The sequence below is a fragment of the Hahella sp. HN01 genome (assembly GCF_018986435.1).
Lineage (GTDB): Bacteria > Pseudomonadota > Gammaproteobacteria > Pseudomonadales > Oleiphilaceae > Hahella.
Genome location: NZ_JAHMIN010000013.1, coordinates 113,778 through 164,607, shown reverse-complemented (window position 1 = coordinate 164,607; position 50,830 = coordinate 113,778). Strand labels below are relative to the sequence as shown.

Genomic DNA, 50,830 nt, shown 5'->3' with positions numbered 1-50,830 from the left:
ACATATGGCGTTGAATTTATTGAAGAATGAGAAGACGGACAAAGGAGGTATAAAAACTAAGAGGCTACGAGCGGGCTGGGACCATGGTTACTTAAAAAAAGTGCTATCGGGTCTGGCTACTATGTAGCCACATAGTGCGATTTGCCTGCATGCCCCATGACGAACACCTTTCACTTTCCTTTTGAGGTTACCCACAGCGACCTGTGTTTGGAAATAATCGCGTCAATCTTACCTTCTTGCGCCAGTTGCTTTAAGCCATGATTGAAGTCCTGTGAGGTTTTCAAAAAATTCTTCGCTTTCTTAGAAAACATCAGGTATTGATTTTCCACCTTGATCGGAGGGTCTAGCCAGATGAACTTCTTGACGGAGTCGGGAAATTCCGTGTTGATAATATACTGCCCCATAAACTTATCAATCAGCACAAGATCAATCCAGCCACGGGAAAGGCTAAGAATATTCTGGCGGTCTTCGGTGACTTCAATGGTATTCAATCTGGCCTGTTCAAACTCAGGCGGATTCACATAGCCCCGCACCACGCCTATTTTGTATGGCTGTAAATCATTCAGTACGACATAAGAAATATTACGCTCCCTGAGAGCATAAAACCCCAACTCATTGGCTGGAAGAGGATCTGAAAACTCAAACCACTGCTCCCGGTTTTTGCGATACCACCCAGTGTAGACCCCATCAAAATCGCCAGCCTGCGCCATGCCATAAGCTCTTTTCCAGGGTAAAAATTTTACCTCCACGTCATACCCGACTCGTTGAAAGGCCGTAGAGATGATCTCCGAGATAAATCCCTTACTCTCTAAATGCTCGCCGTAATAAGGAGGATACTCAGTCGCGGCCAGTACTACCTGGCGCTGCGCCGCTTCTACGTTCTGTAGCAAACCGCAGTAGAAAGAAAACGGAAGGAGCATTTTAAGTAGCTTTGCCGCCAACCTTCTAATTATCATGAAGCCCCTCTTGGCAGGATAGCGTCAAATGCGCTTGGGATGCGGAGGCATTGCATGACAGACTGGTTTATCGGCCCTTAAGCGCCTGACTACTAGACAAGAATGATCGAACCGGTCGATATGCCTTCCTGGATACTAAATATAGCAGGGGCGCTGACACTTGGCACCAGACCAGTTCAGAGGGGAAAGCGTCTTAGGGAGATTAGCTTCAAATTCAATACTGAATCGCCCACCTCAAGCTCTAGACATGTAGTGCAAAATCAAAGCCTTTAAAGTTTCAAAATATTCAACATCACCAAGAGTCGAGATTCCCCCTACCCATTGACCATATAGAGCATTAATGTCATCGCTAGGGGATTCCAACTCCCCCCACTCATCATTCAAAAAGTAAATTACTAAGGCTTTTGACACTTGATCTATTTCCAATACCCCATCTATATAGCTTTCAATGATTGCGGTAAAAGTTACATCGCGCGCCGCTTCACTGTCCAAATCAATAATATTTTCATAAAAATACTTCTCAACAAAATAATCATCTTGAGCTTCGTGATGAGCCAGCATTATATATCGGTACTCAGGGCTATCATTTTCCTGTATATAATCATCAATCGCCCTAAAAAAAGCAGCCCTGCTGATTGCACCAGTTTTCCATGAAATCCACCTTTTGACAGTAAGAAGCGTTTCTTTACTCAAGACTCTACTCTCCTTTAAACAATGCCCTCGCCAGAACCAGAGGCGTCAAGGATATTCTTTCAAGCACTAACCTGATAGCTCCAATAATATATAGATGCATCCGCCTTCCAATCTGCTCCCTGAAAACCCAATACTTTGTAAGTTCTGCAAGCCTTTTACCCAAGATTACCAGCCAAACGGAAAAAACGTACAAATTTACGCCAAAATGCGCATAAAAAGCGCTAATTTCGGTAAAAATAACTTGGCACGCTTCTAGCTATCTCTTAAGTGACAACGAGGCATAGAGACCTGTTACCCGGTCTCGACAGAGATCCGGGACTTTAAAAGATAGAAAAGGAGATCGTTATGAAAACGCCAAAAACTTTTATCAAGAAACCTGCTTATGCTGCCCTGATCGCTGCAACTCTGGCTGGCGCTATGACCGTGGCCCCTGCTTACGCGGCAGGCGACAAAGTTAAGAAGGAAGAAACTGTCGGCCAGCAGGCGGAAGAAATGAGCCAGGATGCGAAGAAGTATTTCAAGGACGGTTGGACTGAAGGCAAGATTGAAACCGCCATTCTGTTCAACGAAAACCTGAGCACGTTCGAGATTGACGCTTCCGTTAATGGCTCCAACGCGACGTTGGTGGGAACAGTCAGTTCCGAAGTGGAAAAAGAGCTGGCGGAACAGATAGCTCTAAGCGTAGAAGGCGTTAAGGATGTGGATAACCAGTTGCAGGTAGCCTCCACACCCGCCAAGAAGGAAAACGCGGAGAACGACAGCTTTAAAAGCTCCGTGGCTGACGCCACTATTACCGCTAAGGTAAAAATGAAGCTGCTGGCCAACGAGTCCGTCGCCGGTCTTGATATTGATGTGGATACAGAAGGCCGTGTGGTAACGCTGAATGGCGCGGTGGATTCAGAAGCAGAGAAGGATCTGGCGGAAAAACTGGCCAGCAATGTTGACGACGTGGATTCCGTTGAAAACAAGTTGATGATCAACTAATTCATCGCACTCCATGCGCATGGACATCAGCAGGGCCCGAAGCCTCACGGCTTCGGGCTTTTTTTCGCCAGTAGAAGGCCAGTAGAAGGATAGCAAGCAGGTCTACTTCAGGCAGACCAATGCTGAACAACAACACTGGGCCCGGCTTACCACCGGACCATGGCTCCCCGCACATCTATATGAATAAATGGACCGTGATAACTATTAGCGGAATATACGCCCAACCCGCCGATGAAGGATTTGTACTCCGGCGTTTCAGCAAATTTCTCAATTAGCTGCGCCAGATACTCCGCGTCATCTTTGTCGACTTTGCCGTCTTTGTTAAGGTCGTCCATTTTGCCGTCTTTGGGGTCCTCGTCGATAAAGACATCCGCCGCCCCGCCCCATTGATGACGACTGTACATCGCGTTGCGAATGGAGGTGTTGTAGTACGGGGTGCGAAAACCGCTCATAATAACGAAAGAAGAAACCGGCACACCTGCGACATTCACCTGCTCCGTCAGATACTCCAGCTTAAGCAGCAGCTTTTCCCGCAGCACCAGAAACTTGGGGAACTCCGAGGGTTGCCGACATAGAAACTGCTCCAAACGGTAATTGGGCGTCAGCTCGATATCCAGCATATCTTTGGTGACTTCGAGGTAGCCGGGAGGCGGAAGATAGATCGCCTGGTTGAGATAAGCTTCACTGGGATAGTGGCCTATCTGATAGCCACTCAGCATCCCCTCTTCGACTTGGTTCGCCGGCACCAACACAAACAGGTTCAGGGTTATCTGCGCCCCGGTGGAAGGCCTGCGAATAGTCAAACGACTCACACCAGGATGCGCAGGAGCGGTCCAGCGATAACGATCGCCGGGCTCCTTGGCGACATCGCCCTGGCCGCTTATTTCAATCTGCTCGCTCTCCGGCAGATTAATTTTGAAGACAAATTCTTCTGACGCCTGCAAAAATGCGGACATAACCCGATAATCACTGGTTTCGCCTTTGAAACTGATACTGAAGTCGACTTTACCGGGTTCAAATCCAAAAGCACGGGTCATCAGCAGACAGAGCGCAATGACCGTTAGTGCTCTAACCATTCATTATCCTCCGGCGCCAGCGTTTTGCCTTCAAACGCCATTTGCAGTCGGGCGTCTCTTCCGTATACATCCTTACGGAATTGCGCCACGCCGGAGTCATCCATCCAGGCGGTCCAGTATTGCAGATGCACTGGAACCGGGCTCGGTAAACGCAGTGTGGTCGGCTCTCCCGACGCAAGTATTTTGTCCAGCTCGATGCCGGTTTTTCTCTTACTGCCGATCAAGGCCGCAGCCAGTTCCAGGGGCCGCTCCAGGCGAATACAGCCTGAGCTGAAGGCCCGTTGTGATTTATAGAACAAGCTTCTGCTCGGCGTATCGTGTAGATACACATTAAATTCATTGGGAAACATAAACTTGATACGCCCTAACGCATTCATCGGGCCCGCCGCCTGTTGCAGGCGATAGGGAAACTTGCCGCCTTTGACTTCTTCCCAGTTGATTGTTTCAGGGTCCAGAGCGGCCTCTTCCCGTCCCCAGCCTTTGTACACCCTGAAGCCCATTTTGCTGATGAATTCCGGGTCTTCTATAAAACGCTCCAGCATATCTTCTTCGGCGATCTGGGTTGGCACCTCCCACTGAGGGTTCACCACCAGATAAGTCATCAACCCGCTGAAAGCGGGGGTGCGGCGGTATGGCTTACCCACCACTACACGCATGCTCAATTCGGTGCGGCCGTGATCCACCAGATCCAGGCGGTAATCGGCAATATTCACCACCACATAGCGGTCGCCCAGATTTGTTGGGGTCCAGCGACGACGCTCCAGATTACTGCGCACCTGCTCGATACGCTCGGAAATTGGCGTATTCAGCATCGCCAGGGTCTCTTTTCCTACGATAGCGTCCGGTTTCAGGCCATGACGCTCCTGAAAAAAGCGGACGGCTTTTACCAAGGCTTCATCAAAAAGGGTCTCATCATCCCCCGCGGAGGTATCGATCACAGGCCGTTCCATGTCGCCGCTGGCGATCAAGCGACGGCGCAACTCAATGACTCGCGAATCGGACTGCCCGGGTCGCAGCGTCGGACCGTAAGACACCATAGGCCAACCGCCCTGGGCTTCCGTTTCGCGCAGATCCGTCAGCAGTTGCGACAAGCCTTGGTATACTTCCGGCGTCGGCACCATGGCGCCCATGTCCTCCAACAGACGATCCTCGGCAATCGCCTGATACAGACGAGGAGCCAGTTCGCCGCTAGTGCGCTCTTCACGCCAGACGGAGTCGATCGACCTGGGGTCAAAGCGGCCGGTCAGGCGATCACTGGACAGCGCCACCATGGCGTCCGTCAGCAGCAGCTCCAACTCAAACGCGCGTCCAAATGTTTCAGGTCCCGCCTGGTATTGACCCAACAGCTCTGATAAAACCGCAGTGTGGTATCTTTGCGACGGCAAGCCTTCCTGATCGGTATGCTCAAGCGTCCTCACCAATGCATAGGCGCGCTCCGTCAAGGTTTCATCCGCAAACCAAACGGGCTTGTATAAACTCATGTCGTAAATCTGCCGGACTTCGGCGGGATGCAGCATTTTTTGCTGAGAGGGAAAAGATAATGGCTGGCCGGCGGCGGCCCACTCCAACAATTGCGACGGCAAGCCTGCGATTGGGCTCGCCTGGGTCATCGTCACCCACAGGGACAAGATGCAACACCAAGTCCAGCGTGGTAATACAGACGTCACTTGGTTCTACTCCTTAAGATTCAGCGGTCTTACCAGATAGATATTAAAAACCGGGGCCGGCTTTATAACGGGCGCCATTATAAGCGGTTGTATGAATACTATCTATATTAGCTGATTCAACAGGAGGTCGCCTGCATCTGACGGGAAGGTTCGTTAGCCCAGGGGGAAAACTTCAAAGCGACGCGAAAACGCCCTGTTGCAGCATCATAATCCCAGCGCTCAAGGAGCGTTAAACGACGGTCTCGCTTAACAACTATACGATTGAAAGAATTAGGTTTTCCGCTACGCACCCGGGTCGACGTCGCCGTACCCGCCTGCATGACGAAAACACCTGACGGAGCCTCTGGAAAGCTTTCCCGGAGGGGCAAAATGAAGGGATAGTGAATGTGGCCGCCAAGCACCAGATCCACCCCTGCTTCTGTCCAGGCTTTCAACGCATATTCGCGACCAATGAGCAGGTTTTTCTGGTCGGACGGCAACACCACCTGACAAGGGTGATGTGCGACGACAACCCGCAGCTTGCCTGGCGCGGAGACCAGCCGACGCGCCACGGCGTCAGCTCTTTGCGGACTGATTTCCCCGTCCACATGGCGATATTTATGGGTGGTGTTCACACCTACGACCAGCGCCAGATTGTTCTCAAATTCCGGCTCCAGATTCGCCCCAAAAATTTCACAATATTTTTTATATGGAGCCGTCAAACGGGTCCAGAGATTAAACAGTGGAATATCATGATTTCCCGGCACGGCTAAAACATGATCAGCCTGAATTCTCTCTAAAAAGTTCCTTGCGGCGGCGAACTGAAGGCGTGTGGCGCGCTGGGTAATATCGCCGGAGAACAGAAGCAACTCCGGGCGCATGTCATTGAGAGCCTGCACCAATGCTTCCTGGACGCTCCAGTCCTCCGTACCAAAATGGAGATCAGACAGCTGAATAATCTGCATAACGAATCAATTGGCGTTTTTAGCTGGGTCTGGCGGCGCCACGAATAGAGCGGCGCTTGGCAGCGCCCGCATCCTCACGGGCGTCGAAACATTACGAATCTCACCGTCCACTACGACCCGCAGCGACTTGCGATGTGAGTCAATTTGCAGCTCTCGACAGACCATATGTTCATAGTACTCCGGGCTCTCCGGCATGCCCAACGCCATGCGCCCCAGCAGCTTCATCAACTGCAGACGCTCCTTGGCTTTAAGCACAATGGCGACAAAACCCTGATCATCCGCCGCTTTTTCATCCTGCAGGTTTAACAGCTCCAACTGCATACGACTGATAGTGCTAAACAGCAGCGGCGTATTAATGGCGCGGGAGAATCCTTCTGAGGTTAATTTCATTCGCTGTGGTCTGGCCTGAGTCAGGCAGGTCCATATGCCGGACAGAAACGCCACCCAGCGAAAACGCCCAAACCGTTTCTGATGCGACTCACGCGCCTGAATGATGCGGGGATACAGTCCCAAACTGGCGTTTACCGCAAACAGTATGTCGTTGACCTGATATATAGGAATCGCCTTAACCACGCCATTGAGCGCGATGTCCAAGGCCTCCGCAAAGTCCTCCGGCAACTTGTGCTCTTTTGCAAACAGGTTAAAGGTGCCGCCGGGTACGACAGCGAAGGTCACTCGATGCTCCAGGATGTGGGGCAAGGCGGCGTTAATCGTACCGTCTCCGCCAACCACGACCAGTACGGCTTGGTTCTGTTTCGCTTCCTCAGCCGCCCTGCGGATGGTTTCCTGCAGGCCTATGCCCTGACGAATGCTGTGCGTGGACAATATCCGATCTCTCACACTGGCTGGCGCCGACTCCAGTTGCGCCATTGAATCTCCAGAACGTCCCTTGCCGGAGCCGAGGTTAACCAGCATCACTAGCTTACGCTCTACCGTAGGAACGTTATGTTTTTTGAATTCAGCTACTTGCATAGTGGTTACCATTGATAGCGCCAAGGTTGCGCCTCCTGAAAATTCCGTTATTCCATATCCGTTTTACAACCATAAAAAAGGGCCGCCGATCAGCTCGCTTACGAGTTCATCGGCGGCCCCACTCCGCCAGGACTCTTTACTACGTCAAGGGCTCTTAACAATCCTGGTCTCTTGCATTGACGCCCTCTTTAACACTTTCACAGGCGTCTTCCAGTCTGTTGCCGGCGTCATTCAGAGCTCTATCCACCTCTTCGCCGATTTGCTCCGCTTCGCCATCACCCGCATCACAAGCGGTCAGTGAAAAAGCCAACGGGGCGGCTATAACCATTGCTTTCAACAGGTTGGTGAATGTAGTCATTGTCATCTCCTCGTTTCCTAACAGTTGTTTTGTTTCATTGGCGGCGTCCTACCGCTGCCTTTCCTCTGGTTCTCAATTACAGCTCTACAATCGGTTTCTGCGGAATCCTCCGGCGATGATGCTGATTACGAAAAGCACCAGGAAGATAACGAACAGAATCTGTGCAATATCGGCAGTCGCTGCTGCAATGCCGGTGAATCCAAGTACGCCTGCTACCAGCGCTACGACAAAAAATACAATTGACCAATACAACATATCCTTTCTCCTTACTTGTTTCCGAACTCAACAGGTAATATTCATAACTTGGACCAACTTTATTTTTTATCTTATTTATCAACGAATTAAATTAAAAATGAGGCGTTAATGGAAGAGGCAAGTCGAGGCGATCACATGTAAAGCTTACAAACCCACTGCAATTATGGGTGAAGCGAGAGAATCCCATGAGCCTGGGTGTGGACGTGGACGTGGACGTGAGAGAGCATATCGAAACGCCAGCAATCGCATTCGTAGGCGGACTGAACGGCTCTAAGCAGGGAAGATAGACATGTAGGAAGGAAAATATACTGTGCAGAAAAAGGCGGGGCCGTCTGCGGTCACTAACAGACGGCCCCTATAGCAGAACCGGACTAACGTACGGAGCGGCTAATAAGGCGCAGCCCGAAGGCTGCGTAAATCGCTTTTCTAAGGGGATGGATCAGCTTTCGACGAACGCCCGCTCGATAACATAGTGTCCAAGATCGCCTTGGCGAGCTTCAGTGAAGCCGCGGGAATCGAGGATGGTGCAGGTGTCTTTCAACATGCTGGGGCTGCCGCACACCATGAAACGATCATATTCAGGGTCCATCTCCGGCAGACCGATGTCGGAAAACAGCTTGCCGCTTTCCATCAAGTCTGTGATACGGCCCTGCGTGGGATAATCTTCACGGGTAACGGTGGGGTAATAAATCAGTTTTTCCTGCACGAGTTCACCGAAGAATTCGTTCTGCGGCAGTTCGTCGCGAATCAGCTCCTGATAAGCCAGTTCGGAAACATAACGCACACCGTGGGTCAGAATGACTTTATCAAAGCGCTCATAGGTTTCCGGGTCTTTGATAATACTCATGAATGGAGCCAGGCCGGTGCCGGTGCTGATCAGGTATAAATTGCGCCCCGGCAACAGATGGTCCACGACCAAAGTGCCAGTGGGCTTGCGGCTCATGATGATCTCATCGCCGACGCTGATTTTCTGCAAACGGGAAGTCAAAGGACCGTCTGGCACTTTGATGCTGAAGAATTCCAGTTCTTCTTCGTAGTTGGCGCTGGCGATGCTGTATGCGCGCATCAGCGGACGGCCGCTGTCTTGCTCCAGGCCAATCATAATAAAATGTCCGTTTTTAAAACGGAAAGACGGATCGCGACTGGTGGTAAAGCTAAACAGAGTGTCGTTCCAATGACGCACGCTGGTGACCGTTTCTTTACGCATTCCTGACATAATCTGCATTGACTCCTGATAAAGGCGCTAAAGTTTTCATTGATCGATATTTAACCCGAGTATAATCTATCTGTAAAACAGGATTATTCAATAACTCTTATCGGATTTATCGATAATGCACTACACCCTGCGACAATTGGAAATATTTCTGGCCGCCGCTCACTTCGAGAACATCACCCAGGCCGCCAAAAGCCTGTCCATGTCTCAATCCGCCGCCAGTGACGCGCTGCGCAATCTGGAGTCCCAATTCAATATTCAATTGTTCGACCGTATCGGCAAAAGCCTCCAGCTCAACGAACTGGGGCGCATGCTGCGTCCCCGGGTGGAAGCGCTGATAGAGCGCGCTCGCGACCTGGAGTTGGACTTTCAACAGCATACGGATATCGGATCACTGAAAGTGGGCGCCACGCTGTCCATCGGTAATTATCTGGCGGTCAGAATCATGGCGGATTTCATGCAGCAACATCCCGGCGCCAAGGTATCCCTGGAGGTGGCCAACACCACCACTATCGCAGGCAAGGTGCTTAATTTTGAATTAGATGTGGGCTTGGTGGAAGGGGAAATCAATCACAATGAGCTGGAAGTGATCCCCTGGCGCGATGATGAACTGAAAATCTTCTGCGCGCCCGACCACCCGCTGGCGCAAAAGAAAGTCCTGAGCGACTCAGATCTGGTGCGCGCCAGTTGGATATTAAGAGAGCGGGGTTCGGGAACCCGACAAGCGTTCGAATGGGCAATGCACGGCATTCTTCCCGACCTGAAAGTGTCCATTGAGTTGCAGCACACCGAGGCGATAAAGCGGGCTGTAGAGGCCAACCTGGGTATTGGCTGCCTGTCGCGGGTGACCCTGGTGGACGCCTTCAAGCGCGGCAGTCTGGCGCCGCTGGAAGCGCCGCATCGAAATTTCCAGCGCCGCTTCTACTTTATTCTGCATAAAGAAAAGTACCGCAGCGCCGGTATCGAGAACTGGCTGGAGTTATGTCGCCAGCTTACCTGAGACGGACTGGAGCACTGGACGCTTCAGGTAAAGTTAACCCCATACAAAAACAAATCAACATCGTCATTGGGAAGTCGGGTGGTCTTCTCCATCGCCATACCGATCTTCTCTAAAAGCCGAATTGAGCTGGCGTTGCTCTGGTTCACAATGCCGACAATGCGGCTCATACCCAGTTTAGTCGCGCCAAAATCCAGCACCGCCTTGGCCGCCTCGTAGGCGTATCCCTGCGAACGAAATTGCGGCATGAACGCGAACCCGATATCCACATCGTCCAGCCCTTCGCGCTTGATCAATCCGCACATGCCCACTGGAGCGCCATCCTGCTTAAGTTCAACCAGATAGAGCCCGAACCCTTCCCTGTCATACATCGCCAACGGACCCTTTTGGATATACTGACGCGCGCCCTCCAGCGTTCTTATCCCACGGTCGCCGATAAAACGTATCCATGATGGGTCGTTCAACAGCGCCAGAATGAAATGGTCATCCTCCAGCCGCAGCCAGCGGAGCGTTAAACGCTCTGTCTCCAATACCTTCATAGTTATAATCGCCTGTTTATTATTTATTCTATCCAGATTCTTTCAACGCACGCTTCAATGACACTATTGGACACTGACCAGTACCTTTTCCACCCACTCCGGATCGTCAGGAGCCACGATCACGGAGCGTCGGCGCACCGGCACGCAAGGCTTCACGGAACCATAAGCCTGCCGGCGGTCCTAGTCGATGCTCTCCAACCGCAAAGGGCCCAGTGGTGGGAATCAAGGTGTCATCCAGATCAAATGCTATACGCACGTCATTGCCCCGCTGCAATAAAACTTTTGCGAAACCCTTGCGGGGTCACGCCTTTATGCTTCTTGAACAGTCGATTGAAGTTGGAAAGATTATTAAACCCGGTCTGTTCCGCGATGAGCGCTATCGGCGCTTCGCTGTTGATCAGTTTTGAACAGGCCTGCCCCAGGCGAATCTGGGTCAAATACTGATTAAAGCTTTGATTCATATGCTTGCTGAAAAAGCGACTGAACTTACTGACGCTCATGTTGTGCCGTCGCGCCATGTCCTCGACCGTCAGCTTATCGGCGAAGGCCTGATGAGCAGCGTCCAAAATGCCATCCAGAATATCCTGTTCACGCCGATTAGTGGCGCCGGAATAAAAATTCGCCGACGCCAGCGGACGATAAGGCGTCTGCGCCAGATCTCCCAATAATGAGAGTAACGTAAGTAGACGGCGCCGTGGGTCTTGCTCTGGAAGCCCTGTAAACAGTCGATCTACCGCCGTGTAGTCAGTTGGCCGAAAACGCAAGCCACGTCGACTTTGTCTCAGTATCTCGCCCAGATCGCTATACTCGGGAAAGCTCTCCAACAAGCGATCCACCCACTGCTGATTGAACCACAACACATACACCGTATGCGGCGCTTTTTCGTCAGGACGCTGTGAGGAGCGCCAGCTATGGGGCAGATTGGGACCTATCAACACCAGATCGCCGGATTCGTAGCGATCCACATGATCGCCCACATAACGCTGGCCGGCGCTGTTCAGGGTGTAGGTAAGCTCATACTCAGGGTGGTAATGCCACTGAAAAGGCAGTTCGTCCAGTTGACGCAGAAAAAAGCGCCAGGACGCGTCTTCCGGATATCTGACTTTTTCATAGAATGCTTTCATAGCCTTTCGCCGCACCGCCGAACTGTTTAGCCATCATCGCAAAACCCTCATCAGAGTCATACTATTCTGGCCACAGAATCGATAAGAATGACCGAAAAGTATCATTCTCCGCCCTATTTCCACAACCTGCCCCCGGTTACGCCAAGCAGAATAATCCTGTACCCAATCAGCATCAGCGCAGGCAAGAACAGGAGATAACAATATGAACCAGCGTTATGAGTATAAAGCTCCCGGTAATCGCAGCGTTTCCGATCCCGGCGGCGTGCAGTTGAAAGATATCCGCAAACAGCTTCCTTTACGCGTGCTCAGTGAATCTGATTTTGCGTTCTGGCGCACCTGGGGGTACATCATCATCCCCAATGCAGTGGATGCAAAACAGGTGCAAGCGGTGCAGTCATTGCTTTGGGAGTTTACGGAAATGGACCCGAAGGACGCCGCCACCTGGAGTAAACCGCAATTGCGTCAGCATGAAATGAAGGAACTCAACAACAGCGGAATGGTGGAGTGCTACCACCATCAGACGCTATGGGACAGCCGTCAGACGCAGCGTGTTTATGACGCATTCGTAGATATATGGGACCGCGAAGATTTATGGGTCACCATTGACCGCGCCAACCTGAACACGCCAAACCGCGACGGACGTCAATTCAGCGGGTTCATTCATTGGGATGCAGACTCGACAATGAACCCGCCTCCTATTGGCGTGCAAGGCGTGTTGGCGCTGTCCGATACGGATGAGCATTGCGGCGGCTTTCAGTGCGTACCGCAACTTTTTCATGACTTTGAGCAATGGAAACAAAACCAACCTGCCGGCCGCGATCCCTGGGTTCCCGATCTGACAGGCTATGAGCCGGAGTTCATTCCTATGCGCGCTGGAGACCTGCTTATCTTCAACAGCCTGTTGGCCCATGGCATTCGCCCCAACCAGTCTGACCGGGTGCGTATGGCCCAGTACATATCTATGGCGCCGGCGAATGAATCCGATGAAGAGATGCGGCAGTGGCGAGTGACCTCATGGCGTGAGCACACGCCTCCGCAGGGATTCGCATTTCCCGGCGATCCCAGAGAGTGGGAGAAAACGCGCTATCCGCAAGCCCAGCTAACGCCGCTTGGCGAGAAGCTGCTGGGCCTGAAGTCCTGGCGCGAGAGTTATGTCGAGCCGGCTTAATCCGCTTTGGCGAACTCCGACGGCGGCTTGATCAACTCAAAACCGCTGTCAGCTTTGCCTTCTTCAATAAAGAAATCATCGCTGTCCTGCGGGAAATTATATTGAAAGGTGTTCTCGGTAATGGAAATCACCCGGAACGAGTTGGACTTGCCGTCGTCATGCGTCTCCAGATACATGCCGCCTTCGTAATCCCATGCGCCTTTCTCAAGCACCAGCGTGTACTTTTTCGCAGACATATCCATGGACAGATATTCCTGTTCAAAACGACCATCCGCTGTCCGCGTGATTTTCCAATACTCCTCCAGGCCTGAATAATTGCCCTCATCATCCGCACTGCCGTCGCCCTGCCAAACGCCCACCAGAGCCGCTTTCGCTTTGGTGGCGTCCGCCTTCAACTCAACATCCGCATGACATGCATTCAGCGACAGAGACGCCGCCAAAATAGAAATGAAATAGATCCGTTTCATAAGGGAGAGCCAATCTCTTTGTGATGTGTTCTTGTCATAACCGAGGCCGTCGCCATCATCCTGAGCGACCACGCATGCTTACGCACACCCTATTCTTAGATGGCGATTGGGGGAAAAGCAAATTGGCCCAGCAATTAGTCTCTCTGCAGCGGGCATGTCATATTCGAGAGAACGGGGATGCTCAAAATTCTGAAGACTCACCAGCAGTTACAAACTTAACGTTCCATTATAATTTACTATCTTTTATAAGCACCTCTTTAGCTTTCTCCAAAATAATATCCACTGCATAAATCTCATCAGGCAAATCAGCCAAAAAGTCCATGCTTATAGCTTTGTCTGGATTACACTTTTCTATATCACGCAATAGTCCACATTCTCTTGCCCTTTAATCCCATATAGGTTCAGTATATTCCAATATTTTGCCGACTCACTCGAGTGCGGATTATAACCATTAATACTTAAAAAATGGCTTCTTTCGCTTTCATTCAAACTATCAATAAAAGCTACCACTGCCTCATCAAATTTTTTCGGCCAGTATTTCATACAGCTTCCTTATATCAGGGGAGCCAATCTCTTTGTGATGTATTATTGTCATAACCGAGACCGTCGCCATCATCCTGAGCGACCACGCATGCTTACGCACACCCTATTCTTAGATGGTCATTGGGGAAAAGCAAATTAGACCAGCTATTAGTCTCTCACAGCGGGTCTGTCAGATTCAGATTAGCCAACCCTATGCGCTAAAAGGCTTTTTCGAACAACTTCCAGGCCATCTCAGAACTCATCCCAGCCTAATCCGTGAGGGGGTTAAAAGCTTTGAACGCCAAACTCACACCTTAAACAGGATTACCTATATTGAGCGTCCGTCGCAGTGAAACCAGCAATATCATTTTCTCCCAGACCTTCACGAATCTCAGTCATTAATCCGTTGGCAGCCTTTACTGCATCAATAGAGAATGCCCTGTCGTCTATGCCAGGAAATGAAAATCTGAGTAAATCCAAACCGGTAAGCACTTTATCAAAAGAACCAGATCCAGAAATCTTATTGTACAGCCGAGCCGCAAGGTTTCTTCGGTAGGCTATATTTATGTCCGATACAGGCTCAACAGCTTTATCACCAACTATTACAAAACCTTTCGGTGGAAGCTCGCGATAATCATGGTCTTTTTTTGTATAAATCAGAGCTCCACCTGAAGAAACAGGACTATAAATCCGAGCTTTTTTAGGTGATACACGTACAATATCAGAAACATTTCCATAACCCACTAATAACTCAACAATCTCATCACTGCCTATTGTAACGAGCTTATCTAGTGGAAGATCGACTGCTAAATTCACTATATTACCCCATACCTTATGATCTTTACCTTCACAGATAACATCTTCAACAAATCCTTCTAAATGAATTAACTGAGCTTGATCACAAAAGCGCCTCAAATACTTGCATATGGTAACAACTGAGGTATTCTTGGAAATCTGGCGTAAATCGCCAACAATATCATCCGGGAGTAACCTTAAGTCAGAAATACAAGGCAACCCTCTCATTTCCTCAAGAATTTTTTCGACTTTCAACATAGGTTAAAATCATCTAACGATTAACGCCAGCCTCACCGTAATTAGTCCTGCTCAAATTAGTTAGAGTATATCCTCCATGATCTGGCCCGCCTACACACACGCCTCGATTAAACATCAGTTTTCACCGCCCACTTCATCCTCTACCGCTATTCTCCCAGGAGCTAGCCCACCATCCTTAGGGGGAGTCATAAAATGGCTTAGAGCCTTACAAACCCAAGTCAACGCCGCCATAGGGAAGCACGCCTGATAGCTGATATATCTTTCAGCACCTGTTTTTTTATTCTTCCAAATACTTCCTATAAATATGACCAACATACTTCCGTACTTATAGAACAGAATATCTCGCTCTGGATCTTCTGGGTTCGTTATTTTTCCTATAAGAAAAAGCCCAGGAACATTTTCGTTCCTCCTCTTAAGCCTTGGCACTGATAAAATTTCGCTCACAGCCTCACTTTATTATTTTATATCACGTAATGGCCCACTCCCTCATGATCATCTATGTCCAGAGAGTCCAGCATTAATCTTACTCAATATAGTCTAGCACCCTAATCTCCGTTAAACGTCTTGAGTGTCCCCCTACATTTCAAGCTACTCATATCTTTCTTCCTCCCACCTCCTTATATCTTCGCCTTCACAAACAACACATTCAATAAAGTCCAGTATTGTGCTGACATCAAAACCAATCAGCTTCCTTTTCAGGTAATATACCGCTAGTGTTTTATTAATAGCTACCAAGCTTGATACCTTTTCATAGTCACTGGAACTGAGTTCCCTGAAACTCCCACACCTGTCACCGTCTCCTATTGGGAAGGTTTTTCCTATAACTCCCTCTATTTTATCCTCGATACTATATTCACTCATTTATTGCTCTATTCCATCTTCGCGTCAAACTCAAATTTGAACACCCTGGACCACAATATTCAATTTGCAGATAGTGTCGATTATCAAGTAGTCGGTTTACACAGTCCAAACTAGCGCCATTCCAAACATTGCAAAGCTCAAAGCCTGATATCACCCGCCATGATAAATAGACAACGCCATACGGCGCACATGAGCTGGAAATTCCGTGGCGTAGTTGCTCCAGTCTTTGTATTGGTCCAGTTTCAGTTCTTGCGACCAGCGGGGGATATTGTCCATGACCGCTCCGGGGGCTTTGGTGGTCATGGTTCTGTTAATCTGCGCAGAGACCAGTTGAAAGAGATCTTCCACGAAGGTTACGTTTTCCTGCAGGGCCTGCACGGAGGTGGAAGTTGAGTGTGCGTTGACCGCGATCTGCGGTTTCAGGTCCTGCATCAGTTTGAGGGCTTTCAGCACGCCCAGATAATTGTCGTTGTCCATCCATACGCCGGGGATAATGTACCGGTCTGCATATAGATCCGCGCTGTAGACAATACCGTCTTCGGGCAGGTGAATGATGGTTGATGCGAAGCCGTCTGCAGGTCCGACGTGGATCAGCGTCACTTTGCGTCCGCCAAACTGGAAACTATGTCGGTCATCGAATACCGCATGCACCTTTTTCGGGGCAGCGCCTGTGACATCCAGATCAAACAAGGCTTTGCAGGAAATGTGACAAATCACTTCCGCGCCGGGAAACACCTCCGTACCGCCGACATGGTCCAAATGCTCATGGGATAGGACGATGCGGGTCACCGGGCGAGAAGTCAGCCTGGCGATTTCGGCTTGCAGGACCTTCGCTCTTTCAGGATTGGCGGGATCGGTGATTAACACGCCATCCTCGGAGAGCAACGCCAGGCTGGTGACGCCCGCTTCAGAAATTGCGTAAGCGCCCTGCTTCAACTTAACGACTTCCGCCGCCTCGACATCACCGGTCATCAGTGTCGCCGCCAATACCCAAATAATAATACTGTGCATATCAGTTTCCTTAGTTACGTGGTTTTAGCGCTCCTGTACGGCAAAGCGTATTCGCCGAATAAGAAAGCGAAAGGCTAGGAATCAAGTGGTTAATGCCGGGTTAACGTCTATTTAAATCGGCAAAATGAGGCCGCAGGCGTTTAGCCTCGCATTCAGGCATTTCCTGTGCTTTAATGCGCCCGTTTAAACCCACGTAAATATGAGGAGACTGCCATGGCACGGGCTAGCGCGCGTCACATCCTGGTAAACAGCGAAGATCAGTGTAACGATCTGAAAAAGCAGATCGAAGACGGAGCGGATTTCGCCGCTCTGGCCAAAGAACACTCTCAGTGCCCCTCCGGCCGCAATGGCGGCGAGCTGGGTGAATTCGGCCCAGGTCAAATGGTTAAAGAATTCGATCAAGTGGTTTTCAGTGCGGAAGTCGGCACTGTTCAGGGTCCAGTCAAGACTCAGTTCGGCTACCACCTGTTGGAAGTCACCAAGCGCACTGACTAAGAGCGCCGAGGGCGATGTTCATAACGTCGCCCTTCTCTCCCCCTCCACCTTCTTTATTCTGTAATCAGCGTCTCTTTTTCCACTTTCCCTCTTTAAATTTCCCGACTTTCCCTCCATAAATAACTTCAACCCTTTATCCGACCACCCCACAACGGTCCGCCCATGCAGCAAGACGTTTCTACAGCCCGCATCGGGGCGCTCAAAGCCACGTTTGAGTTTATTCTTCCTTACAAACGACAAATTGTATTCGCACTCTGCGCGCTGTTTTTCACCGCCGGCATCACTCTGTCCATCGGACAAGGCGTGCGACTGCTTATCGATCAGGGCCTGGCGACTCAGTCTGAGCAAATGCTGTCCCGCTATGTGCTTATCTTCCTGGGTCTGATCGTCGCACTCGCGCTCGGCACCTTCACCCGTTACTACTGGGTGACCTGGCTCGGCGAGCGTGTGGTGGCGGATATCCGACGCAAGGTGTTCGATCACCTGATTGAGCTGCATCCCGGCTTTTTTGAAAGCAATCGCGGGCTGGAGATTCAATCCCGCCTGACCGCTGACACCACGCTGCTGCAATCGGTTATTGGTTCCTCCGTCTCGGTGGCGCTGCGCAATATCATCATGATGATCGGTGGGATCATCTGGCTATTCATCACGAATGCAAAACTCACCGCCATTGTCATGATTTCCGTGCCCCTGGTGGTGTCTCCCATTCTGATATTCGGGCGACGAGTACGCGGTTTGTCTCGGCGCAGTCAGGACAAAGTGGCGGATGTCGGCTCTTATATCGGCGAAGTGCTTGGGCAGATAAAAACCGTTCATGCCTACAACCATCAAAAGTTGGATAAACAACGCTTTTCAGAGCACGTTGAAGACGCCTTCAACGTCGCCAAGGAGCGTATCGTGCAACGAGCCATCCTGGTGACGGTTGTCATCGTTCTGGTGCTGGGCGCGGTCGGCGCCATGCTTTGGATCGGCGGGCTGGATGTCATCGAAGGACGCATCAGCGGCGGCGAACTGGCGGCGTTCGTGTTCTACAGCGTGTTAGTGGGCGCAGCGGTAGGCTCCGTCAGTGAAGTCATCGGCGAATTGCAACGGGCGGCAGGCGCAGCGGAACGCATCGTGGAGCTGCTGCAGTCGAAGAATGAAATCACTGCGCCGCAGTTCGGCGTGAAGAGCCTTCCTGAGCTGATCCCCGGCAATCTGTCTATTCGCGACGTCAGTTTCTCCTACCCGGCGCGGCCGGACGCCAACGCCATCGATCACCTGAATCTGGATGTTGCGCCGGGAGAAACCCTGGCGCTGGTCGGCCCATCCGGCGCTGGCAAATCCACTCTGTTTGACCTGCTGCTACGCTTTTTTGATTGCAAAGCTGGAGAAATCCGTCTGGAAGGCGTGGATATTCGACAGCTTGAGCCTACAGATTTACGCCGCTGCTTCGCCCTGGTGTCGCAAACGCCAGCCCTGTTTTTCGGCTCTATAGAAGACAATTTACGCTACGGCAAACCAGACGCCACGCAGGAGGAAATCGAGGCCGCCGCCAAAGCCGCGAACGCACATGATTTTATCGCCGCGCTCCCACAGGGCTACAAAACCCGTCTGGGGGACGCTGGTCTTGGCTTATCCGGCGGTCAGAAGCAGCGCATCGCCATCGCCCGCGCCATACTCACCGACGCTCCCATTCTGTTGTTGGACGAAGCCACCAGCGCGTTGGACGCACAAAGCGAATATCTGGTGCAACAGGCTCTGGAACGTCTGATGGAAGGACGCACAACGCTGGTGATCGCTCATCGTCTGGCGACGGTGAAAAACGCGGACCGCATCGCCGTGTTGAATCATGGTCGCCTGGAAGCTTTGGGCTCTCATAGCGAACTGATCCGCGACAGCGAACTCTACGCACGTCTGGCGGATCTGCAATTCAATACGGAATGGGAAGAGCCGGTCGTCGAGTAATTCGCGGCCGGTTAGTTAACCTGGGATTCGGGCTCGCCCGCGTCCTCTTCACAGGTCGGCAGACGACACAGATATAAGGTAGTGCAGGCGCCAATGCCGCTGAGCATGATCAGGCTCCATAATTTGCCGACGACCACCATGGAAATGGCGAGTCCCAGCCACAGACAGATCAACGCCCGCAATCTCACCTTGCGGGTGACGCCGCGCCCTGACTCAAAGTTCTTTACGATTGGTCCCAAATGGCGATGAGACACCAGCCAGTGATGGAATTTCGGCGAAGAACGCGCGAAGCAGGCGGCGGCGAGCAGAATAAAGGGCGTGGTGGGCAATAACGGCAACACAATACCAATGACGCCAAGCACAACGGAAGTCCAGCCAACGACGACCAGCAGTATGTGAAGAGATTGTTTACGCATGTCGCGCCAGTCATCCAGCAATTGAAATTCAGGAAGCTCCGCAAAACGGCAGCCAGCTCGTTTTCAGGAGGTCTACAAGGCCAATGCTAGTTTCAAATAGGATGCAAGGCAAATTCAGACGCCAGGCATATTGACCTGCGCCAACGAGCGGTACACTCTGTTGCGGGCCGTTGTTAATATCAACGATTCTCTAAACGATACAAATAGTTAGCCCGTCTCTACGGGGGCTGACGCGAACAAGCACAGAGCAAACCCATTCCTTACGCGCAGCGGAGAGATCCATGAAACAAGAGACCATCGCCATTCACGGCGGCTTTGCCGGCGACCCCACCACGCATGCCGTCGCGGCGCCGATCTATCAGACCACCTCCTATTATTTCGACAACACTCAGCATGGCGCTGATTTGTTCGACCTGAAGGTGGAAGGAAATATTTACAGCCGCATCATGAACCCGACCAACGCCATATTGGAGCAGCGTATGGCGCAGCTGGAAGGCGGTATCGGGGCCTTGGTGATGGCCTCAGGTATGGCGGCGATCACCGCCACAATTCAAACGCTGACCCGCGCCGGCGACAATATCATCAGCGTCAATCAGCTCTATGGCGGCACCTACAACCTGTTTGCTCACACCCTGCCGCAATCCGGCGTCACCGCGCGCATGTTCAACAGCGACGATCCCGCCTCCATGGAAGCGTTGATCGATGAAAACACCAAAGCGGTTTTTTGCGAGTCCATCGGCAACCCCGCCGGAAATGTGGCCGATCTTGAAGCACTCGCCGCAATCGCCCACAAACACGGCATACCAGTGATTGTCGATAACACCGTCGCCACTCCCGTGTTGTGCCGCCCTTTCGATTTCGGCGCCGATATCGTGGTGCACTCATTAACCAAATACATCGGCGGCCATGGCACCACCATCGGCGGCGTGATCATAGATTCAGGCCGTTTTCCCTGGAAGGACAACCCCCGCTTTCCGCAGCTCAACGAGCCTGATCCCTCCTACCACGGCGTGGTGTATACCGAAGCCCTGGGCGACGCCGCCTTTATCGGTCGCGCACGGGTCGCGCCATTGCGCAACATGGGCGCTGCCCTGTCGCCATTCAACGCGTTCCTGATTCTGCAAGGCGTCGAAACCCTGTCGCTGCGGATGGAGAGACACGTGGAAAACGCCATGGCGGTATGCCAGTTTCTGGCGTCCCACCCCAGCGTCAGCTGGGTGAAGTATCCAGGTCTGGAGAGCAGTCCTTATTACGAGCTGGCGCAGAAGTACATGGGCGGCAAACCTTCCTCTGTACTGAGTTTCGGCATCAAGGGCGGCAAAGAAGCCGGCGGCCGTTTCATCGACGCCTTGCAGATGGTCAAGCGACTGGTGAACATCGGCGACGCAAAAACCCTCGCCTGTCACCCCGCGACCACCACACACCGGCAGTTGGATGAAAAAGAACAGGCCGCAGCCGGCGTCTCTCCGGATATGGTGCGCCTATCCATCGGCATCGAGCACAAGGACGATATCATCGCGGACCTGGAGCAGGCATTGGCGCAGGCGACGCTATAGCGGTTTTGTCGTAGCAGGTTTGTAGAAAAGAGGTACAAGAGGCCAACGCCAAGTTGGCCTTGTCCCGCTTTAATTGGTGAGAGCGACTTTACTCAAGTACTCAAATAGATTCGTGTAGCCGCTGCTTTGCCAGCACTCTTGCGCATGATCCCAGAAACACAGCTCTGACTGACATACGCCGTCCCGCACATCAAAACCGAAGAAGTCCCCATTACTGTTCTCTGAAATCAACACGCGGCCTGCGCGAAGATGGGCGAATTCAGCATTGATATCAATCAGATTCCACTCACTGCCTTCCTCCAGGGAAAAGACATTGCCGAAAGCGAAATAGCCGCCGCCATACTGCAGCAAAAAGTCTTTGTACTCCTGCGGTAACCGGGCTTCCAGCATTTGCTCGGCGCGAATAAGACTATCCTGATCCGGCGCGTCGTCCGGCTCAAAATCAAACCAAAAAGGATGCGCGCTTTTCGCCTCACAAACACACTTTTTAAAGTCTTCAAAATTCATTGTTTTTATTCCTTTGAAGTCATGAAAAGAATGCCGCTGATAATATCTCAGCCTTCACGGCAAAGCACCTGGTCCTGGATAACGCCCTTACGGCTCAGCCTCCGCTGACTTTCGGCTCGCTATTGAAGTCGTAGGGACACTCGCACTGTGCCGAGACATTACAGTTGATAACCATCTTGTTAAAACAAAACAGCAGCGCCATGCCGGTATCCGTCTCGACTTTCAATGAACTCGGTTGTTTATTGAAGCCTTCGCTAAACTCCACAGCAGTGAAAGTTGTCCCCAAGTCTTCTGGAGCAAAAAAGTACGGAGACATCAAGAATCCTTCAGGGAACTGCTTCTGGCAAGACGTGTAAGCTAAGTACTCGCGGGCGCGCTCAAGAGCGGCCACCTGATTGAGCGTCTGCAAAACGGGCAAATTGCTGGAATCCGGCACTGCAACTTCAGCGCAGTTAATCGCTATTGGCAGAGAAAGCTTCTGCTCATTATTTGACATTGAGACTTCGTTGTTACAAGCATGAAGGGAAACAACACATAATAACGCACAAAATTGAGTCGCTGCTTTTCTAATCAATTCTTTCATATCTTTAGTTAGTAACTTTTTGAAGCTATGCGTTTTAAAAACAACTCTACGGTCCAACCAGAAATATTAAAATATGCTTCCCACCAAGTGGGTGAACCTATGTCAATCCCAAAAATTGAAAACTTAGCCCCAAATTCCGGCTCAGAAGTCACAGTAACCACATCTTGCCGATATTTTGGTTTCGATGCTGCATAAGCTAGTGCAACATTCATAACTTCGTTGGTCAAGTATGTATGAATTCCCGTCTTATCAGCATTAATTTTGCGACGAAACTGACTATAACGACTCGTGTAATAACCACCCATATAATACCTTGAAAATGCTCCGTAAATCGACTCACCTGTCTTTATATCAATCGCGTATGCATCCGCATTTCCCGCCATATCTGCATCACTAATAAAACCATTAGGTCCATCATAGAAGCGGACAAGCTCAATTATATTCTTTATTCTAGCGACATTATAAAAACTACCTGAAGCACCATGTAAATATTCGACCACCACGCTCCCTAAATCCCCCACGAAGGTGACAGCCTCCTTGTTCGAACTCATTTTTATCAGATGGGCCAACGCAATCACTGAAAAATGATTATCCGCATCCAAGCCACAAAACACATGCCCCATGTCAACAGGCTTTCCACCCACAGAAACCTCTTTGTGCATAGCAACATATTGCCTTTCGGCTGCTAGTCTACTCCATATGGCAGGACTGGCATTGGCGCCAGGAATCAGGATATTCCATGTTCCACCACCGATGGCGCTCCCTGCATAATTTTTGGAAGCGGTCGTAGAATCGTAGTAAATTTTCCGAAATGCGGTAATTATTTGAGCAGTGTTATAACCTGAGCTTTTGGCCGCATCCTCAAGCGTATGTATACGTTTCAAATACTCTTTCACTTAGCTATCCCTATATAAAGGCTTGAACCACCTTCAAATACCAAATGCGTAATGAATATTTTAAATCATCCATTAGCACTAGTGCACTTTCAACCTATACGAGATTCATGGCGAATTTCATATCTAACTCCTTCCAAGAGTGGTCCCTGCTATTGTGCTAGCTACCTGCAATCTATTGAGTCGACTACGTCGTATTGACATTTTTCACCAAAGGCATTTGACCGCACTCTCACATCGACTTAGATTGAAAGATTGTATGACTGTACTCAAGCGTGTGAAAAATGAACCATACCGCCATCAATTTAAAAGAAAAATTCTCCAAGTTCAGTGAACGCTGGTCGCCGCGGGTGATTGCGGAGATGAATGACTATCAATTCAAGGTAGTTAAGATCCAGGGTGAGTTTGTGTGGCATCGCCATGAAGACACGGATGAGGTGTTTATGGTGATCGAAGGTGAGATGTGCATTGAATTTCGAGATGGAAAAGTGAAACTGGAGGCGGGAGAAATGTTTGTCGTACCGGCGGGCGTGGAGCATAAGCCTTTCGCAGAGAATGAGTGTCGGGCCATGCTGATTGAGCCCAGAGGCGTGGCGAATACCGGCGACGCTGGCGGAGAGCGAACGGCGGAGGATAATGTCTGGGTTTGACCCGGACACCGTCCCCACGTATTCCACTGCAACGAAAACAAAGACCGAAGCGAGCGCCATGATTCAGGACATCACCGCCAAGTTGTACTCAGACATACCCGTCGACACGCTGTACCACTACACCACGTTCTCCGGCCTGCTGGGCATAGTGGAAAGCGGTAATCTGTGGGCCAGCGATATTCGCTATATGAACGACTCCGCCGAGTTGAAGCATACCGCCGACTTAATCAGCGCCGAAGTAGATCGCCGCATCGCCGACAGTCATCCCAAACCCGGCCTGTTGCACCAGTTCCGGGACTGGATCGCTCATCGCATCACTAACGGACATATGCTGTTCGGGGCTTCGTTTCGCTCCAACGGCAATCTGCTGAGCCAGTGGCGCGGCTATAGCTCCATGGGCAAAGGCGTCAGCGTGGGCTTTCCCGCCGCGCATATTCTGGAGTGCGCCAGTCAGCAATCGTTTCAAGTAGGCAAGTGCATTTACAGCCACCAGGAGCAAACGACTCTCATTCGCCAGGTGATGGATGTGGTGGAGGCGCTGGCTGAGCAACACGGCGAACATGCAGGCCCCACACATTTTCCGCCATCGCAGTCTTACCATGGCGTGTTTGAGATGATCGAATCAGACCTGTTGCGCATCGCCGCGATATTAAAACACCCTTCCTTTCAGGAAGAGGAGGAATGGCGCATTGTCTCCCCCGGCGTGACGGACTACCTGAACTCGCCAGTGAAGTTTCGGGAAGGCGCTTCCATGCTGGTGCCCTACTTCGAGTTCAACCTGACCACCCGCAGCAACGACAACCACTACCTCGAACACATTTATCTTGGGCCGACGCCCAACATCAACCTGTCCATGAACTCACTCAATATGTTCCTGACCAAACACCGCCTGAGCCCAAAACACGGCATCACCTACTGCCAGATCCCCTATCGGCAACGGTGATTGGTCGCGCATTTAGTACTGCACGCACGTAAACAGCAGCATACTGTCGTATAAGTAGCTGTTTTGGGGATAGGTTATCAACTCAATTCGGGCCCGTTTTTCATCAGAATTAAGCGCACTGGGAGAGCGCACTATCAAGCCCGTAGGCAAATGCAGTTCCGTATAGAAACTACGCTGCGTCTTCCCATTGCTATTTACTGTAGCGGCGGACACCAGCCAGAACTCATAACCGGCTTCACTATGAAGTTTAACGTGGCCATTCTGGGTTCCTTGCACGCCATCGAGCACCGCCTCCTTGCTGAACACGTTGCCATCATTAAACCCTTTGATATTTTCTGCTGTCGCTGAGCACAAGATGTCTCCCCTCGCTACGAAAGACATTGCGATTAACGCTAAAGCCCCTAGATATCTGAACCACATGCTGAAATATCCTTCTTGAGTACAAATTTTGATGGACACACGGTCAAACAAACCTCTCAGCAATCGCAAGCGCATTCTCACGGTTTTTGCGATCAAGTTTGAGTAGCGTCGTCAGGTAGTCTCTGTGTGGTTGTTCTCGGCAGAGCGTTGGCAACATTTCCAGCAGGTCTTTTCTGGTCAGTTCTGCGCCATTGTACTGAGGTGTGGATGCGTCGAAGTTGGAGGCTTCGATATCGTCGAATACGGTCACTTCCAGTGGGTCCGCCAGGGTGACGGAGAGTTGCGGCAATCTTTCTTTGCGCAGCTTTGCGGCGACCAAGTGTAGGGCGCTATAGATGATGAACTCATTCATTTCTCCCTGGTCGTCGCTGACGTCGTCTTCCTCTTCAAATGGCGTCCAGTCAATCAGCTCGTAGCGGATCATGTCCAATAGTTTGTCACCGCGGGATCTGTCCTTATTCAGGTATTCCGCTGCGTTGGCCAGATAGCCGCGAACGGACGTGTGCTCTGCGATAGCCTCCCCGCAGGCGAAGTTCAGATACCAACTCTCCTGTTCTTGACCTATCGCAATCCAGTCAAGTCTGTCAGGTTCGCTCCATAAGCTTCTCATGCTTTCTTTGACGGGAAGCGAATTGGAGAATGCATCGCTGTATAACGCGTACATGGCGTCGAGGATATCTTCGTAGGTTTTCACACTCGTCTCTCTGTTGCGTTGAAGGAACACGGTATTCATAACAAACGCAGAGCGACTATCCAAGGAAATAACGTTCAAGACATAGCGGAAGCCTGAGAAAAGCCGGCGCAAGGTACGCCGGCCTGGGACCTGGTATGGAGAAAGGTTAGTCGGATTGCGTTACGGGCAGTTCGTGAGGGTCAAAATGGTCGACCTGAATGGCGTCGTCCACCGCTTCCTCCGCTTCGCGATATCGCTCCGCCTCGTCTGTAGTGAGAATTTTCTTGTTCACCGCCGCCTCCAGCATGGCGTATAAATCGTTATCCGGGATATCTCCGGCTTTAATCGCCTTCTTGATGCGTTTCTCCAGGTTGGCCACACCGACTTTCTTCAGGAAGGCGTTTTCGATTCGACCTACCGGATCATCCGGACGGGTATTACGGTAGACGCCGTCCACCAATCTGTCGCGCGCTTCAGAGGGTTGTAGCAACATCTCCGCAATCTCACGGCAAATAGCGTCGTCAGCGCGCTCGAAGTGGCGTCCCAAAGGAAACACCAGCGGTCTCAACAGCAGACCCAGCGCCTTCACCGGATAGTTGCGCAGCACTTCATGCAACGCATTCTGAATTTCATATTGGCAGTAGCGCATCGCCCAGTGCATCAGCGGAGCATCCGATTTAGGACAGCCATCATCATGAAAACGCTTCAAGACACTTGAGCCCAGATAGAGGTAGCTTAGACAGTCGCCCAGACGCCCTGAAATCATCTCGCGCCGCTTCAGTTCTCCCCCCAGGGAAGCCAGCGTCACGTCGCTGACCAGACCAAACGCCGCCGCCAGACGCGTCATATCACGGAAATAGGGTCTGGTTTCCCTCGCCGATTCAGGCGCTGATGCAACCGTGCCGCCAGTAAAAGCCAGCACCAAAGATCGCGCCGTGAGCTGCATGTTGCGCCGCACATGCTTGAAGAAGAGATGATCAAAGTCATCCAATGCTTTTTCTTTGTTCGGATTCTGCGCCGCTTCCATTTCCTGCAACAGATAAGGGTGCGCTCGAATGGCGCCCTGCCCGAAGATCATCAGACTGCGCGTCAGGATATTGGCGCCCTCCACCGTGATACTGATGGGAATCGCCTGATACACCCGCGCGATGTAGTTGCGCGGCCCCTTGATAACGCCCCGTCCGGCGTGCACGTCCATCGCCGCGCCGACCACAGCGCGCATTTTTTCAGTGTTGTGATATTTCAAGATGGCAGAAGGCACCGCAGGTTTTTCGTGATTATCCAGTAACCCCGCCGTCATCACTCTGGCGCTATCCATTAAATAAGTCAGCCCGCCAATTCGCGCCAAGGCTTCCTGAACGCCCTCGAAGTACCCGACCGGCAGGTTGAACTGCTCACGAATACGGGCATAGGCGCCGCTGGTGAGGCTGGACAGTTTGCCAGCCCCGGCGCTCAATGCCGGCAACGAAATAGCGCGTCCCACGGAGAGACAGTTCATCAACATCGCCCAGCCTTTACCGATGTATTTCTCGCCGCCGATCAGAAAGTCCATGGGAATAAAGACATCTTCGCCCCAGGTCGGCCCATTCATAAACACGGTGTTCAGGGGCAAGTGGCGCGCGCCGGTTTTTACGCCCGGAGTGCTGGTGGGAATCAGAGCGCAGGAAACACCCCGCTCGACTTCGTCGCCAATCAGATGGTCCGGGTCATACACTTTAAACGCCAATCCCAACACAGTGGCTACCGGCGCCAAAGTGATGTATCGCTTGTTCCAGGTCAGACGCAGACCAATGACTTCCTTACCTTCCCACTCGCCTTTGCAGACAATGCCTTTGTCGGTGATAGCGCCGGCATCTGAACCCGCCTTGGGCGCCGTCAGCGCAAAGCAGGGAATTTCTTCACCTTTGGCCAGACGGGGCAAGTAATAATCCTTCTGCTCCTCTGTGCCGTAATGCAGCAGAAGCTCGCCAGGACCCAACGAGTTGGGCACCATGACCGTCACTGCGCCAGTGATGCTGCGGGTAGCGACTTTCATCACCGCAGTAGAATGCGCCAGCGCGGATAGCTCCAGCCCGCCATACTTTTTGGGAATGATCATCCCAAAGAAGCCATTTTCCTTGATGAATTTCCAAGTCGACGGACTCAGATCATAGCGTTGGTGCGTGATCTCCCAGTCGTTAAGCATTTCGCACAACTGCTCCACCGGTCCGTCGATAAAGGCTTTGTCTTCTTTGGTCAGGGTAGGTTTGCTCATCGCGAGCAGCTTGTTCCAGTCGGGCATGCCGGTGAACAAGTCGCCGTCCCAACTAACGGTGCCCGCTTCGATGGCTTCTTTCTCGGTATCGGAAATCCCCGGCAGCGTCTTGCCCACCCAGGCGAGAATCGGCGCAGTGACGCAGCGCCGTCGTATCGAAGAGGAGTTAAGCAGCACCGCCGCCGCGATAAACAGCCCCCAGACGACCAACAAACCGGCGAAGCCCGGATCGGTGAACGAGAAAGCCAGAGCGGCGATAGTGAAAAGGACTGTCCAGGACAACGCGCCAGCGCCGAAATAAGCCAACGCCAACGCCGCCAATAACAGAAGCAAAACGGTCATGTTCTCCTCCTTGGGGTTTTGCGAACTCAACCAAGGACTGAACGCCGGCGGGATGGGTTATATATCCGCCATGGGAACGATGTTTATGCCGTTCATAGCGCGTTCAACCGCGTCCTCTAATCTGGAAATAATCCGGAAATTCATTTAAAAACCTGCACTTCCGAATAAATCCTATGTATTAATTACCGTAACACGTAATACTCGGGAGATAATGTTTTAACTATCAATATTTCCTTACAGATAGGTAATATACGCGGAATTTTCATGGATAGAACCCGAGATTGAATAAATATAAAACATTGTGGAAATTGCGAGGTCACTATGCAGTCTTTGACTGGATACAAGGTTGGCGGTGAAGGCCAGCCTATATTGCTCCTGCACAGCTCAATGAGCTCCAAAGCTCAATGGAAAATGCTCACCAGCCAACTGCAGGAAAACTACCGCACCCTGGCGGTGGATCTATGGGGATACGGCGAAGCCCCCTACCCGGCCCATCTGGCGGAGCGCTTCCGCCTGCAGGACGAAGTGGATCGCGTCCTTGCTGTATTGGAGCAGGAGCAGCAGGACAACGCCCCGCTGCATGTAGTCGGCCACTCCTATGGCGCCGCCACTGCGTTGAGATTTGCGACGCAATACCCCGAACGCATTCTCAGCCTGACCATCTACGAGCCGGTCGCGTTTCATCTGCTTTCGCCCGAGGAGCCGGCATTTCTGGAGATTGTGGACGTCGTAAAAGGATTGGAGCGGACCCTCGCGCAAAACGACGAGATGTCGGCGACTCAGCAGTTTATTGATTACTGGTCCGGCCCGGGCGCATTCAAACGTTATCCTTCGGATATTCGTAACGCGCTAAGCGGACAAATTAGAAAAGTAGCGCTGGACTTCAAAGCGCTGATAGAAGAACCCACACGACTGCAAGATTACGCCAGCTTTCCATTCAACACCTATCTGATGGCGGGAGAGAAAAGCCCGCTGTCATCCCGGCGCATCAGTGAACGCATGAAGGAAAGTCTGCCCAACCTTGAATTCAAGCAGACGCCCTGGGGCCATATGGCGCCGATTACTCATGTGGCGGAAATCAACGATCTGATTCTGGCGCGCTTTCTGGACTAAGCGTTTATCAATCGGGTTGCTTTGCTTAAGACAAAAAAATCCCCGCATTCGCGGGGATTTTTTATAAGGCTTAGCCAGATGAAGCTTATTGGCCTGCGCTGGTAATAATCCAACGCTGGTTATTAGCGCCAACCCAATCCCACTGACGCAGTCTTGCGCCATTGTAGGTGCCGCCCGCAGCGTCTACGTCCAGCGCTTTGCCGCTGTGAACCGCGATCAGACGATAAGTTCCGTCGCTGTTCTTGAACGCCTGCCACTTCTGATTGTTGGAGTTGTTACAGGTCCACTGACCCGCATACGCGCCGTTATACTGGCTGGCGCCGAACAGATCGAGACACTTGCCGCTGTTCACAGATTTGATCTGATGAACGCCATTACCCAGGTGAATAAACTGCCAGCGCTGATTGTTGCCGCCGTGACAGCTCCACTGGATGACGGAAGCGCCATCACGACGATCGCCGCCGTAGACATCGGCGCACTTGCCGGAGTTTTTGGCTTTCATGGTGTAAATATTGGAGCCGCCATTGTTGTTGTCGCCGCCGTTATTATTGTCCCCACCATTGTTATCGCCGCCGTCGGGGTTGCCGCCGCCGACCTTTGTCGGCATGAAGCCCGCCATTTCGCTACGCACGTTATTGATAGCGCGTGCTGCGTCCGCTTCGTTGGAGTTGCCCGCCGCAACACCACAAGGCAAACCGTTGCATTGCAGGTTGGGGTTAGAGAATTTGGCGATTTTAGGAGCGTTGAACAGCCACTCATAAGTCATGATCGTGGCGAATACGCCATCAACGCCATGACCCAGGCCGTAACGATAGCGCGACCCGCTCTGGTCGCCCTGACGGCGGGAGTGGTTCAGGCCCATGGTGTGGCCGAGTTCGTGCGCCAACGTAGTGGGTCCGCAGCTGGGTCCAACCACGCCGTATGACCAGTTACGGTCGACAGCGACATAAGCCACGCCGCAAGAGCCGGTGCGATGCAATTGAGTCACATAGTCCGCACCCACTTCCTGACGCTTCTGGTTTACCCATGAGTCCACTCTCAGGTTGCCCAACACTTCCGTCATGTTTGAGCCAGTCTCTTCGTGGGCGTATGCGCCAACCAGGCGCAATTGCACGTCAATCTGGCTGTTGGTGTACATATTGTTCACCTGACTAACCCAGTTACGCACAGCGGTGTTTACATCGCCTTTGAAATAGCTTGAGGTATAAGAATCATACACCACCATCAGATCGACAGTGACGGCTTGGGAAGTGGATGCAGCCGTCGCGAGAACGCCAGCGGCCAGAATTTTTTTGAGGCTGTTTTTCATTTTTTATACCAACTTTCCTGCTCCATTTATGGGAGTTTCCCGATAACGAACTTCGTTATTATCCGGATAGGACTTCCGCAGCGTGGAAAACGGAAAATAGATCACAAACCAGAACTCGACGGAACGTCAACGGCGCAGAAAATCTATCATTTGAGCCTTTTATCCACCATCGCCTAAAGCAGCTAGTACTTAGAGCCTACGAATAATTCAAACTATTGATTAACAATGAAATAAATCACATAAACCTACATAGGCCTATTAATATTTACGTTATATAATAGTCAGTAAAATCGTTAAATTGAGGAGACAATCACAAATAATAAGTATTTGCCGTTTTTTTAGACAAAACGACGCGACTTAGACCCGATCGATAGTGATGCTTTTGAGTAAACGCTAACCAGACGCATCGACCTATAATGACAAGTACTGGTTGGTTAAAATATGGATAAAAGGCGTACTAACTATGTTCGAATTCTTTAAACGCAAAAGTACAAAGAAACAGCCGGAGAAAAAGAGTGAAGCCGAGCATGTCGATACCCGCTCTCTTGAACAGCCGGTATGGATCGAAGTAGGCGAAGGTAATCCATTTGACGCGCCTATTTTGGATATTCGCTGCATCACTTTAAAAATTATCGCCACTACCGCCGACAAATCCATCGCGGAAAACTATGTAGCCAGCCGTGCCGACGATGGCAGGCGGTACATTGACCAAGTTATCGAAGGCGGCAAAGAAATTCCTTGTGACATCCACTACCGACATGGCGGAGAACAGCTCGAAGGAATTGTGTCGAAAGCCGAGTCCATGGACGTGAAATGGGATATTTATGCTTTCGGCGAGTGGTTTTATTTCGTAAGGAGCTGGACCTCTGTTCTCATGTACAAGGTCCACTATCAGAACACCGGTTCAGAATTAGTACTCGATCGCATTGTGGCGGCGGATACAGATGATCCCAACCTGCTCAGGCAAAACATTCACTCCCTGATAATGGCCCACGCCCTGAACAGCCCCTGGCCTTACACTATTCCAGCAAGCTTAAAATCGGCCAGTGCGAGTGACATCGCCCTCATGTTGTTTTCTCAGTTTGGATGCAAAGCCACTCTTGCGACCTTCGCAAACTCGATGGACATCCAGCTAATTGGAAAGTAACTCCCATTTCGAACAATCAGATAAACGCACACTCCATAACGAAAATCCCCCAGCCGCCAGTCAAAGCGCGCCAGGGGATTTCTTCAATAACTTAATATCAAAACGCTTACTTCACGCGCTTCAGATACCAGCGTTGGTTGTCGCCGCCAACCCAGTCCCACTGATGGATAGCCATGCCGCTAGCCGTTGAGACTTCTTTAACATCAAACACTTTGCCGCTCACGCCAGACACCAGACGGAACGTGCCGTCGCCGTTGTCCACTGCTTTCCATTGCTGAGCTGCGCTGCCATTACAGGACCATTGTTGCACCGTGGCGCCGTTGCTTCTGCTTGAGTTGGAGACGTCCAGACATTTGCCGCTATGCGCCGCTTTGACTTCATAGTATCCATCTTTGATATGGGTGAAGTTCCAGCGCTGGTTGTTACCCTGGTGACAGCTCCACTGAATGACAGGCGTACCCGCTTCCTGCTTGCCGCCGTATACATCTGCGCACTTGCTGGAGTGTTTGGCCTGCAGCATGTATACGCCGTTATCAACTGGTTGAGCTCCGCTCTGACCGCCGCCGCTGCTTTTCTTGACGATAATCGAGGAAGTCGTGTCATTCACGCCGGATAGCGGGAAGCCGGATACATCTGAAGTATAAACGGTCTTTGCGCCGCCGAAGTTATCGTGCTGATACAGTTCCAAGACCATGCCGGAAGGCACGCGGGCTGAGGAAAGATCATCATTGCGAACGCCGCGGGAGGTCAAGTCGCTCAGGCGATACTGGCCTTCGCCCAACGCCGCGCTGTAACCCGCGTAGTTGTAATGCTGGAATACAGACACTTTGTCGCCGGAAGTGTTGCCGCCGTCAGTTTTAGTCGGTTTAAACGCAGCAATCTCATTACGCACATTGTTGATCGCCTGAGCCGCATCCGCCTCTTGCGCCTGACCGGCAGGAACGCCGCAGGGAAGCCCGTTGCACTGCACTCTCGGGTTGGAGAATTTGGCGACTTTCGGGGCGTTGAACAACCACTCATACGTCATAATGGTGCCGAAAGCGCCGTCAACGCCATGGCCGAGGCCGTAGCGATAACGCGATCCGCTTTGATCGCCCTGACGACGGGAGTGGTTAAGACCCATGGTGTGTCCGACTTCGTGAGCCAGTACTTGAGGCCCACAATCTGGACCTGTGACGCTGAACGCCCAATCCTTATGTACAGCGACGTATGCAACGCCGCAGGAACCGGTTTTATGTACTTGCGTAACGTAATCCGCGCCGACTTCCTCACGCTTCTGGATAACCCAGTTATCCACACGCAGGTTTCCAAGCACTTCTCCCATGCTGGAACCGCTTTCTTCGTGAGCGAAAGCGCCGACCAAACGCAGTTGCACGTCTACCTGGCTGTTTTGATACATGGCGTTAACTTGGTCCACCCAGCTACGAATGGCCGTTGCCGGTTCGCCGCCAAAGCGTCCTGCGGAATAGGCGTCGTACACCACCATAATATCCACTGTCACCGCCTGCGCGCCCAGGGGAGCAGCCGCCAGAGTCAAGCAGGACAACCATTTAGACATACTTCCGGTTAATTTCCTTTTCATCGTTATTACTCTCTCTGTCTGTTTTTTTTAGCCAGCCACTGTGCGACCTGGCCTCCTACCCCGGGCGATAACGCTTATCCTTATTGAGCGATAGGCCCGCCGGTGCTTTGATCCGGAGACGCCGTTCCTTCATCGGCTTTGTTCACATCCGCCAATTCGGGTACTTCAACGTGTAAATCTTCACCTTTGAATAAGGTGCCGCTGTTGACGATCCATCCTTTGTCGCCACGGGCCTCAACGACATACAGCCCTTCCGGGGTGGTGACGCCGCCATAGGTAAGATTTTCTCCGCGGGTAAAAGAAACCTGATTATCCTGTTCGAAATCCTTCAGATGTCCGTACCAGGTGACGTTGCCGTCGCCATGGGACTCCACCCGATCCACCACCATTTGATAAGTCGCGTTTTGCGGCAGCACAGGCACTTCCATCTCATCCCCTGGCATCAGGGACTCCAGCTTCATCGGGCTGAAGCGAATAAACTCCCGACCGTCGAAACGATCCGCATCGCTCAATTCGAGCTGGTCGGCGATACCGTCATCGCTCTTCCATGCAGAGGGCTCCCACATCGCACGTACGACTTCTTCCTGATCAAAAGCGCGACCATCGCGGCGTGCTTCAATTTCCGTCATGCGAAATTCAATGGAGGGATACTCTTCGTTGTTCATGGCGTAATCGGGGAGCTCCGGTTCGGAGTCCTTCGCTGCGCCAGGGGTTGATTTAGAGGCCGTCTGTTGTGGGGATTGAACTGATTGCGCGGGCGACGCTGCAGCGGAATTTTGAGCGCCGGCGGCGGCTTGTTGCTCCTGCGTCGTCGACGCGCTTTCCCCGCCTGGCATGAATTGGTATGTCACAGCGCATAAACCGCCGATTACCGCGCCCCAAACTAATAATTGTGTTTTTTTCATGGTCGATTGACTCCTGATCAGTGCGCACAGCCTGTAACCGAAATGACGACGCCTCCCCGTCGGGAGGCTTGCGGTACAGGACCAAAAACCTTTTAAATCAAAAATTTGCGACGCACGTCACATCCGCTTTTATGAAAGCGCTTTCATCTTATGATTCAAAGCGGGCAGATAACCAAAGTGAACGGGGGGATGCACTCGGAAATCTGCCGCAAGAACACATAACAACACTCGCGCAGTCGGGATGCCGTCGTGATACGGAAGAACTTATCACTGGTCTGAAAGGATGAATATCACCCAAATAAGCTAGGACTTGTAGGCGAACCTCTTTGGCCTAGACCTTACGAGTGAAAATAGAAAGGTGATTTCTGTGGGGAGTTACAGACTTCCAGGATGAGCCAAATGACAGGACGCTCCGTCCCCTCTTTCGACCTGGACGGTGCTATGGCCAATACGGAAGCGCTCGTTCAATTGAAGCGCCAATTCGCCGAGAAAGGCGTCATCCACAGATTGATTGGGAATAAGTAAATGAACGGTTAGCGCAACTTCCGTGGTGCTCATCGCCCAGATATGAAGATCGTGAATATCCGTCACGCCGGCATAGCTGCGCAAGAACGCCTCCACTTCATCAGGGTTGATATGAGAAGGCACTGTGTCCATGGCGAGATTGAGCGAATCCCGAAATAGCCCCCAGGTTCCAAACAGGATAATGGCGACAATGACCAGACTGATCACCGGATCAAGCCACAACCAGCCGGTAAACATGATAACGACTCCCGCCGCCGCCACGCCAAATGAAACGCCGGCATCCGCCGCCATGTGTAAAAAGGCGCCTTTGATATTGAGATCGTGCTTTTGACCACTCAGAAACATCAACGCAGTCGCGGTATTGATAACCACGCCAATGAGCGACACGACAATTACGGTCACGCCATCCACCCTGACAGGTTGATTGATTCGGTGGGCGGCCTCCCAGGCGATCGCTCCCAATGCCAGCAGTAAAAGAATCGCGCTCAACAGGGAAGCCAGAATCGTTCCTCGACGAAAACCGTAAGTACGTCGGGAGGTCGGCGTACGCGTCGCTAGATAAGAGGCGCCCCAGGCCAGAAGTAAACCCAGCACATCGCTTAAGTTGTGCCCTGCATCAGTGATCAGCGCCAATGAGTCGGCGATAAGTCCATAAATCACCTCCACCACGACAAACCCAAAATTCAGGGCCACACCCCAGGCAAAGGCTTTGTTATAGTTCGGGGCCGAGGACGGTCCGTGAAAATGGCCATGGTGATGCGCATGACCAGCGTGATGATCATGCTGATGAGAGCTTGAGTGCGACATATCCTTTCGCCTTGGCGTTGTAGAGAAACCCTGCAGCCAACATCAATTCGCAATGGGCTGACAAGATGACAGCGACTGAACCGGGATAATGCCATTCGACACAAGCAAATCCAACTACTTACCCTCACCAGGTATAAGCAGGCACGCTCTAGAAGAGGGGAATACAGATCTTTTGGAAAGGAAATAAAAAAGCCCCGCATCTTACGATGCAGAGCTTTTAAATATGGCGTCCCCTAGGGGATTCGAACCCCTGTTACCGCCGTGAAAGGGCGGTGTCCTAGGCCTCTAGACGAAGGGGACGGAACACCATATCGGTGAGATGGCGCGCATTCTATGGAAGCCGCTCACGCATGTCAAACACTAATCTTACTATTGTTTGCGGGCATGTGGATGCGAGCGCCTCTAAGCAGCTCGATAGGCAGCGAAGCGAAAGAGCCCATAACGAAAATGGGCTTAGCGTATGAATAAAAGCTGATAGGGATAGATACTTAAGGAATCTCTGAAAAACTACCTGCGTTGCCATTGCTGCGTCAAAAGTCGGCTCAAAATGCTCATTTATTCACAATAAACTGCGCTTTTTCGACGACTTTTTCCTTACACTGGCGGCCTCGCGAATGTTTTTCAGAGGATCCTTAACTTAATAAAGAGGATAGCGCGGACTTTTCGAAGGGCATAAAAAAGCCCCGCATCTTGCGATGCAGGGCTTTTAAATATGGCGTCCCCTAGGGGATTCGAACCCCTGTTACCGCCGTGAAAGGGCGGTGTCCTAGGCCTCTAGACGAAGGGGACGGAACACCATATCGGTGAGATGGCGCGCATTCTATGGAAGCCGCCCATACCTGTCAAACACTAATTTCTAATTTTTTCATGAGGGGGCGATTTTATTTCAATTTCCGACCATCCCACCTGCTCTTCTGTGCGAACAGTCTCCTATAGCAACGACAGTGGCGGGTAAATTTACGCAGCCGCAGCGGCATTTAGTCTACACTTCAAATAGGTTTCCCTGTTTTATGACGTACCCGCTTTGGGAGCGATGAATGACCGTTGAGCAGATTCTTCTGGCCCGCCAGCCAATTGTTAACGCAACAAAAGAGATAGTAGGTTATGAGCTGTTGTTTCGCTCAAACGAACAGCCGGCTCACTTCGACGGCAATGCGGCCACCTCTCAGGTTTTGCTCAACGCCTTTACAGAAATACCTATCGGAGAGGTAACCGGCGGAGCAAAAGCGTTTGTAAACTTCACCGAAACGCTTTTAATGCAGCCGCCCCCCTTCTCTAAAGAACTTCTGGTCATTGAAATACTAGAGACCATAGAGCTAACCGATGAGATCGTGACGGCGATCATCCGCCTCGGCAAGAATGGCTTCACCCTTGCTCTCGACGACTATGTCCCAGGCACCAAGTACGACGAACTCCTGCCGTACGTCTCTATCGTTAAGCTTGAAATTCCCGCCATTTCAAAGGACAGGTTGGAACAGACGGTCACGCATCTAAAGGGCCTGAACATCACCCTGCTGGCGGAAAAAGTGGAGACCCATGAGGAGTTTAAATACTGTCGTGACTTAGGGTGCGACCTGTTTCAGGGGTATTTCTTCAGCAAGCCGGAAATTGTCACCGGACGCAAACTGGCGCATAACCGAATGGCGGTGATGGAATTGATCGCCAAAGTGCAAAACCCGGCGCTGTCGATTGACCAAATCATCAAAACCATCACCAGCGATCCCTCTCTAAGCGTCAAGCTGCTGCAACTGGTGAACTCAGCCGCCTACCGGCGCCCGCGCACCATCGAATCCATTCATATGGCGGTCATGCTGCTGGGGATCAGCCGCATCAAGTCTTGGGCGACCTTATTGGCGCTGTCCAACATTGAGGACAAACCTAAAGCGCTGATCACCATCGCCTTGATCCGCGCCCGCATGTGTGAGCTTATTGCCCAGTCGATTGAACCCCAGGCCGCCGACCTTTATTTTACCGTCGGCCTGTTTTCCTGCCTGGAAGCTTTTTTTGACATGCCCATAGAAGAAATTCTGAACAAACTCCCTCTTTCCGAGAGAGTCAGTGATGCGCTGGTAAAAATGAAAGGAAAACCCGGGCTGGCGTTACACACCACCTTGCAATACGAGCGTTGCAAACTGGACACCATCCATTGGAACCTGCTGGAAAAAATGAATATTAATAGCGGAGAAATCAGCGCCACCTATCGCCAGGCGATTCTGTGGGCTAACGAGCAATCCGCTTTTAGAGCCTGACCCAGCTCCCTCCATCCTCTTCACACATGGAAAAATCCTGCTTCGACGCTTAATATGGGCGCTTTGATTTGAAGGATTTCATTAAGCATGTTTGATATCGGCGTCAACTTGACCAACGGCCGCTATAAAGGAAAGTTACAGCAATTGCTGGACGACAGCCGCGACCATGGGGTCGAGGGTATGATCGCCATTGGAACCAGCGTTAAAGAAAGCGTCGCCTCTGCAAAAATTGCCGAAGAACATCCTGGTTATGTCTTCGCCACTGCAGGCGTGCATCCTCACGACGCCAAAACGCTAGATCAGAAAGGCTTGGATACCTTGAAGTCGCTGCTCCAACAACCTCATGTCGTCGCCGTGGGTGAAATGGGGCTGGATTTCAATCGCAACTTTTCCACTCCCGAAGATCAGGAATGGGCGTTCACGGCTCAGCTAGAATTGAATCGCGAATTCCAGAAACCGCTTTATCTCCATGAAAGAGACGCCTACACGCGTCAAATGGAGATACTCAAAGCGCACAGGAATTGCTTCGAGCACGGCGTGACGCACTGTTTCACCGGAACCCGGGAGGCGCTATTTGGCTATCTCGATCTGGGGTTACACATTGGCGTCACAGGCTGGATATGCGACGAGCGTAGAGCGGGCGATCTGGTGAATTTAGTAAAAGAGGTTCCTCGCGATAGACTTCTCGTCGAAACGGACAGTCCGTTTCTTATGCCGAGAAGTATTAAACCGCGTCCGCGCAATAACACCAATTTCCCATGGTTTGTGCAGGAAGTGATTCGTATAGTGGCGCAGTATCGTGGTGAGACGGAAGAAGACGTGCGCAGCTACACCGCGGAAAACGCCCGCCGCCTGTTCCAAACGGGTTAAGCGGCGGCGAATTGTCCGCAATGCGGTTCCGCGTCAGCGGGAACTCGTCAGGATCGGATATCGATAACGGTGCCCAATGCCTCGTTAGCGGTCCGGTCAAACTGTCGAGTCGTCTGCGAAGCGCTTTCACGGGGAGGCGGTGATTGATCCTCTTCCGTTTCAGCCAAATTCGCCGTTGGTGCGGCGTTTTCAGCAGCGCCTTGAGTCCGTTCCGTCTCAGTCGAGGCGTTAACCTGTTGACTGTTCGCCAGACTCAATTCCCGGCCTTCCTGAGAAAGCTCCACCTCAACGGCGGGCGTCGTCTCCCGGGCCTGGGTTTGCGCATTGTCGACATTCTGACGGGTTTGCTCACGTTCTCGCGACCGACCTGCATCAAGTTGCTGCAAAGAACTGGTCGCCAAACTGTTTACAGTATTATCAGCCATAGAACGCACCTCCATTCCTAAGTATTGCACAAAGTGGTTATATTTTGAACAGAACAATTGCAACCTGAGTCAATAATCCAATTTTGCCTTGTTTGACGCTTTGCGCGAGGTGGAAAGCTGGGCTAAGTTTATAATGTTTAATATATTCCAATGCTGCCGGTCTGTTGCGCCATGAAAAGACTTTGAGCTGCTTTTTTACCTACATGAAAGAAAAAAGAGCACCCGCGAATAATGAGTAACCTGTTTCGCAAAGTCTGGAATTTTCGCGAGACCTCTCCGCTTTCTTTTCGCATGTTGGGCTACATCCTTGTATGTAGCTCCCTGTTTACGCTGTTCGCCACAGGCATCCAGGTTTATGCGGACTATCGGAAAGACGTTTCGCTGGTCGATCAGCGCATGAATCTGATCGAAACCAGTTACCAGTCCTCACTGGCGCGCAGCCTATGGTCTCTCGACCAGAAATTACTGCGCGTGCAAATGCAGGGCATATTGAACCTGCCCGACATCGTGCACCTGCATCTACAGATTTATCCGGACTCGGAAATCGAGATGGGCGAGATCCCTCCGCGGATTCCGACGATCAAGCAAAAATCAAGCTGCAGCACTCTTCCGACGATTTATATGAGCTGGGTGAACTGACCATCACCGCCAGCCTTGACGATATCTATCGCCAGTTGCGGCAGCGCATCTTCGTCATCATGACAACCCAGGCGTTTAAAACCTTTTTCATTTCCGTACTGATCCTATGGATATTTCAGTATCTAGTGACGCGCCATCTATCCAAAATGGCGAATTACGCCCGCGGCCTTAATATTCACCAGCTGGACACGCCCTTAGCCTTGGATCGTTCACAAAAGAGCGGCCAACCGCCGGATGAGCTGCAGCGTGTCACGGACGCCATCAACGAGATGCGCCTCACCTTGCTGAACGATATTGAGAAGCAAAAGCTGGACGCGGCGGAAATCCGTAAGTTGTCGTTGGCCATTGAGCAAAGCCCCTCCTCTGTATTGATCTGCGATAAGCGCTGGAAAATTACCTACGCCAACCAGAAATTCAGCCAGTTGACCGGCCACAATTTGAACTCGATTATCGGCAAGCACCCCAAAACTCTGACGCATATCAGCCCGGATGAGTCTCAGAATGAACAGCTCTGGCACAACATTGAGATTCAGGTTGAGCGCGCTGGCATGTGGCAGGGGGAAATGCACAGCACCCGTCATGGCGGCGAGAAGTTCTGGGAACAAGTAGTGATCACTCCCATTCGCGACACCGATGGCGAGTCGTCTCAGTACCTGATTCTGGGCGAGGACATCAGCGTACGTAAGCGCTATGAACAGCAATTACTGCGGCAAGCCAACTATGACCTGCTGACCGGCCTGCCAAATCGAATGTTGGCGCTGGATCGTCTCAAATTGGCGCTGGCGCAATCCCGCCGCGACAAATCGCAGGTGGGCCTGATGTTTCTGGACTTGGATAACTTCAAGCACATCAACGACACCCTCGGCCACGACAATGGCGACACCCTGCTGATTGAGGCCTCGCGCCGCATCGCTTCATCTCTGCGCGGCAACAGCACAGTAGCCCGTTTGGGTGGAGATGAGTTCCTGATCATTCTGCCGTCGCTGGAGTCGCCCGAAGATTCCGAGCTGGTCGCCGCTCGCATTCTGCAGGCGTTTTCCTCACCTTTCCTGCTCAACAATCAGGAAATATTCGTCAGCACCAGTATCGGCATCGCCATTTATCCAACGGACAGTGAAAACTCAAGCACCTTGCTGCAACAGGCTGACGCGGCCATGTATCAGGCCAAGCACAAAGGCAAAAGCGCCTACCACCGCTTCACCCCGGACCTTAACCAGCAATCCAGAGAACGCCTCAAGCTGGAGACGCAATTGCGTAAGGCCCTTGAGCAAGACGAATTGCTGCTGTATTACCAGCCGATTGTAGAAACCGCCAGCGGGCAGTTGGTCGGCGCAGAGGCGTTGATTCGTTGGGATAACCCCTTGCTGGGACTGGTGGCCCCAGACAAATTCATCCCACTGGCGGAAGAAACCGGGCTGATCACTTCCATCGGCGAATGGGTGCTGCATACCGCTTGTCGAGACGTGAAAAAGTGGCATGAGGATACCGGACTGAAACTGACGATCGCCGTCAACGTCTCGCCGCGTCAATTCCGCGATCTCAAATTTATCGATACCGTGCAGAAAGCGCTGGAGGTCAATGACCTGGCGGGCGAGTACCTGGAGCTGGAAATCACGGAAAGACTGTTGCTGGATGACTCAATAGAGACCTTTGAGATCTTGCACAAGCTGGACGCAATGGGCGTAAAACTGTCCGTGGACGACTTCGGCACCGGTTATTCCGCCCTCAGCTACCTGAAGAGCTACCCATTTGACTCCCTGAAAATTGACCGCTCCTTTGTCAAAGATGTCAACACCGAGGCGGAAGACGCGGCCCTGGTGACAGCGATCATCACCATGGCTCACAGCCTGGGCCTCAAAGTCATCGGCGAAGGCGTGGAAGATGCGGCGCAGATGCAGTTCCTGCGCTCCAAAGGCTGCGATTACGCACAGGGTTACTATTACAACCGACCTGTGGCGGAAAGCGACTTCTGCAACTGGATATCGGAAAACCGGCGCGCCTACGCCACCTAAACGCCCCTTGCGCTCACCGGCGCCAGTCGTCATCATGAGCCATACTTGAGGGGCGAATCATCGCCCCGGCTTTTAAGTCACCGGAAAACAAGCATCCAAGGCAGGCATGACAGGAAAACTTATTCTGGTGTTGAACAGTGGAAGTTCCTCACTCAAGTTCGCCATTATCGACCCCGAGCAAGACGCTCCCCTACTCACCGGCATCGCCGAACGTCTGGGCTCCGCCGAAGCCAATTTTCGCATGCGCTGGCGTCACGAAGAAGACAAGCGCCAACCTTGCCCCAACGCAGACCATGGCCGCGTCATAGACCAACTGTTCCAACATATGCATGAACATGATATCGACGCTAAGGACCTGACAGGCGTCGGACACCGAGTCGTGCATGGCGGCGAGACTTTTCGCGACTCAGCCATCATTGATGAGCAGGTCATCGCCCAGATTGAACAGTGCGCCAAGCTGGCGCCCTTGCACAACCCGGTAAACTTGCTGGGCATCAAGGCGATTGCGCAGAAGTATCCGAACCTAAATCAAGTCGCGGTATTCGACACGTCTTTTCATCAGACCCTGCCGGAGTACGCATACACTTACGCCCTCCCCTATGAGCTATATCGAGAGCACGGACTCAGGCGCTACGGATTTCACGGTTCCAGCCATCGTTTTGTCGCTGGGCGCGCCGCCGACCTGCTTGGCAAATCGCTGAACGATTGCAATTTTATCAGCGCCCACCTCGGTAATGGGTGTAGCGCCGCCGCCATTAAAGGCGGCGTCTCGGTCGACACCAGTATGGGGCTGACGCCCCTGGAAGGCTTGGTAATGGGTTCCCGCTGCGGCGATCTCGACCCCGGCCTGGTCCTGCATTTGACGCAGACGCTGAATTACACACCCGATCAGCTATCGCACCTGCTCAACAAGGAGAGTGGACTGCTTGGCGTCTCGGAAGTCAGCAATGATATGCGCGAGCTGCTGCGTCTCAGTGATGAAGGCCATCAGCAGGCAACCCTGGCGATCGATATTTTCTGCTATCGGCTGGCGAAAACGATCGCCGGCTACTATCTGGCGACAGCGCCGCTGGACGCCATTATTTTCACCGGGGGCATCGGCGAAAATGCAGCGCCCGTACGCGCCAAGGTATGCGCCTGGCTCAAGCCCCTGGGCGTCGACATGGATGACGAGGCGAACCACCGCCACGGAGAAGAAAGCCAGGGACGCATATCCAAGGACGACACGCTAAACATCATGGTCGTTCCCACCAACGAGGAACTTCTTATCGCCAGAGACACCCTGGCGTTGATTAGGCGCAACAAATAATTGCTGTTGACGTCATCGAACGTCGCCGTGTTTTCACCGCCCTAACCAAGAGGAATCATCGTGGCCAAAGTTCTCTTTATCGCCCCCGCCTCCATCGCGGTAGGCTTGACCTCCGTCTGCCTTGGCTTACTCAGGGCCTACGATAGCGTGGGGCTGCGCGTCGCGTTTTTCAAACCATTCGCACAACCCCGCGATAATCATCATGAAACGGATCGTTCAATTGTATTCACCCGGGAAAAAATGGGCTTAACAGTCCCTGATCCCATGCCATTACGCTACGCCCACAGTCTGATGAGCCAGCAGCAAACGCCTCTGCTGATGGAGCAAACCATCGCGCTATTTCACAAAGTGGATACAGAGGCCGACGTCGTCATCGTGGAAGGCGTCGCGCCTCCACCCGGCGACGATTACTCAGCCCGCCTGAATGTAGAAGTGGCGCGCAACCTCGACGCTGAAGTCATCCTGGTCGCCGCTCCTGATGGCATGCCTCCGCAAGATCTGGACGATCACCTGTCTCTTGCCGCCCGACTATTTGCGGACCCGTCGGACCCTGATGTAGTCGGTTGTGTGCTCAACAAGGTTCATGCCCCTCACGGCGACGAGCCGCCCTTTAGCGACGACGGAGATGAGGACGAGATTCCAACCGAAAGACATGATTATGGAAAAGAGTGCAACGTATTCCGGCAATCTCATTTCCGCCTCATCGCCAGCATTCCTTGGCGCACCGATCTGGTAGCGCCCAGGACCTCAGACATTGTTGAGGAGCTGGAAGCGGAGTATTTGAACGAAGGTAAATCCAGGCAACGCAGAGTGCTCCACACGACCGTGTGCGCCCGCACCATCCCCAATATGGTCAGCCGCCTGAAGCCTGGTGCCTTGATTATCACGCCAGGTGATCGTGAAGATATTTTCGTTACCAGTTGCGCCGCCGCCCTGACTGGCATCCCCCTGGCGGGCCTATTGCTGACCGGCGGCTTGAAACCGGACCCACGCACGCTGAAATTATGCCAGTCCGCACTGGATACCGGTCTTCCCGTGCTAAGCACCCGTAAGGACACCTACGTTACTGCCAGCATGGTGTCACGCATGGACACCGAAGTGCCCCTGGACGACCTGGAGCGTATCGAGTCCGTTATCGCCAGCGTGTCCGGCCATATTGACCCTGAATGGCTCAAGCAATCCGTCAGCCTGCCGCGCAAGCCTCGCATGTCGCCAGCGGCCTTTCGCTACCAGCTATCGAAACGAGCGAAGGAAGCCAACAAGACGATTATTCTTCCCGAAGGCAATGAACCGCGAACCATACAAGCCGCCACCATTTGTCATGAGCGCGGCATTGCGAAATGCATCTTGATAGGCAAGCGCCAGGAAATACTTGCCGTCGCCGAAGCTCAGGGCGTGCAATTGCCAGACGCCATTCAGATCATCGAGCCGGATCAAGTCAGAGAGAAATACATTTCGCCCATGGTGGAGCTGCGTAAGCACAAAGGATTGACGCCGCAAATGGCGGAGGCGCAACTGGAAGATAATGTCGTGCTGGCCACCATGATGCTGGCGCTTGGCGAAGTGGATGGATTAGTGTCCGGCGCCGTACATACCACCGCCAATACAGTGCGCCCGGCTCTACAACTTATCAAAGCCCGTAAGGGATGCCGTATTGTGTCTTCGGTCTTCTTTATGTGTCTGCCAGAACAAGTTCTTGTGTATGGCGATTGCGCCATAAACCCGGACCCAGATGCCGAGGAACTCGCCGACATCGCCCTCCAATGCGCTGATTCCGCCGTCCTATTCGGCATCGAACCCTGTGTGGCGATGCTCAGCTACAGCACTGGCGATTCAGGCACCGGCAGCGATGTTGATAAAGTTAGAGCCGCCGCAAAACTTGCCCACGAGAAACGTCCGGATCTACCTTTGGATGGCCCCCTGCAATATGACGCAGCAGCTATTGAGGACGTAGCCAAGACCAAAGCCCCGGACAGCAAAGTAGCGGGCAAGGCGACCGTATTCGTATTCCCTGATTTGAATACCGGCAACACCACTTACAAGGCAGTGCAGCGCAGCGCCAATGTCATCAGCATGGGCCCGATGCTACAGGGTTTAAAGAAGCCGGTTAATGATCTGTCTCGTGGGGCGCTGGTGGAGGATATCGTCTACACCATCGCGCTGACAGCAGTTCAGGCGACGCAAAACACAGAAGTAATGGAAAATTAAGAGACGTCGCCGGGACTCCGGCGACGCTTAACGCAAGAAACGATGTTAGCGGGATTTCTTGCGTTTCTGCTTATGCTTGAGCTTCTTAACGTGCTTCATCAAGCGCTCTTTTTTCTTCTGCTGACGTGGCGAAAGCTTGTTCTTTCTGCCTGCAAAGGGGTTCTCGCCGCTACGGAACTCAAAACGAATCGGCGTACCGACCACTTTTAGCACTTTGCGGAAAGTGTTCTCCAGATAACGCTTATAGCTGTTTGGCAGAGCGTCAGTCTGGTTGCCATGCACAATGATAAGCGGGGGATTCGAGCCGCCTTGGTGCGCATAACGCAACTTGATGCGACGTCCGTTGACCATTGGCGGCTGATGCTGGGAAACAGCGTCTTCCAACAGTGTGGTCAACTGGTTGGTGGACCACTTGGCCATAGCGCTGTCAAAGCACTCATGCACTGACTCGTACAAATGCCCAACGCCGGTGCCATGCAACGCGGAAATAAAGTGGATCTGCGCGTATTCCACAAACCCCATGCGTCGATCGATCTCACGACGCACGTTATCCTTGTCGTCCTGAGACATACCGTCCCACTTGTTGATCGCCAGAACCAAAGCGCGCCCGGCTTCAATGGCGAAACCAAGCAAATGCAAATCCTGGTCAACAATGCCTTCACGAGCGTCCAGGACCAGCATAACTACATGCGCGTCCTTGATCGCTTGCAAGGTCTTCACTATGGAGAATTTTTCCACCGCCTCGCTGACGTTCTTACGCCGACGCACCCCTGCTGTATCAATCAGGGTATAACGCTCGCCCAATCGCTCGTAGGGGATATAGACAGAGTCCCGGGTGGTGCCGGGCTGATCGAATACCACAACGCGATCTTCACCCAACAAACGGTTCACCAATGTTGATTTACCAACGTTGGGGCGACCGATAATGCCAATGCGGATACCTGAGTCATCTTCGCCTTCCAGCGACTCCTGCTCCGGAAACGGCTCTAACGCTTTTTCGAGCAATGAACGCACGCCGCGGTTATGTGAGGCAGCCGTGTACATGTACTCCTGAAAACCCATCGCGAAAAAGTCCGCCGCCGCCACTTCCGGCTGCATACCATCAATTTTGTTCACCACTAAAATGGTGGGCTTGCCACGTACGCGCAATTCTTTGGCGATCATTTCGTCTGCGGGCGTAACGCCTGCTTGCGCGTCCACCACAAACAGCACCACATCCGCCTCGTTCATGGCGGTGAATGACTGCCCCGCCATGGCGGCGTCTATGCCCTGCTCTTCCCCGGTAATCCCCCCGGTATCAACGACAATATAGTGTTTACCTTCCAACTCGCCTTCGCCGTATTTACGGTCGCGGGTCAGGCCCGGCAGGTCAGCGACGATCGCGTCGCGGCTGCGGGTCATGCGATTAAACAGCGTGGACTTGCCAACATTTGGCCGCCCCACGAGGGCGATTACCGGTTTCATGATCGCGGATATCTCTAAATAATACGGTTACAACTTATACAAGAAACGCGACTTAAACCGCCGCGCATCAAAATTACTTAATGTCCCAAACGCTCAAATCGCCGTCGCTGCCCAGAATAATCAAATGATTACCATAAATCAGCGGAGCGGCGTTTATGGGTTCGCCGGCAGGATGAATCCGCGCCAGCATGCGGCCATCCACCTGCGACAATATATGCACATAGCCCTCCAGATCACCCACCGCCAGGTAGTTACCCCAAACGACAGGAGAAGACAGCTCACGATAGGACAAATCAGACTGCCGCCAAATTTCCTTTTTGGAATTTCTGTCTACGGCGACCACATCTCCTTCAGTCGTGGAGACGTAGATATTGGTGAACCCAATGCCAGGCGTCACATAGCTGGACATGGGCATGGACCACTCTTCCTTGCCGTTCATCGGACTCAGACGTGACAGCTGGCCCTGATAGGAAACCGCGAACAGTGCGCCATCCTGAACCAATACATCGCCATCAATATCCACAAGACGCTCAAGCTCAGTACGCCCCTTCGGCGTCGCTAAGCGCTGTTCCCAGTATAGCTGACCATCGTTAACGCTGACGGCGACGACGGAACCATTCGCCATACCGGAAATGACGCCGTCCTGCAGCAACACCGGTTTCGCGGTGCCCCGAAGAGTCAGTGCAGGCTCATTGCTGGCGAATTCCCACAGCTTCTTGCCGTCTTCTACGTCATAGGCGGCCAATTTTCCATCCAGTGTCTGCACAATGGCCTTGCCTGAACCGGATACAGCCGGAGCCAACACTTCACTGGAAGTAGGCGCGCGCCACAGTATCTCTCCATTTTCCCGGTTCAACGCCAACAGCTCGCCGTCAAGGGTGGCGACGAAAACTCTCCGATAGTCGCCGCCTACGCCGCCAACCAACGGCTCATCCAGGTCGATATCCCACAGACGTTTACCGCTTTCCAGTTCAATCGCATAGACTTCGCCGTCAATATCGTTAGCGTATATTTTGTCATCGACGACAAAAGGCGCGAACTTCAAAAACTGCTCATCCTGCCCGTCTCCAATAGAGCGGGACCATAGACGCTTCAGCTCTACCTCGGGAGTAAAGGATTTCAGCTCAGCGGGATCGGGACGCACATCGTCGCTGCCGCAACCGCTCAGTAACCCTGCCATAACGAAAAAAAGCGCCCCTAACGGGCGCCATTGAATTCGGAACTTCATGATAGATTTATACGTCCGCCAAATCGTTCAACTTAATCTGCAATAGTTCAGTCGGCAATTCATGCTCTTTTGCGTCAGCCAGCGCCTGCTCATAGGCCGCTTTAGCTTCGGCACGACTTCCCTTCATCTTCAGAATATCTCCAGCGAGCTCCTGAAAGTGAGAGTAAAACGCATCGCCTTTCTGTACTTTCAGGGCAGCCAGCGCATCATCAAATTTCTGCTGCGCCGCCAATACGCGCGCCAAACGCAAAGACACTACGCGCTTGAGCGCCTCGTCTTCCGTCTCCGACGCGGCTGTCTTTAATGCGGTTTCCGCACCAGCGAAATCCTTTTTCTCTACCGCTTGCTGCGCTTCAAACAACTTTGCATAAAGCGCATAAGTTGTGCCTGGAAATTTAGTCTGAAGCTCAGTCGCCAGGAATGAGATGTTAGCCTGTGACTTTTCGTCGTCAGAGACTTGCGCCGCGCCAGCCGCCTGCACCAGTTCCTGGTACATCTGCGACGCCTCTTCTTTCTTTTGTATTTCGTTCTGCTGATAAGCCTTCCAGCCAAAAATCGCAGCCAGAGCCAACCCGATGCCAATCAAGAGCGCATTGCCGTTTTCCTTCCACCAATTCTTAATGGCGGCGATTTGTTCTTCTTCTGTGCGCAATGAATCCACTTGTCTTCTCCTCAACAATAAGCATCAATAACTGTGATTAAATCATTTGTGGCGCGCGCTGGATAAACTCTTCCAGCGACAGCGTTTTTTGTGCCTGATCAGTGCGAAGAGGCTTGATCGTTACCTCACGCTGATTTACTTCGTTCTCGCCTAACAAGAGCGCATAAGCCGCCGTGCTCTTGTCCGCTTTCTTCATCTGGGCTTTAAAGCTGCCGCCGCCGCAATTCATAACGACACGGACGTTCTGCTGCAGGTCTCTCAGCTGTTCAGCGACGTCGAAAGCATACGCCTCAGCTTCGCCACCAAGCGCTGCTATAAAGAAATCAGCGCGATCCTGCAGACTGGCGGGCGTCAGACTTAAGGTTTCCAGCATCAATACCAAACGCTCAACGCCCATGGCGAAACCGACTCCAGGCGTACCTTTGCCACCCAATTGCGCAACCAGACCATCATAGCGGCCGCCAGCGCAAACAGTGCCTTGCGCTCCAAGCGAATCAGTGATCCATTCAAAAACGGTCTTGCCGTAATAATCCAGCCCACGCACCAGTTTCGGGTTTACGGTATAGCTCAAACCAGCCCTGTCCAGAAACGCTCTAAGTCCAGCAAAATGCTGGGCGGACTCCGCATCCAAAAAGTCATTGAATAGAGGCGCATTTTTGAGAATTTCCTGAGTCTTGGCGTCTTTGCTATCCAATATACGCAGAGGATTGGTGGACAGCCTACGCCGACTATCCTCGTCAAGCTGGTCCTCAAATTGGCTTAGATATGCAACCAAAGCCTGTCGATATTCCGCTCGCGCGTCCGCACTACCAATAGAGTTGATGTGCAGCTGGACATGCTCAGAAAGTCCAAGCTTCTTCCACAATCTGGCTGTCATGATGATCAGCTCGGCATCGATGTCCGGACCATTAAAGCCGAAACACTCCACGCCAATTTGATGAAACTGACGATAGCGGCCTTTTTGAGGCCGTTCATGACGGAACATGGGACCGCTATACCAGAGACGGCGGGTTTGATTAAACAACAACCCATGCTCTTCTCCAGCGCGCACGCACCCAGCCGTTCCCTCTGGACGCAAGGTCAGGCTGTCGCCGTTGCGATCTTCAAAGGTGTACATTTCCTTTTCGACGATATCCGTCACTTCGCCAATTGAGCGCTTGAACAGATCCGTCTGCTCGACAATCGGCATTCTGATTTCTTCAATGCCATATTGTTCAAACAGGCAACGTGCTGTTTCTTCCAGATAACGCCAGACTGGCGTTTGCTCTGGCAGCACATCGTTCATGCCCCGAATAGCCTGAATACGCGCCAAAATATTACCTCTAACTAAAAAGTTTCCTGATTGTCGGATATTGACGCTCCGACAATGTTCAAATTTGTGCTAATGACTTAAAGGCTCGAACCTTTGAGCAAATGATGTCGCGGGGGAGATAATTACCCTTTTGCGATCAACGCGTCCAGCTCTTCTTGCTTAGCCGCGGCCTTGCTGCGGATTAACGACTCAAAACGCTCAACCAACTCATCATTATTCAGTTTGTGGTCTGGCTTACCGCCCACATAAATCAGGTTGGAAGGTGAACCACCGGTCAAACCTACGTCCGCCTCTTTCGCTTCTCCAGGTCCATTGACGACACAGCCAATGACTGCCACGTCTAGCGGCGTGCTGATGTCCTCAAGGCGACGCTCAAGCTCGTTCATTGTCTTGATCACGTCGAAATTCTGCCTGGAGCAACTGGGGCAGGCGATAAAGTTAATCCCCTTAGTGCGCAGCTTAAGGCTCTTGAGAATATCGTAGCCGACCCGAATCTCTTCGACTGGGTCCGCCGCCAAAGAAACAC

50 protein-coding genes, 2 tRNA genes and 1 pseudogene (1 of these 53 running past the window's edge) are annotated in these 50,830 nt (G+C 52.1%); 17 read left to right on the top strand and 36 right to left on the bottom strand.

The annotated features are described in order from the left end of the window. Positions 1–127 (top strand): annotated as a pseudogene (locus KP814_RS14705) (ISAs1 family transposase); the annotation flags it as partial. A 43-nt stretch (positions 128–170) separates the two neighbouring features. Here the strand turns inward: KP814_RS14705 and KP814_RS14700 are convergent. Together KP814_RS14700 and KP814_RS14695 are read right to left on the bottom strand one after the other, a co-directional pair. Further along, positions 171–956, bottom strand: coding sequence for an ABC transporter substrate-binding protein (locus KP814_RS14700; protein WP_216737468.1), 786 nt, complete (start codon positions 954–956; stop codon positions 171–173). A gap of 234 nt (positions 957–1,190) precedes the next feature. Next, positions 1,191–1,649: a hypothetical protein gene (locus KP814_RS14695; RefSeq protein WP_216737467.1), complete on the bottom strand. Its 459-nt coding sequence runs from the start codon at positions 1,647–1,649 to the stop codon at positions 1,191–1,193. A gap of 345 nt (positions 1,650–1,994) precedes the next feature. Between KP814_RS14695 and KP814_RS14690 the strand changes: the two genes are divergently transcribed. Beyond that, complete coding sequence (locus KP814_RS14690; RefSeq protein WP_216737466.1) at positions 1,995–2,633, top strand: BON domain-containing protein; 639 nt, start codon at positions 1,995–1,997, stop codon at positions 2,631–2,633. A gap of 146 nt (positions 2,634–2,779) precedes the next feature. Here the strand turns inward: KP814_RS14690 and KP814_RS14685 are convergent, their stop codons facing one another. The 7 genes from KP814_RS14685 to KP814_RS14655 all read right to left on the bottom strand — a co-directional run bounded on the left by KP814_RS14685 (position 2,780) and on the right by KP814_RS14655 (position 9,121). Further along, a complete protein-coding gene (locus tag KP814_RS14685) occupies positions 2,780–3,709 on the bottom strand; it encodes a hypothetical protein (RefSeq protein WP_216737465.1) in 930 nt (309 codons plus the stop codon). Next, a complete protein-coding gene (locus tag KP814_RS14680) occupies positions 3,694–5,376 on the bottom strand; it encodes a L,D-transpeptidase family protein (RefSeq protein WP_216737464.1) in 1,683 nt (560 codons plus the stop codon). The genes KP814_RS14685 and KP814_RS14680 overlap by 16 nt, the downstream gene beginning before the upstream one ends. Before the next feature lie 116 nt (positions 5,377–5,492). Next, complete coding sequence (locus KP814_RS14675) at positions 5,493–6,320, bottom strand: metallophosphoesterase (RefSeq protein WP_216737463.1); 828 nt, start codon at positions 6,318–6,320, stop codon at positions 5,493–5,495. Between the two features lie 6 nt (positions 6,321–6,326). Then, positions 6,327–7,292, bottom strand: a complete 966-nt coding sequence (locus tag KP814_RS14670; protein WP_216737462.1) for a diacylglycerol kinase family protein — start codon at positions 7,290–7,292, stop codon at positions 6,327–6,329. Between the two features lie 154 nt (positions 7,293–7,446). Further along, entirely contained in the window at positions 7,447–7,650 is a 204-nt protein-coding gene (locus KP814_RS14665) for a hypothetical protein (protein WP_216737461.1), read from the bottom strand. An 84-nt stretch (positions 7,651–7,734) separates the two neighbouring features. Beyond that, complete coding sequence (locus KP814_RS14660; RefSeq protein WP_011398159.1) at positions 7,735–7,905, bottom strand: DUF1328 domain-containing protein; 171 nt, start codon at positions 7,903–7,905, stop codon at positions 7,735–7,737. Positions 7,906–8,344: 439 nt separating this feature from the next. Then, complete coding sequence (locus KP814_RS14655; protein ID WP_216737460.1) at positions 8,345–9,121, bottom strand: ferredoxin--NADP reductase; 777 nt, start codon at positions 9,119–9,121, stop codon at positions 8,345–8,347. A 115-nt stretch (positions 9,122–9,236) separates the two neighbouring features. On the opposite strand from KP814_RS14655, the gene KP814_RS14650 reads away from it, so the two are divergent. Continuing rightward, complete coding sequence (locus KP814_RS14650) at positions 9,237–10,118, top strand: LysR family transcriptional regulator (protein ID WP_216737459.1); 882 nt, start codon at positions 9,237–9,239, stop codon at positions 10,116–10,118. Positions 10,119–10,141: 23 nt separating this feature from the next. On the opposite strand, the gene KP814_RS14645 is transcribed toward KP814_RS14650, so the two are convergent. Next, positions 10,142–10,654 (bottom strand): GNAT family N-acetyltransferase, encoded by a 513-nt coding sequence (locus KP814_RS14645; RefSeq protein ID WP_216737458.1) that lies wholly within the window; start codon positions 10,652–10,654, stop codon positions 10,142–10,144. A 257-nt stretch (positions 10,655–10,911) separates the two neighbouring features. After that, positions 10,912–11,778: an AraC family transcriptional regulator gene (locus tag KP814_RS14640; protein ID WP_216737457.1), complete on the bottom strand. Its 867-nt coding sequence runs from the start codon at positions 11,776–11,778 to the stop codon at positions 10,912–10,914. A 202-nt stretch (positions 11,779–11,980) separates the two neighbouring features. Here KP814_RS14640 and KP814_RS14635 point away from each other — a divergent pair, with 202 nt between their 5' ends. Beyond that, positions 11,981–12,946 carry a phytanoyl-CoA dioxygenase family protein gene (locus KP814_RS14635; RefSeq protein WP_216737456.1) on the top strand — a complete coding sequence of 322 codons (966 nt, stop codon included), beginning with the start codon at positions 11,981–11,983 and terminating at the stop codon, positions 12,944–12,946. On the opposite strand, the gene KP814_RS14630 is transcribed toward KP814_RS14635, so the two are convergent. The 6 genes from KP814_RS14630 to KP814_RS14605 form a co-directional block, all read right to left on the bottom strand. After that, positions 12,943–13,413: a lipocalin family protein gene (locus KP814_RS14630; RefSeq protein WP_216737455.1), complete on the bottom strand. Its 471-nt coding sequence runs from the start codon at positions 13,411–13,413 to the stop codon at positions 12,943–12,945. The genes KP814_RS14635 and KP814_RS14630 overlap by 4 nt on opposite strands. 226 nt (positions 13,414–13,639) lie before the next feature. Further along, the gene (locus tag KP814_RS14625; RefSeq protein ID WP_216737454.1) at positions 13,640–13,777 is read right to left on the bottom strand and encodes a hypothetical protein; all 138 of its coding nucleotides are present in this window, start codon (positions 13,775–13,777) and stop codon (positions 13,640–13,642) included. A 482-nt stretch (positions 13,778–14,259) separates the two neighbouring features. After that, entirely contained in the window at positions 14,260–14,988 is a 729-nt protein-coding gene (locus tag KP814_RS14620) for a hypothetical protein (protein WP_216737453.1), read from the bottom strand. Positions 14,989–15,102: 114 nt separating this feature from the next. Next, a complete protein-coding gene (locus tag KP814_RS14615; RefSeq protein ID WP_216737452.1) occupies positions 15,103–15,432 on the bottom strand; it encodes a hypothetical protein in 330 nt (109 codons plus the stop codon). A 144-nt stretch (positions 15,433–15,576) separates the two neighbouring features. Further along, positions 15,577–15,849: a hypothetical protein gene (locus KP814_RS14610; protein ID WP_216737451.1), complete on the bottom strand. Its 273-nt coding sequence runs from the start codon at positions 15,847–15,849 to the stop codon at positions 15,577–15,579. A 150-nt stretch (positions 15,850–15,999) separates the two neighbouring features. After that, positions 16,000–16,860, bottom strand: coding sequence for an MBL fold metallo-hydrolase (locus KP814_RS14605; RefSeq protein WP_216737450.1), 861 nt, complete (start codon positions 16,858–16,860; stop codon positions 16,000–16,002). A gap of 213 nt (positions 16,861–17,073) precedes the next feature. Between KP814_RS14605 and KP814_RS14600 the strand changes: the two genes are divergently transcribed. Both KP814_RS14600 and KP814_RS14595 read left to right on the top strand, forming a co-directional pair. Beyond that, positions 17,074–17,355 (top strand): peptidylprolyl isomerase, encoded by a 282-nt coding sequence (locus tag KP814_RS14600; RefSeq protein WP_011398176.1) that lies wholly within the window; start codon positions 17,074–17,076, stop codon positions 17,353–17,355. Between the two features lie 162 nt (positions 17,356–17,517). Beyond that, entirely contained in the window at positions 17,518–19,302 is a 1,785-nt protein-coding gene (locus KP814_RS14595; RefSeq protein ID WP_216737449.1) for an ABC transporter transmembrane domain-containing protein, read from the top strand. Positions 19,303–19,313: 11 nt separating this feature from the next. Here KP814_RS14595 and KP814_RS14590 read toward each other — a convergent pair whose 3' ends face one another. Beyond that, complete coding sequence (locus tag KP814_RS14590) at positions 19,314–19,718, bottom strand: YbaN family protein (protein ID WP_216737448.1); 405 nt, start codon at positions 19,716–19,718, stop codon at positions 19,314–19,316. 281 nt (positions 19,719–19,999) lie between these two features. On the opposite strand from KP814_RS14590, the gene KP814_RS14585 reads away from it, so the two are divergent. Beyond that, complete coding sequence (locus KP814_RS14585) at positions 20,000–21,274, top strand: O-acetylhomoserine aminocarboxypropyltransferase/cysteine synthase family protein (RefSeq protein ID WP_216737447.1); 1,275 nt, start codon at positions 20,000–20,002, stop codon at positions 21,272–21,274. Positions 21,275–21,343: 69 nt separating this feature from the next. Here KP814_RS14585 and KP814_RS14580 read toward each other — a convergent pair whose 3' ends face one another. From KP814_RS14580 to KP814_RS14570, 3 genes are all read right to left on the bottom strand, one after another. Further along, entirely contained in the window at positions 21,344–21,781 is a 438-nt protein-coding gene (locus tag KP814_RS14580) for an SMI1/KNR4 family protein (protein WP_216737446.1), read from the bottom strand. Between the two features lie 94 nt (positions 21,782–21,875). Further along, entirely contained in the window at positions 21,876–22,364 is a 489-nt protein-coding gene (locus tag KP814_RS14575; RefSeq protein ID WP_216737445.1) for a hypothetical protein, read from the bottom strand. A gap of 8 nt (positions 22,365–22,372) precedes the next feature. Further along, positions 22,373–23,260 (bottom strand): hypothetical protein, encoded by an 888-nt coding sequence (locus KP814_RS14570; RefSeq protein ID WP_216737444.1) that lies wholly within the window; start codon positions 23,258–23,260, stop codon positions 22,373–22,375. Positions 23,261–23,541: 281 nt separating this feature from the next. On the opposite strand from KP814_RS14570, the gene KP814_RS14565 reads away from it, so the two are divergent. Both KP814_RS14565 and KP814_RS14560 read left to right on the top strand, forming a co-directional pair. Beyond that, positions 23,542–23,907, top strand: coding sequence for a cupin domain-containing protein (locus KP814_RS14565; protein WP_216737443.1), 366 nt, complete (start codon positions 23,542–23,544; stop codon positions 23,905–23,907). Then, a complete protein-coding gene (locus tag KP814_RS14560) occupies positions 23,894–24,850 on the top strand; it encodes a DUF2971 domain-containing protein (protein ID WP_253938383.1) in 957 nt (318 codons plus the stop codon). The genes KP814_RS14565 and KP814_RS14560 overlap by 14 nt, the downstream gene beginning before the upstream one ends. A 12-nt stretch (positions 24,851–24,862) precedes the next feature. On the opposite strand, the gene KP814_RS14555 is transcribed toward KP814_RS14560, so the two are convergent. The 3 genes from KP814_RS14555 to KP814_RS14545 form a co-directional block, all read right to left on the bottom strand. After that, on the bottom strand, positions 24,863–25,270 hold the full coding sequence (locus KP814_RS14555) for a hypothetical protein (RefSeq protein WP_216737442.1): 408 nt from the start codon (positions 25,268–25,270) through the stop codon (positions 24,863–24,865). A 43-nt stretch (positions 25,271–25,313) separates the two neighbouring features. After that, positions 25,314–25,964 (bottom strand): hypothetical protein, encoded by a 651-nt coding sequence (locus tag KP814_RS14550; RefSeq protein WP_216737441.1) that lies wholly within the window; start codon positions 25,962–25,964, stop codon positions 25,314–25,316. A gap of 145 nt (positions 25,965–26,109) precedes the next feature. Further along, positions 26,110–28,539 (bottom strand): acyl-CoA dehydrogenase, encoded by a 2,430-nt coding sequence (locus tag KP814_RS14545; RefSeq protein WP_216737440.1) that lies wholly within the window; start codon positions 28,537–28,539, stop codon positions 26,110–26,112. A gap of 321 nt (positions 28,540–28,860) precedes the next feature. Between KP814_RS14545 and KP814_RS14540 the strand changes: the two genes are divergently transcribed. Further along, complete coding sequence (locus tag KP814_RS14540; RefSeq protein ID WP_216737439.1) at positions 28,861–29,652, top strand: alpha/beta fold hydrolase; 792 nt, start codon at positions 28,861–28,863, stop codon at positions 29,650–29,652. An 85-nt stretch (positions 29,653–29,737) separates the two neighbouring features. Here KP814_RS14540 and KP814_RS14535 read toward each other — a convergent pair whose 3' ends face one another. Next, complete coding sequence (locus tag KP814_RS14535; protein WP_216737438.1) at positions 29,738–30,961, bottom strand: RICIN domain-containing protein; 1,224 nt, start codon at positions 30,959–30,961, stop codon at positions 29,738–29,740. A gap of 463 nt (positions 30,962–31,424) precedes the next feature. On the opposite strand from KP814_RS14535, the gene KP814_RS14530 reads away from it, so the two are divergent. Continuing rightward, positions 31,425–32,108, top strand: a complete 684-nt coding sequence (locus KP814_RS14530) for a hypothetical protein (protein WP_216737437.1) — start codon at positions 31,425–31,427, stop codon at positions 32,106–32,108. A 106-nt stretch (positions 32,109–32,214) separates the two neighbouring features. Here the strand turns inward: KP814_RS14530 and KP814_RS14525 are convergent, their stop codons facing one another. The 5 genes from KP814_RS14525 to KP814_RS14505 all read right to left on the bottom strand — a co-directional run bounded on the left by KP814_RS14525 (position 32,215) and on the right by KP814_RS14505 (position 36,716). Beyond that, complete coding sequence (locus KP814_RS14525) at positions 32,215–33,666, bottom strand: RICIN domain-containing protein (protein WP_253938382.1); 1,452 nt, start codon at positions 33,664–33,666, stop codon at positions 32,215–32,217. A gap of 104 nt (positions 33,667–33,770) precedes the next feature. Continuing rightward, positions 33,771–34,595: a hypothetical protein gene (locus KP814_RS14520; protein WP_216737435.1), complete on the bottom strand. Its 825-nt coding sequence runs from the start codon at positions 34,593–34,595 to the stop codon at positions 33,771–33,773. Between the two features lie 375 nt (positions 34,596–34,970). Then, the gene (locus KP814_RS14515; RefSeq protein ID WP_216737434.1) at positions 34,971–35,927 is read right to left on the bottom strand and encodes a cation diffusion facilitator family transporter; all 957 of its coding nucleotides are present in this window, start codon (positions 35,925–35,927) and stop codon (positions 34,971–34,973) included. Between the two features lie 224 nt (positions 35,928–36,151). Further along, a tRNA-Glu gene (locus KP814_RS14510) sits at positions 36,152–36,227 on the bottom strand. A 413-nt stretch (positions 36,228–36,640) separates the two neighbouring features. Then, positions 36,641–36,716: transfer RNA gene (locus KP814_RS14505), tRNA-Glu, on the bottom strand. 248 nt (positions 36,717–36,964) lie between these two features. Between KP814_RS14505 and KP814_RS14500 the strand changes: the two genes are divergently transcribed. Next, positions 36,965–38,176 carry an EAL and HDOD domain-containing protein gene (locus KP814_RS14500; protein ID WP_216737433.1) on the top strand — a complete coding sequence of 404 codons (1,212 nt, stop codon included), beginning with the start codon at positions 36,965–36,967 and terminating at the stop codon, positions 38,174–38,176. A gap of 87 nt (positions 38,177–38,263) precedes the next feature. Further along, positions 38,264–39,046 (top strand): TatD family hydrolase, encoded by a 783-nt coding sequence (locus KP814_RS14495; RefSeq protein WP_216737432.1) that lies wholly within the window; start codon positions 38,264–38,266, stop codon positions 39,044–39,046. 47 nt (positions 39,047–39,093) lie between these two features. Here the strand turns inward: KP814_RS14495 and KP814_RS14490 are convergent, their stop codons facing one another. Beyond that, positions 39,094–39,471 carry a hypothetical protein gene (locus KP814_RS14490; protein WP_216737431.1) on the bottom strand — a complete coding sequence of 126 codons (378 nt, stop codon included), beginning with the start codon at positions 39,469–39,471 and terminating at the stop codon, positions 39,094–39,096. A 231-nt stretch (positions 39,472–39,702) separates the two neighbouring features. On the opposite strand from KP814_RS14490, the gene KP814_RS32810 reads away from it, so the two are divergent. The 4 genes from KP814_RS32810 (at position 39,703) to pta (ending at position 45,639) form a co-directional block, all read left to right on the top strand. Then, complete coding sequence (locus tag KP814_RS32810; RefSeq protein ID WP_253938381.1) at positions 39,703–40,110, top strand: hypothetical protein; 408 nt, start codon at positions 39,703–39,705, stop codon at positions 40,108–40,110. Positions 40,111–40,145: 35 nt separating this feature from the next. Further along, positions 40,146–42,122, top strand: coding sequence for a bifunctional diguanylate cyclase/phosphodiesterase (locus KP814_RS14485; protein ID WP_253938380.1), 1,977 nt, complete (start codon positions 40,146–40,148; stop codon positions 42,120–42,122). 106 nt (positions 42,123–42,228) lie between these two features. After that, a complete protein-coding gene (locus KP814_RS14480) occupies positions 42,229–43,431 on the top strand; it encodes an acetate/propionate family kinase (RefSeq protein WP_216737430.1) in 1,203 nt (400 codons plus the stop codon). Positions 43,432–43,491: 60 nt separating this feature from the next. Beyond that, a complete protein-coding gene (gene pta, locus KP814_RS14475) occupies positions 43,492–45,639 on the top strand; it encodes a phosphate acetyltransferase (RefSeq protein WP_216737429.1) in 2,148 nt (715 codons plus the stop codon). Positions 45,640–45,684: 45 nt separating this feature from the next. Here pta and der read toward each other — a convergent pair whose 3' ends face one another. The 5 genes from der to ispG all read right to left on the bottom strand — a co-directional run. Beyond that, entirely contained in the window at positions 45,685–47,103 is a 1,419-nt protein-coding gene (gene der / locus KP814_RS14470) for a ribosome biogenesis GTPase Der (protein ID WP_127972084.1), read from the bottom strand. 73 nt (positions 47,104–47,176) lie between these two features. Further along, positions 47,177–48,331, bottom strand: coding sequence for an outer membrane protein assembly factor BamB (gene bamB / locus KP814_RS14465; RefSeq protein ID WP_216737428.1), 1,155 nt, complete (start codon positions 48,329–48,331; stop codon positions 47,177–47,179). A gap of 7 nt (positions 48,332–48,338) precedes the next feature. Further along, on the bottom strand, positions 48,339–48,992 hold the full coding sequence (locus KP814_RS14460) for a tetratricopeptide repeat protein (protein WP_216737427.1): 654 nt from the start codon (positions 48,990–48,992) through the stop codon (positions 48,339–48,341). Positions 48,993–49,029: 37 nt separating this feature from the next. Next, positions 49,030–50,307, bottom strand: a complete 1,278-nt coding sequence (gene hisS / locus KP814_RS14455; RefSeq protein ID WP_216737475.1) for a histidine--tRNA ligase — start codon at positions 50,305–50,307, stop codon at positions 49,030–49,032. Positions 50,308–50,426: 119 nt separating this feature from the next. Next, positions 50,427–50,830, bottom strand: partial view of a flavodoxin-dependent (E)-4-hydroxy-3-methylbut-2-enyl-diphosphate synthase gene (ispG, locus tag KP814_RS14450; protein WP_216737426.1) — the end only. The gene runs 709 nt beyond the window's last position; only the last 404 of its 1,113 coding nucleotides appear in the window; its start codon lies off the right edge, out of view; its stop codon occupies positions 50,427–50,429.

What these genes read in the sequence shown, in the direction of transcription:
- KP814_RS14700 (WP_216737468.1), bottom strand. Translation starts at nt 956, where the DNA reads ATGATAATTAGAAGGTTGGCGGCAAAGCTACTTAAAATGCTCCTTCCG.
- KP814_RS14690 (WP_216737466.1), top strand. Translation starts at nt 1,995, where the DNA reads ATGAAAACGCCAAAAACTTTTATCAAGAAACCTGCTTATGCTGCCCTG.
- KP814_RS14685 (WP_216737465.1), bottom strand. Translation starts at nt 3,709, where the DNA reads ATGGTTAGAGCACTAACGGTCATTGCGCTCTGTCTGCTGATGACCCGT.
- KP814_RS14675 (WP_216737463.1), bottom strand. Translation starts at nt 6,320, where the DNA reads ATGCAGATTATTCAGCTGTCTGATCTCCATTTTGGTACGGAGGACTGG.
- KP814_RS14670 (WP_216737462.1), bottom strand. Translation starts at nt 7,292, where the DNA reads ATGCAAGTAGCTGAATTCAAAAAACATAACGTTCCTACGGTAGAGCGT.
- KP814_RS14665 (WP_216737461.1), bottom strand. Translation starts at nt 7,650, where the DNA reads ATGACTACATTCACCAACCTGTTGAAAGCAATGGTTATAGCCGCCCCG.
- KP814_RS14660 (WP_011398159.1), bottom strand. Translation starts at nt 7,905, where the DNA reads ATGTTGTATTGGTCAATTGTATTTTTTGTCGTAGCGCTGGTAGCAGGC.
- KP814_RS14655 (WP_216737460.1), bottom strand. Translation starts at nt 9,121, where the DNA reads ATGTCAGGAATGCGTAAAGAAACGGTCACCAGCGTGCGTCATTGGAAC.
- KP814_RS14650 (WP_216737459.1), top strand. Translation starts at nt 9,237, where the DNA reads ATGCACTACACCCTGCGACAATTGGAAATATTTCTGGCCGCCGCTCAC.
- KP814_RS14645 (WP_216737458.1), bottom strand. Translation starts at nt 10,654, where the DNA reads ATGAAGGTATTGGAGACAGAGCGTTTAACGCTCCGCTGGCTGCGGCTG.
- KP814_RS14640 (WP_216737457.1), bottom strand. Translation starts at nt 11,778, where the DNA reads ATGAAAGCATTCTATGAAAAAGTCAGATATCCGGAAGACGCGTCCTGG.
- KP814_RS14635 (WP_216737456.1), top strand. Translation starts at nt 11,981, where the DNA reads ATGAACCAGCGTTATGAGTATAAAGCTCCCGGTAATCGCAGCGTTTCC.
- KP814_RS14630 (WP_216737455.1), bottom strand. Translation starts at nt 13,413, where the DNA reads ATGAAACGGATCTATTTCATTTCTATTTTGGCGGCGTCTCTGTCGCTG.
- KP814_RS14620 (WP_216737453.1), bottom strand. Translation starts at nt 14,988, where the DNA reads ATGTTGAAAGTCGAAAAAATTCTTGAGGAAATGAGAGGGTTGCCTTGT.
- KP814_RS14610 (WP_216737451.1), bottom strand. Translation starts at nt 15,849, where the DNA reads ATGAGTGAATATAGTATCGAGGATAAAATAGAGGGAGTTATAGGAAAA.
- KP814_RS14605 (WP_216737450.1), bottom strand. Translation starts at nt 16,860, where the DNA reads ATGCACAGTATTATTATTTGGGTATTGGCGGCGACACTGATGACCGGT.
- KP814_RS14600 (WP_011398176.1), top strand. Translation starts at nt 17,074, where the DNA reads ATGGCACGGGCTAGCGCGCGTCACATCCTGGTAAACAGCGAAGATCAG.
- KP814_RS14595 (WP_216737449.1), top strand. Translation starts at nt 17,518, where the DNA reads ATGCAGCAAGACGTTTCTACAGCCCGCATCGGGGCGCTCAAAGCCACG.
- KP814_RS14590 (WP_216737448.1), bottom strand. Translation starts at nt 19,718, where the DNA reads ATGCGTAAACAATCTCTTCACATACTGCTGGTCGTCGTTGGCTGGACT.
- KP814_RS14585 (WP_216737447.1), top strand. Translation starts at nt 20,000, where the DNA reads ATGAAACAAGAGACCATCGCCATTCACGGCGGCTTTGCCGGCGACCCC.
- KP814_RS14580 (WP_216737446.1), bottom strand. Translation starts at nt 21,781, where the DNA reads ATGAATTTTGAAGACTTTAAAAAGTGTGTTTGTGAGGCGAAAAGCGCG.
- KP814_RS14575 (WP_216737445.1), bottom strand. Translation starts at nt 22,364, where the DNA reads ATGAAAGAATTGATTAGAAAAGCAGCGACTCAATTTTGTGCGTTATTA.
- KP814_RS14565 (WP_216737443.1), top strand. Translation starts at nt 23,542, where the DNA reads ATGAACCATACCGCCATCAATTTAAAAGAAAAATTCTCCAAGTTCAGT.
- KP814_RS14560 (WP_253938383.1), top strand. Translation starts at nt 23,894, where the DNA reads ATGTCTGGGTTTGACCCGGACACCGTCCCCACGTATTCCACTGCAACG.
- KP814_RS14555 (WP_216737442.1), bottom strand. Translation starts at nt 25,270, where the DNA reads ATGTGGTTCAGATATCTAGGGGCTTTAGCGTTAATCGCAATGTCTTTC.
- KP814_RS14545 (WP_216737440.1), bottom strand. Translation starts at nt 28,539, where the DNA reads ATGACCGTTTTGCTTCTGTTATTGGCGGCGTTGGCGTTGGCTTATTTC.
- KP814_RS14540 (WP_216737439.1), top strand. Translation starts at nt 28,861, where the DNA reads ATGCAGTCTTTGACTGGATACAAGGTTGGCGGTGAAGGCCAGCCTATA.
- KP814_RS14535 (WP_216737438.1), bottom strand. Translation starts at nt 30,961, where the DNA reads ATGAAAAACAGCCTCAAAAAAATTCTGGCCGCTGGCGTTCTCGCGACG.
- KP814_RS14530 (WP_216737437.1), top strand. Translation starts at nt 31,425, where the DNA reads ATGTTCGAATTCTTTAAACGCAAAAGTACAAAGAAACAGCCGGAGAAA.
- KP814_RS14525 (WP_253938382.1), bottom strand. Translation starts at nt 33,666, where the DNA reads ATGTCTAAATGGTTGTCCTGCTTGACTCTGGCGGCTGCTCCCCTGGGC.
- KP814_RS14520 (WP_216737435.1), bottom strand. Translation starts at nt 34,595, where the DNA reads ATGAAAAAAACACAATTATTAGTTTGGGGCGCGGTAATCGGCGGTTTA.
- KP814_RS14515 (WP_216737434.1), bottom strand. Translation starts at nt 35,927, where the DNA reads ATGTCGCACTCAAGCTCTCATCAGCATGATCATCACGCTGGTCATGCG.
- KP814_RS14500 (WP_216737433.1), top strand. Translation starts at nt 36,965, where the DNA reads ATGACCGTTGAGCAGATTCTTCTGGCCCGCCAGCCAATTGTTAACGCA.
- KP814_RS14495 (WP_216737432.1), top strand. Translation starts at nt 38,264, where the DNA reads ATGTTTGATATCGGCGTCAACTTGACCAACGGCCGCTATAAAGGAAAG.
- KP814_RS14490 (WP_216737431.1), bottom strand. Translation starts at nt 39,471, where the DNA reads ATGGCTGATAATACTGTAAACAGTTTGGCGACCAGTTCTTTGCAGCAA.
- KP814_RS32810 (WP_253938381.1), top strand. Translation starts at nt 39,703, where the DNA reads ATGAGTAACCTGTTTCGCAAAGTCTGGAATTTTCGCGAGACCTCTCCG.
- KP814_RS14480 (WP_216737430.1), top strand. Translation starts at nt 42,229, where the DNA reads ATGACAGGAAAACTTATTCTGGTGTTGAACAGTGGAAGTTCCTCACTC.
- der (WP_127972084.1), bottom strand. Translation starts at nt 47,103, where the DNA reads ATGAAACCGGTAATCGCCCTCGTGGGGCGGCCAAATGTTGGCAAGTCC.
- bamB (WP_216737428.1), bottom strand. Translation starts at nt 48,331, where the DNA reads ATGAAGTTCCGAATTCAATGGCGCCCGTTAGGGGCGCTTTTTTTCGTT.